37 protein-coding genes and 1 tRNA gene are annotated in these 40,572 nt (G+C 51.0%); 33 read left to right on the top strand and 5 right to left on the bottom strand.

Annotated features, from left to right (window positions below):
* The 13 genes from FP815_02980 to FP815_02920 form a co-directional block, all read left to right on the top strand.
* On the top strand, positions 1–1,613 hold a 1,613-nt coding region (locus tag FP815_02980; GenBank protein ID MBA3013899.1), incomplete at its 5' end, for an AAA family ATPase.
* Positions 1,614–1,717: 104 nt separating this feature from the next.
* Entirely contained in the window at positions 1,718–1,972 is a 255-nt protein-coding gene (locus tag FP815_02975) for a hypothetical protein (GenBank protein ID MBA3013898.1), read from the top strand.
* 81 nt (positions 1,973–2,053) lie between these two features.
* Positions 2,054–2,905, top strand: a complete 852-nt coding sequence (locus FP815_02970) for a DNA-binding protein (GenBank protein ID MBA3013897.1) — start codon at positions 2,054–2,056, stop codon at positions 2,903–2,905.
* Positions 2,906–3,035: 130 nt separating this feature from the next.
* Entirely contained in the window at positions 3,036–3,956 is a 921-nt protein-coding gene (locus tag FP815_02965; GenBank protein MBA3013896.1) for a 2-dehydropantoate 2-reductase, read from the top strand.
* A 79-nt stretch (positions 3,957–4,035) separates the two neighbouring features.
* Entirely contained in the window at positions 4,036–5,199 is a 1,164-nt protein-coding gene (locus FP815_02960) for a methionine adenosyltransferase (protein MBA3013895.1), read from the top strand.
* 28 nt (positions 5,200–5,227) lie between these two features.
* Entirely contained in the window at positions 5,228–6,529 is a 1,302-nt protein-coding gene (locus tag FP815_02955; GenBank protein ID MBA3013894.1) for an adenosylhomocysteinase, read from the top strand.
* Positions 6,530–6,554: 25 nt separating this feature from the next.
* Positions 6,555–7,592, top strand: a complete 1,038-nt coding sequence (locus FP815_02950) for a hypothetical protein (GenBank protein ID MBA3013893.1) — start codon at positions 6,555–6,557, stop codon at positions 7,590–7,592.
* Positions 7,593–7,925: 333 nt separating this feature from the next.
* Positions 7,926–8,114 (top strand): 4-oxalocrotonate tautomerase family protein, encoded by a 189-nt coding sequence (locus FP815_02945; GenBank protein ID MBA3013892.1) that lies wholly within the window; start codon positions 7,926–7,928, stop codon positions 8,112–8,114.
* Positions 8,115–8,165: 51 nt separating this feature from the next.
* The gene (ligA, locus tag FP815_02940; GenBank protein ID MBA3013891.1) at positions 8,166–10,205 is read left to right on the top strand and encodes an NAD-dependent DNA ligase LigA; all 2,040 of its coding nucleotides are present in this window, start codon (positions 8,166–8,168) and stop codon (positions 10,203–10,205) included.
* A gap of 3 nt (positions 10,206–10,208) precedes the next feature.
* Positions 10,209–10,487 (top strand): acylphosphatase, encoded by a 279-nt coding sequence (locus FP815_02935; GenBank protein ID MBA3013890.1) that lies wholly within the window; start codon positions 10,209–10,211, stop codon positions 10,485–10,487.
* A gap of 123 nt (positions 10,488–10,610) precedes the next feature.
* Positions 10,611–10,871 carry a hypothetical protein gene (locus FP815_02930; protein ID MBA3013889.1) on the top strand — a complete coding sequence of 87 codons (261 nt, stop codon included), beginning with the start codon at positions 10,611–10,613 and terminating at the stop codon, positions 10,869–10,871.
* A gap of 208 nt (positions 10,872–11,079) precedes the next feature.
* Positions 11,080–11,448, top strand: coding sequence for a DUF4156 domain-containing protein (locus FP815_02925; GenBank protein ID MBA3013888.1), 369 nt, complete (start codon positions 11,080–11,082; stop codon positions 11,446–11,448).
* A 441-nt stretch (positions 11,449–11,889) separates the two neighbouring features.
* Entirely contained in the window at positions 11,890–13,986 is a 2,097-nt protein-coding gene (locus FP815_02920) for a glutamine synthetase type III (GenBank protein MBA3013887.1), read from the top strand.
* Between the two features lie 103 nt (positions 13,987–14,089).
* On the opposite strand, the gene FP815_02915 is transcribed toward FP815_02920, so the two are convergent.
* From FP815_02915 to gloB, 4 genes are all read right to left on the bottom strand, one after another.
* A complete protein-coding gene (locus FP815_02915; protein ID MBA3013886.1) occupies positions 14,090–14,770 on the bottom strand; it encodes a YkgJ family cysteine cluster protein in 681 nt (226 codons plus the stop codon).
* 190 nt (positions 14,771–14,960) lie between these two features.
* Positions 14,961–15,368 (bottom strand): hypothetical protein, encoded by a 408-nt coding sequence (locus FP815_02910; protein ID MBA3013885.1) that lies wholly within the window; start codon positions 15,366–15,368, stop codon positions 14,961–14,963.
* Positions 15,369–15,410: 42 nt separating this feature from the next.
* On the bottom strand, positions 15,411–15,950 hold the full coding sequence (locus FP815_02905) for a GNAT family N-acetyltransferase (protein ID MBA3013884.1): 540 nt from the start codon (positions 15,948–15,950) through the stop codon (positions 15,411–15,413).
* Positions 15,951–15,962: 12 nt separating this feature from the next.
* Positions 15,963–16,712: a hydroxyacylglutathione hydrolase gene (gene gloB, locus FP815_02900; protein MBA3013883.1), complete on the bottom strand. Its 750-nt coding sequence runs from the start codon at positions 16,710–16,712 to the stop codon at positions 15,963–15,965.
* Positions 16,713–18,115: 1,403 nt separating this feature from the next.
* Between gloB and FP815_02895 the strand changes: the two genes are divergently transcribed.
* Positions 18,116–18,574 carry a transposase gene (locus FP815_02895; GenBank protein MBA3013882.1) on the top strand — a complete coding sequence of 153 codons (459 nt, stop codon included), beginning with the start codon at positions 18,116–18,118 and terminating at the stop codon, positions 18,572–18,574.
* Here FP815_02895 and FP815_02890 read toward each other — a convergent pair.
* Positions 18,571–18,867 (bottom strand): hypothetical protein, encoded by a 297-nt coding sequence (locus FP815_02890; protein MBA3013881.1) that lies wholly within the window; start codon positions 18,865–18,867, stop codon positions 18,571–18,573. The genes FP815_02895 and FP815_02890 overlap by 4 nt on opposite strands.
* Positions 18,868–19,018: 151 nt before the next feature.
* Here FP815_02890 and exbB point away from each other — a divergent pair, with 151 nt between their 5' ends.
* The 19 genes from exbB to pnp form a co-directional block, all read left to right on the top strand.
* Positions 19,019–19,441 carry a TonB-system energizer ExbB gene (gene exbB, locus FP815_02885; protein ID MBA3013880.1) on the top strand — a complete coding sequence of 141 codons (423 nt, stop codon included), beginning with the start codon at positions 19,019–19,021 and terminating at the stop codon, positions 19,439–19,441.
* Positions 19,434–19,814 (top strand): biopolymer transporter ExbD, encoded by a 381-nt coding sequence (locus tag FP815_02880; protein ID MBA3013879.1) that lies wholly within the window; start codon positions 19,434–19,436, stop codon positions 19,812–19,814. Before exbB ends, FP815_02880 begins: the two co-directional genes overlap by 8 nt.
* Positions 19,811–20,614, top strand: a complete 804-nt coding sequence (locus tag FP815_02875) for an energy transducer TonB (GenBank protein ID MBA3013878.1) — start codon at positions 19,811–19,813, stop codon at positions 20,612–20,614. The genes FP815_02880 and FP815_02875 overlap by 4 nt, the downstream gene beginning before the upstream one ends.
* Positions 20,615–21,130: 516 nt before the next feature.
* Positions 21,131–23,422, top strand: coding sequence for a TonB-dependent receptor (locus FP815_02870; protein MBA3013877.1), 2,292 nt, complete (start codon positions 21,131–21,133; stop codon positions 23,420–23,422).
* Positions 23,423–23,522: 100 nt separating this feature from the next.
* Positions 23,523–24,239 (top strand): ABC transporter ATP-binding protein, encoded by a 717-nt coding sequence (locus FP815_02865; protein MBA3013876.1) that lies wholly within the window; start codon positions 23,523–23,525, stop codon positions 24,237–24,239.
* Positions 24,236–25,720, top strand: a complete 1,485-nt coding sequence (locus FP815_02860) for a DUF3526 domain-containing protein (GenBank protein ID MBA3013875.1) — start codon at positions 24,236–24,238, stop codon at positions 25,718–25,720. The genes FP815_02865 and FP815_02860 overlap by 4 nt, the downstream gene beginning before the upstream one ends.
* The gene (locus tag FP815_02855; GenBank protein ID MBA3013874.1) at positions 25,615–27,210 is read left to right on the top strand and encodes a DUF3526 domain-containing protein; all 1,596 of its coding nucleotides are present in this window, start codon (positions 25,615–25,617) and stop codon (positions 27,208–27,210) included. The genes FP815_02860 and FP815_02855 overlap by 106 nt, the downstream gene beginning before the upstream one ends.
* Positions 27,211–27,652: 442 nt before the next feature.
* Positions 27,653–30,370: a CBS domain-containing protein gene (locus FP815_02850; GenBank protein MBA3013873.1), complete on the top strand. Its 2,718-nt coding sequence runs from the start codon at positions 27,653–27,655 to the stop codon at positions 30,368–30,370.
* Positions 30,371–30,492: 122 nt separating this feature from the next.
* Positions 30,493–31,029, top strand: a complete 537-nt coding sequence (locus FP815_02845; protein ID MBA3013872.1) for a site-2 protease family protein — start codon at positions 30,493–30,495, stop codon at positions 31,027–31,029.
* Positions 31,030–31,122: 93 nt separating this feature from the next.
* Positions 31,123–31,198 (top strand) — tRNA-Gly (locus FP815_02840).
* Between the two features lie 161 nt (positions 31,199–31,359).
* Positions 31,360–31,824, top strand: a complete 465-nt coding sequence (locus tag FP815_02835; GenBank protein ID MBA3013871.1) for a ribosome maturation factor RimP — start codon at positions 31,360–31,362, stop codon at positions 31,822–31,824.
* Positions 31,825–31,863: 39 nt separating this feature from the next.
* The gene (gene nusA / locus FP815_02830; protein ID MBA3013870.1) at positions 31,864–33,165 is read left to right on the top strand and encodes a transcription termination factor NusA; all 1,302 of its coding nucleotides are present in this window, start codon (positions 31,864–31,866) and stop codon (positions 33,163–33,165) included.
* Positions 33,107–33,466 carry a YlxR family protein gene (locus tag FP815_02825; GenBank protein MBA3013869.1) on the top strand — a complete coding sequence of 120 codons (360 nt, stop codon included), beginning with the start codon at positions 33,107–33,109 and terminating at the stop codon, positions 33,464–33,466. Before nusA ends, FP815_02825 begins: the two co-directional genes overlap by 59 nt.
* 72 nt (positions 33,467–33,538) lie before the next feature.
* On the top strand, positions 33,539–36,259 hold the full coding sequence (gene infB / locus FP815_02820; GenBank protein ID MBA3013868.1) for a translation initiation factor IF-2: 2,721 nt from the start codon (positions 33,539–33,541) through the stop codon (positions 36,257–36,259).
* Between the two features lie 6 nt (positions 36,260–36,265).
* The gene (gene rbfA / locus FP815_02815; GenBank protein ID MBA3013867.1) at positions 36,266–36,724 is read left to right on the top strand and encodes a 30S ribosome-binding factor RbfA; all 459 of its coding nucleotides are present in this window, start codon (positions 36,266–36,268) and stop codon (positions 36,722–36,724) included.
* Complete coding sequence (locus FP815_02810; protein MBA3013866.1) at positions 36,675–37,652, top strand: bifunctional oligoribonuclease/PAP phosphatase NrnA; 978 nt, start codon at positions 36,675–36,677, stop codon at positions 37,650–37,652. Before rbfA ends, FP815_02810 begins: the two co-directional genes overlap by 50 nt.
* Before the next feature lie 22 nt (positions 37,653–37,674).
* Entirely contained in the window at positions 37,675–38,451 is a 777-nt protein-coding gene (truB, locus tag FP815_02805) for a tRNA pseudouridine(55) synthase TruB (GenBank protein ID MBA3013865.1), read from the top strand.
* A 101-nt stretch (positions 38,452–38,552) separates the two neighbouring features.
* On the top strand, positions 38,553–38,822 hold the full coding sequence (gene rpsO, locus FP815_02800; protein ID MBA3013864.1) for a 30S ribosomal protein S15: 270 nt from the start codon (positions 38,553–38,555) through the stop codon (positions 38,820–38,822).
* A 174-nt stretch (positions 38,823–38,996) separates the two neighbouring features.
* Positions 38,997–40,572 (top strand): polyribonucleotide nucleotidyltransferase (gene pnp, locus FP815_02795; protein MBA3013863.1); only part of this gene is annotated, 1,576 nt, incomplete at its 3' end.

The raw sequence follows: 40,572 nt of genomic DNA, 5'->3' as shown, positions 1-40,572 counted from the left end.
TGCTGGTGGGCGAGCCAGGGGTTGGTAAGACCGCTATCGCTGAGGGATTGGCGCTGCACATTTATCAAGGCAAGGTTCCGGGTTTGCTCAAGGATGTGATCGTCCGGCTCCTGGACATGGGTTCATTGCTGTCTGGCACCAAATATCGGGGAGATTTTGAGGAGCGGTTGAAGGGGGTGCTCAAGGAGGTCAAGGCAGCGGGGAATATCATTTTGTTTATTGATGAGATTCATACCATTGTCGGCGCGGGAGCCACCAGCGGCGGCAGCATGGACGCGTCAAATCTGCTGAAACCTTCACTCCAGGATGGCTCTTTGCGCTGCATCGGCTCGACTACCTATGAGGAGTACAAACACTATATTGAAAAGGATAGAGCTTTGTCCCGGCGTTTTCAGAAGGTCGATATCGAAGAACCGTCGGTGGTGGAAACCATTGCTATCCTGAAGGGGCTTAAGTCTCGCTATGAAGAGCATCATGGGGTCAAATACAGTGAACCGGCCTTGCAGGCTGCCGCAGAGTTGGCCAAGCGATATATCAATGAACGGTTTCTCCCGGACAAGGCCATTGATGTGGTTGATGAAGTAGGAGCGATTTACCGTTTAGAGGGAAAGGGCACGCGTCGGCGCCGATTGATTACCGGTCGGGACATTGAAATGGTGGTGTCTAAAATGGCCAACATTCCGGCGCTGACCGCATCAGTGTCCGATCAGGAGGCCTTGAAGAATCTGGACAGCGCGCTTAAGGGAAAAATATTTGGTCAGGACCAGGCTATTGAGGCAATGGTGACGGCTGTCAAGCGTTCCCGGGCTGGATTGAATGATCCGAGGCGACCGACTGCCGCCTTTGTTTTTACGGGACCGACCGGGGTTGGTAAAACCGAGGTCGGTCGTCAGTTGGCGGCGACGCTGACAGTTCATTTTGAGCGCATCGATATGAGTGAGTATATGGAAAAGCACGCGGTTGCTCGTTTGATCGGCGCACCTCCTGGCTATGTCGGTTTTGATCAAGGCGGGTTGCTCACCGATGCCATCCGCAAGCACCCCTATTGTGTGTTATTGCTTGATGAGATTGAAAAAGCTCATCCTGATGTGTTTAGTATTCTGCTGCAAGTCATGGATAACGCCACCCTTACCGATAATGCCGGACGGAGGGCAGATTTCCGAAATGTTATTCTGATCATGACCTCTAACGCCGGGGCACGAGAGATGGCTGGGCAAGCCATTGGATTTACGGGATCAAAGGCTGGTCGTGATCAAAAGGCGCTGCAGGATTTGTTTGCGCCGGAATTTCGCAACCGTCTGGACGGGATTATCAGTTTCCAGCCCTTGGCAGGGGGAGTGATTGAAAAAATTGTCGATAAATTAATTGGAGAGTTGCAGGACCAGCTTCTTGATAAGAAAATTACCATCACTTTATCGGATGCGGCGCGGTTATGGCTGGCGAATCAAGGGTACGATCCCGATTGCGGAGCCAGACCGTTGCGGAGGCTGATTATGAAAGAGATTGGTGATGTTTTGGCAGAGGAGATTTTGTTTGGTAGTCTTGGCAAGGGTGGCGTGTGTCGTGTCGGTATTAAAAACAAAAAGTTGACCTTTGCCTTTATCAAGAAATAGTGGTATAGAAAACTATTTTGCGTATATTTTGTGCGGTTTTTGGTGACGAAAGGGGTCTTGGCGGCATATTAGGTTCTTGGGGTTAGCTTGGGTGGAGAATGAGCATGAATAGGCTGTATTATGGTTTGATCTTGGCCGTATTGATGATGTACTTGCCCGCTTGCAGCGATAATCAGCAATCTGCAGAGGTGTCCGAGGGTAAACAGGAGACAGTGGTCGCTGTCCCTATGGCTCAGTCTGTGTTTGCTGTTCAGGAGGCGGTTTCCGGAGATTTGCCGACTGTTCCAGTTGAGCCGGGGCACGAGTCGATCCCTCCTGCGGATCAGCCTCTCTCTGCTGGTTCATCTGATGATAGGTAATGAAGGTCGAATGTGTCCCGCTGTTGTTGTTTGATGGCTATTTTAATGTACGCTTTTATTTTACTGTAAAGGAGATGTGTGATGAAGAAGATTTATAGTTGTTTGACCTGCTTTGCATTAACACTTGCTTTGACCGCTTGTGGCGATAATCAACAATCCTCGGACAAGGGGAAAGAGAAGGCAGCCACCACTGTGGAGGCCCCAGCTGGCCAGACTGCGGTAGCAACTCCAGAGGCAGCTCCTGCCGCCGCCGATGCCGCTGCGCCAGCAGTTGTGAAGGGCAAAGTGGCTGAAGTCATGGATGCAAGCGGCTACACGTATATTCGTCTTGATGATGGTTCAGGCACGGAAGTGTGGGCGGCTGCCCCCAAGACTGAGTTGACAATCGGAGAGGAGATTACTCTTCAAGGTGGCTCGGTGATGGAGAATTTCAGTAGCAAGACCCTTAATAAGACCTTTGAAAAGATTATTTTTGCCACAGGGGTTTCCAGGGGCGATGGACAAGAGGTCGCGGCAGGTGGCGCGGCAGAGAGCTTTGGCGATGCCGTGAAGAGTGGAGGTGCTGATGCGTCAGGAGGTAGCGTTGGCAACATCGTTGCTTTTTCTGACCTGAAGGTGGAAAAAGCGGCTGGCCCTGATGGACAGTCTGTTGCTGACTTGTATGAAAAGGCGGCGACCCTTGATAAAAAAAATGTCGCGGTTAAGGGGCAGGTTGTTAAGGTTTCCAAAAATATCATGGGCAAGAATTGGATTCATATCCAGGATGGAACCGGTGATCCTAACAAGAATACCCATGACCTGGTTGTGACCACCATGGAGACTGCTGAAAAAGGCGATATCGTAACGGTGGAAGGTCCAGCCGCCGCCGCCAAAGATTTTGGTTCAGGGTATAAGTATGATGTTATTATTGAGGATGCCAAAGTAACCAAATAAGTTGGCAGTTGATTGGACCTCCCCTGTTGTGTGTGACGATGAATACTCCCTTGCTTCTGGTAGGGGAGTATTCGCGTTTAGTGTGATCTGTTGTAAGAAGTTGAACAAATTCCCTCATCGGGAGTAAAGAGTGAAAATCTGCGTGGTTGGTCCAGGAGCGCTGGGATGTTTTTTTAGCGCTACATTAGCCCGGGCTGGGCATCAGGTCTGGCTGGTGGATCATCGTTCGGAGCGTGCTCGGAGAATTGAAGCCCACGGGATTACACTCTATGATCGAAATGGTCAGGCTACAGTTGTGCCGGTACCGACCATAGCTGATCCTGCTCAGGCCGCTCCGGTGGAGTTGGCGTTGCTATGTGTTAAATCTGATTCAGCGGCGGGAGCCGCCCGCTCTCTTGCTCCAGCTCTCGCCCGGGATGGATTGCTCATAGCCATGCAAAATGGAATTGCTCATCATCGCGAGCTATCGAACTTAGCTGTCAACTGGGCATTAGGAGTTACGGCTCAAGGTGCGCATCTGTTGGGAGAGGGGGTTGTTAGGCACGGGGGAGACGGGCCGACCTTCCTGGGATCTCTTTCACCAGTTGCGGTGGAGGTCGGGTCACGGCTCAATAAGGTGGCAGAACTGTTGACCCGGGCTGGAATTGATACTGAGGTTGTGGACGATATTCTGGCTGCGGCGTGGAATAAGTTGATTATCAACGTTGGGATAAACGCTCTCACCGTAGTTGAAGATTGTACTAACGGTGAGTTGCTGTCTCGCCCCCAGGCCTTGGTCACCATGAAAGCGGCAGTGCATGAAGCGGTTCTGGTCGCCTCAGCCCTTGGCATCGCAGTTTTTGATAATCCTGAGGAACGAGTCCTTGTCGTTTGTCGGGACACAAGGGCCAATGTTTCATCCATGCTTCAGGATATCCGGGCAGGCCGGCATACGGAGGTGGATGCCATTAATGGAGAAATTGTCCGCTTGGCAGAGCGTCTTGGTATTTCTGCATCGACTAACGGCGCATTGGTGGCTGCGGTCAAAGATCGTGAGTTTGTTCAGGCCTGATGCTCGGCCTGTTTACTTTAAAGAAACTATAATTAATATTAACTGATGGATTTTATTTAATATTTTACACGGAGGAATCATGCCGAATTATCTTTTTACCTCAGAATCGGTTTCAGAGGGGCACCCGGATAAGGTTGCCGATCAGATTTCTGATGCTATTTTGGACAGTATTCTTACGCAGGACATTAAGGCTCGTGTTGCATGCGAGACCATGGTGACCACTGGTATGGCATTAATTGCTGGCGAAATTACTACTTCGGCCTGGGTTGATATGCCTCAGATCGTCCGGGACACCATCAAGGAGATTGGTTATAACTCCTCTGACATGGGCTTTGACTATCGGTCCTGCGCGGTTCTTACCAGCATCGATAAGCAATCGCCTGATATTGCCCAAGGAGTTGACGAGGGTCGTGGTCTGGATCTGGACCAGGGGGCTGGTGATCAGGGGTTGATGTTTGGCTATGCCTCAAACGAAACAGAAGTTCTCATGCCCATGACAATTTATCTGGCGCATCGGTTGATGAAACGTCAGTCTGAGGTCCGAAAAGCAGGGCGTCTGCCCTGGCTGAGGCCGGATGCCAAGAGCCAGGTCACCATCGAGTATGATGGTCGAACCCCTAAGAGGATCGAGGCCGTGGTTCTCTCTTCCCAGCACTCTCCGGAAGTGGATTATGAAGATCTCAAAGAGGGGATCATGGAGGAGATCATTAAACCGATCTTGCCGGCAGAGATGCTGGACAGTAACACCAAATACTTCATCAATCCGACCGGGCGTTTCGTCATTGGCGGTCCGGTGGGGGATTGCGGAGTAACCGGTCGTAAGATCATCGTTGATACTTATGGTGGGCGAGGCTCTCATGGCGGCGGAGCCTTTTCAGGCAAAGATCCATCTAAGGTTGATCGGTCATCCGCTTATATGGGGCGTTATGTCGCCAAGAACATAGTTGCCGCCGGGCTGGCTGACGAGGTGGAAGTACAGATCGCGTATGCCATCGGTATCTCGAATCCAGTATCAATTAATGTTAACAGCTTTGGTTCTGGTAAGATTGACGATCAGCAGATTAAGGCCTTAATCCTGCGTCACTTCGATCTTAGACCCAAGGCGATCATTCAGCATCTTGACCTGTTGCGACCGATCTATAAGAAGACTGCCGCGTATGGGCATTTCGGCCGAGAACGCGTCGAATTCACCTGGGAGCGGACCGATAAGGCGGCAATCCTGAAACAGGATGCCGGTCTTTAATTTACGATAATTAATCAAGGGAAAAATCATGACAGTTTTAAAGAACGGCGACTATAAAGTTGCTGATATGGGATTGGCGGGATGGGGCCGCAAGGAAGTTGCGATTGCCGAAAAAGAGATGCCAGGTCTGATGGCAACCCGGGAAGAGTATGCCGGAAAGAAGCCTCTGGCAGGCGCTAGAATTGCCGGATGCCTGCACATGACCATCCAGACGGCGGTGTTGATGGAGACACTGGTGGACCTGGGAGCCGAGTTGCGCTGGTCTTCATGTAATATTTTTTCAACCCAGGACCATGCGGCCGCGGCCATGGTGGCTGCTGGGATTCCTACCTTCGCCTGGAAGGGTGAAAATGAGGATGAATTTAATTGGTGCATCAAGCAGACTATTGAGGGTCCTGATGGATGGTGTCCCAATATGATCCTTGACGATGGCGGTGATCTCACCAAGATGATGCATGAAGATTACCCCGAGTTGATGAAGAACGTTAAGGGAATCAGTGAAGAGACAACAACCGGGGTGATGCGCTTAAACGAGATGATGCGCGCTGGCACATTGAAGGCCCCGTCCTTCAATGTCAACGATTCAGTAACCAAGTCAAAGTTTGATAATCTGTATGGGTGCCGTGAGTCCCTTATTGACGGAATCAAACGCGCGACCGATGTTATGGTGGCCGGCAAGGTCACGGTGGTTGTGGGATATGGTGATGTGGGCAAGGGGTGCGCTGCAGCTCTTCGCGGAATGGGCGCTTCGGTGCTGGTCTGTGAAATAGATCCGATCTGTGCCCTGCAGGCCGCCATGGAGGGATACCGGGTGGTGACCATGGAGGAGGCTGCGCCGTGCGGCAATATCTTTGTTACCTGTACCGGTAATGTTCGGGTTATCACCCGGTCGCACATGGATATGATGCCGGATGAGGCGATTGTCTGTAATATCGGTCATTTTGATAGCGAAATCGATATCGCTTCCATCCGTAATCTGACGTGGGAAAATATTAAGCCCCAGGTTGATCATGTTATATTTCCCGATGGGAAGCGGTTGATCGTGCTTGCCGAGGGCCGGTTGGTTAATCTTGGCTGTGCCACGGGGCACCCCAGTTTTGTAATGAGCAACTCGTTTACCAATCAGGTCATGGCGCAAGTTGAGCTGTGGCAGAATCATGCTCAGTATGAAAATAAGGTCTATTTTTTGCCCAAGATACTTGATGAAAAGGTGGCTCGGCTGCATCTTGCCAAGATTGGCGTTAAATTGACCACCTTGACCAAGGAGCAGGCTGAGTACCTTGGAGTGGACGTCTCCGGGCCGTTTAAGCCAGAGTACTATCGATATTAATACGAACTTTGGGTCGATACAGGATATGCAACGTTTGTTAGTTTTGTGGATAATAGCCGGGGGATTTTTTGTGCCAGGAACGGCAATAGCCTTTATTCAAGGTGATTTGGACCGGCTGTTAACAACAAATGAGTGTCCGGCGTGTGATCTGAGCGGAGCCCTATTGGTTGGAAAGGATTTGGCTAAAGCCAAATTGGTTGGAGCAAATCTCAAGGGAGCAGATTTGACCAAGGCCTCTTTGCGGATGGCCGATTTGGCAGGGGCGGACCTTTCCCTGGCCACGCTCTCTGGAGCGGTGTTCGATGCGGCAGATCTTTTCCAGGCCGATTTGAGTGGCGCGAAGGTTGATGGCGCCCGGTTTGACGGGGCGTATCTTGCTGAGTCAAAGCTGGACGGGGACACTAAAACGCTTCTGGCCGGGGCAGCTGCACATCAGCTTTCTCAGGTGGTAGCAGAAGAAAAAGAAGTGTTGCCAGAAAAATCATCAGAGAGCAGTGGGCTTCCTCTTGCAAGCGAGACTGCGGCGCCTGCTGCAGGAGAGGCTTCATTGGTGGCGGAGACGCCGCCAATGGCTTCTGAAGAGGGGGCTGCTGGTCCTGCTCAACTTGATCCTCCCCCTGATGAAGCGTCGGCTGTCCAGAATCCCGTTGCTGCCCTGGCCGCAGCTCCGGAAATTACTGTAACTGAAGCAGCAACGGTGACTGAGCCAACACAGCAGGTGGAGGATTTGGTCAAGCAGGCGAAAAAATCGGGGTTTTGCATCGAATGCAATTTTTCCGGGGCTCTGCTGAACAATGTGTCCATGAAGGGTTTGAACTTGGCGCGGGCTAATTTTACAGGGGCTCAACTGGCTGACGGTAATTTTAAGGAGGCAGACCTCAAGGGGGCGATTTTTCGAGGCGCCAATCTGAAGGGCGCGATTTTTAACGGGGCTGATTTGTATCTTGCCGATTTTAGTGGAGCAGATCTGTCAGATGCCGATTTCCGCGGGGCTATCCTGGGTGGTGAGGTCTTAAGTGATGCCACTTTGACCGGGGCACGTTTCGACGAACCAAAAAAATAGCGTAACTGTCCAGTAGTGCCACATCTGCGTTGTTATCGGCCTGCTCATGTGCGAAAAGCACACATCGAAGGCCGATGCCCAGCATCTGCGGCACTGCTGAACATTTACGGTTCTGGGCTTCGGCATCTTTCTGGGTCAGAAGGTGGATAGTCACAAAATAGCAATCATATATAACTCAGAGTGAGGGACTGCAGTTGACAGTTATTGGTCAATGAGCCCTGTCGAGGGTTGATCTCTCCCTGAGAATTTATCTCTTGTTCGATGGTTCAAGATTGCTCATGAACCTTTCACTCGTCAACCTGAGCACAATAACTCTAAAGAAGGGAGGCTGTTATGCCGTATGTTAGTATTCGAGTGGCCGGGACACTTGATAAAAAGCAAAAAGAAGAGATTTGCAGCGGGGTGACGGAGGTTATTGCCAAGGCAGCTGGAAAACCAAAAAGCTCTATTCTTATTTTTATCGATGAAGTTCCCCACGAAAATATCTCGTCTGGCGGGGCATTGTTGTCTGAGCGTCGTTGAGGGATATTCGTCTTCTCTTCACGGGTGTTGTTCCCTCATGATATAGCCTACATGTCTGCAACAGCGAAAGAGCTAGCCCGCCAGCGGTTGGCGTTATTAAGGCAACAGCTTAACTACCATGCCTATCAATATTATGTCCTTGATGATCCTGAAATCGCAGATAGTGAGTATGATGCCTATTTTCAGGACCTTTTAAGCATTGAGGAACAGTATCCCGATCTGATCACCCCTGACTCGCCCAGTCAACGGGTGGGCGCCCCTCCTCTTGCTCAATTCCAGCAGGTCCCTCACCGGATACCTATGCTTAGCCTTGAAAACGCCTTTAACGCCGCAGATGTGGCTGCTTTTGAAGAGCGTATTCTGCGGTATTTGAAAAGTTCCGAGCCATTGATCTATGTGGCCGAACCTAAGCTTGACGGCTTGGCAGTTGAGTTAGTCTATCAGGATGGCGTGTTGGTGATTGGTTCCACCCGGGGGGATGGTGAGGTTGGAGAGGATATAACCTTAAATCTCAAAACTATTCCTTCTATTCCTCTTCGGTTGCGGGCAGCTTCTCCGCCAGCGCTGCTCGAGGTGAGGGGTGAGGTTTTTTTGCCGATTGCCGGGTTCGAGGCCTTGAATGCTCAGCGTCAAGCCGCTGGAGAATCCCTTTTTGCCAACCCCCGAAATGCTGCTGCCGGATCTTTGCGCCAATTGAACCCTCAGATTGCTTCGTCTCGTCCCCTTGATTTTTTTTGTTACGGGGTAGCAGATCCCACCCAAACACCATGTCTGGGGCAATCTGAATTGTTGGACTACCTTCGCTCCTTGGGTTTCAAGATCAATCCTCACCGAATTTCCTGCCCGGGAATCGCTGCGGTGGTGACCTCATTTGAATCTCTCGCCTCTTTGCGCCAAAATTTGCCCTATGATATTGACGGGATGGTGGTTAAAGTCGATTCTTTCAACTTGCAACAACGTCTGGGCAATAAGGCACGTTCTCCTCGTTGGGCGATTGCCTGGAAGTTCGAGGCCACCCAGGTAACAACCCGTCTCCAAGATATCGAATTTGCAGTAGGCCGCACCGGTGCGGTAACGCCCATCGCCATACTTGAACCGGTCCATGTGGGCGGGGTGGTGGTCAGTCGCGCCACCTTGCACAATGAGGGAGAGATCCGCCGCAAGGATCTTCGCCTGGGGGATATGGTCCTGGTTCAGCGGGCCGGCGATGTGATCCCAGAAGTTGTCAGGTCGATTGCGGAGCAGCGCACAGGCAATGAACGGGCAATTGAGATGCCTTTGCAATGTCCGAGCTGTGATCATGAGTTGGTGCGATTGCCCGGGGAGGCCGTTGCTCGATGTCCAAGCACACTGTGTCCTGCCCAGCGAGTCAGAGCGCTGAGGCACTATGTGGGCAAGGCTGGACTTGATATTGATGGCCTGGGTGGGAAAGCGGTTGAGCAACTGTATGAGCATGGCTTGGTGCGTGACATTCCAGATCTCTATGCGCTGACTGCCGCAGATTTGGTTCAATTGGAGGGTTGGGCGGAAAAATCGGCAGAGAAGGCAGTTTCGGCCATTAATGCCAGCCTGCTCGTGGGGTTGTCTCGATTTTTATCGGCATTGGGAATTCGTTTTGTGGGAGAAGTGACCGCACACGTGTTGGCCAGCCGTTTTGGTTCGTTGGCAGCGATTAGGGGCGCGCGGCTTGAGGATCTGCTCGATATTGAGGGGGTGGGGGAGCAGTCTGCCAAGAGTCTGGTTCAGTACTTTATCGATCCTCGTGTTGATGCCATGTTGAATCGATTACAGGGATACGGTTTAATTCTTCATGTTGACACCCAGGAACCAGCTGCCTTGACCGGAGCGGTTTTTGTCTTTACCGGCACTTTGGTCACTTTTTCCAGGGATGAGGCCAAGAGCCGAGTGAAGGCCCTGGGAGCTCAAGTGGTCTCTTCGGTGGGTAAAAAGGTCACTCATGTGGTGTGCGGGGAGGGCTCGGGCAGCAAGCGAAAAAAGGCCGCAGAGTTAGGTCTGCGGATTGTCGAGGAGAAAGAGTTTTTGGGCATGCTCCAGGTGTCGTCGGTAGAGACCAAGATAGAGGAGGTATGATTCATGGCCATGGTTCGAATCCAGGCTATCGTAAGAGGCCGGGTGCAAGGGGTATTATTTCGAGATTATACAGTGAAAGAGGCAGGCCGGTTTGGTTTGAGCGGCTGGGTGCGGAATCGAGAGGATGGCACGGTGGAGACCGAGTTCCAGGGGGACGCCGAGGAGGTTGCGCTTATGGTGAACTGGCTGCGCCAGGGGTCTCCTCTGTCTCAGGTCACCGGGGTTGACACGGCTTCGGCCAAGGTGAACCCTGAGGAGTCCGGGTTTATGGTCAGATATTGACAAGACTTAGACTCGGTCTTAGATTGGCGCTCTTCTGCCGCCTGCAGCGGGAGAGATACTATAAACCTTACAATATTGGCACCTACCCAGCACGGGATGTGTAACTCGATACAGATCCGTGCGATGTGTCCAAGTGAAGAAAGAAGACTTATGAACCAGACGACATCTCTTCGGATTGTCTGCCCTGAGTGTGGCAACGATACCGATTTTTTTGAAGTTGCCGATGGGGTGGTGATTACTACCCAGTACTTACAAAATACCGATTGTAGTTTTACTCAGGATGGTGACGAATCTCAGGTTTTGGGAGAGATCAAGTTTTTCTGTGGTGAGTGCAATGCGAATTTGTCGCACTTTCACCACCGGTTTTTAGAGATGTTGTTTTGACATGTTGCTATGGCAAGTATGACAATCTCGCAAAAAGTCTGGGGATGGCTAAGCAAAAGGTTCGATATACAAGGCGCGGGGTGTGTTCTGTGAGTGAGGCCATACATATGGTATGCCGAACGAGCAAAACCGCCACGCAACGCAGTAGATCGGATTTTTTGCGACGCCATCAAGTATAGGTGTCTTTATCTCCCGGACAGAAACGATCATGTCCTGTGTGGAAGATACGGGAAATTTTTTTAAGGAGAGAGTCGTTATGTGGAAATTAACAACTGTATCAGCTGTAATCCTCTTGGCAGTGAGTAGCTGCACCTGGGTTAAATTGAGCCACAACGGAGATAATGTGCGGGTGGTGGCAACATCTGAAGTGCAGGGATGTAAAAGTATCGGCCAGACAAAGGTCTCAGTGAGAGACACCTTTGTCGGCGATCTTAAGCGTGATGAAGGAAAGGTGGCGCGCGAGTTGATGACCCTTGGCCGAAACAGCGCGGCCGAGATGGGGGGAGATACTCTGACGGTCGCTTCTGAAGTTATTAATGGAGAGCGATCGTTCAGTGTTTACAAGTGTATGCCGTAATTATTTGTTATGAAAAGCGGTAACTGTATGGCGGGATTTCTTCCGGTCAGCCCGCTTTTTGTCTGAACACAGGTCGTGACAGGGTGTCGCTCAAAGAGGAACAGCACCGCTTGTGTGGCGATATTTATTACGGCGTTGTAAATATTTTCTTTCGCGATGCACGATAATGTGATAAAAAGATCACATTTGCTAATGTTGACAGTCTCGCAAAAAGATAGCCGATGGCTAAGAAAGAGGGCCGATATACAAGGTGCGGGGTGCGTTTTGCGAGTGAGGACGTACATATGGTATGCCGAATGAGTAAAACCTCTACGCAACGCAGTAGATCGGATTTTTTGCGACGCCATCAATGTTCATTGTGGAAAAGTGTGCTGTGCTCAGGAACCAAAAAACGAGGAGAATACTTAGATGGGTAAGTGCGGATGTAAAAATAACGATATGATGGCTCAGTCGCTTCCAACTTTATTTGGGAGCAATGTCTTTAATTTCAGGGCAATGAAGGAACGCCTGCCAAAAGAGACCTATAAGGCGTTGCGTCAGACTATAGATATGGGAACTTCCCTGCAGCCCGAGGTGGCTGCGGTGGTAGCCAATGCCATGAAGGATTGGGCGATTGAAAAGGGTGCCTCCCACTATACCCATTGGTTTCAGCCGCTGACCGGCATCACCGCCGAGAAGCATGATTCTTTTATTTCGCCGACCAGCGATGGTGGTGTGATCATGGAGTTCTCTGGCAAGCAGCTTATCCAGGGCGAGCCGGATGCCTCATCTTTTCCCAGTGGAGGACTGCGCGCTACTTTTGAAGCCCGGGGATATACCGCCTGGGACTGTACTTCACCGGCCTTCCTCAAGGAGGACGAAGTTGGCGATGTCACTTTGTGCATCCCCACGGCTTTTTGTTCCTACACGGGTCAAGCCCTAGATAAAAAAACTCCCCTGCTTCGTGCCATGGAGGCAGTTTCCAAGCAGGCATTGCGTGTACTGCAGGCCATGGGTAACACCACGTCCGTCAGGGTAACTTCAACGGTTGGGGCTGAGCAGGAGTATTTTCTTATTGATCAGGATCTTCTCGCTGAGCGCTTGGATCTGCTTTCTTGTGGTCGGACTTTATTCGGCGCTCCTGCTCCGAAGGGTCAGGAGCTGGAAGACCAGTACTTCGGCGCCATCAAGGATCGGGTTTCAGCCTATATTAAGGATCTGGATATAGAGCTGTGGAAAATGGGGATCGCCTCAAAAACCAAGCACAATGAGGTTGCCCCTGGCCAGTTTGAAATGGCTCCGGTATTTGCAACCACCAATATCGCCACCGACCACAATCAGTTGGTCATGGAGACTATGCAGAAGATGGCCCTCCGCCATGGCATGGTCTGCCTGCTTCATGAGAAGCCCTTTGCTGGAGTCAATGGTTCTGGTAAGCACAATAACTGGTCATTGAGCACTGATGATGGCATTAATCTTCTTGAGCCAGGAAGTACTCCGGCTGATAACGCTCAGTTCTTGGTCTTTGTCTGTGCCATGCTTAGGGCGGTGGATACTCATGCTGACATCCTTCGCGGCACCTGCGGGAGTGCGGGAAATGATCATCGGTTGGGCGCCAACGAGGCTCCCCCTGCCATCATCTCTGTCTTTTTGGGTGATGAACTTTATGACGTTTTTGATAGGGTCGCTAAGGGAGAAAAAAACTGCAAAGGCGGAATCTGTAAGTCCCTTAATATCGGTGTTGATTCCTTGCCGGAGTTGCCGAAGGACAACACTGACCGTAACCGGACCTCGCCCTTTGCTTTTACCGGCAATAAGTTTGAATTTCGGATGGTCGGTTCGTCTCAGTCCATAGCTGGACCCAATGTTGCGCTCAATACCATTGCCGCCGAGGCCTTGGATGAAATCGCTACCCGCTTGGAGAAGGCCAAGGATGTTAATGCCGAGATTGTGGCTTTTCTTAAGGAGACCCTTGAGAAGCATGGTCGAATCGTATTTAACGGCAATAACTATTCAGAGGACTGGGCGAGCGAAGCAGAGAAGCGCAAATTGCCCAATGTCAAGACCGCAATCGATGCCTTTAAGGCCTTTATTACCCCCAAGGCTATAAAAATGTTTGGGGCGTATAAGGTATTGAGCAAAGAGGAGTTGCACTCCCGTTATGACATTTATGTCGAGCAGTACGCCAAGCAAATCAATATCGAAGCTCAAACTTCTATTCAAATGGTCAAGCGGTTGTATATCCCGTCGGTAATTACTTTTATGACCGAATTGGGCAATTCGATCAATGTGACCGGGAAATACTCTTCTGTGCAGAAGGATCTCCTGGCCCAGGCCGGGGCACTACTTGAGTCAGCCGCAAAAAACGTGGTGAAGCTTGAGGATGAGACCAACAAGGCCAAGGCCATTGATAAGGTTGACAAGCAGGCTGCGGCTTATCGCGATAAGGTGGCAGTTGTCATGTCCAAACTGCGTGCCGATATCGATGCCCTTGAAGCCATCACCCCTGCCGATCTTTGGCCGGTGCCGACCTATAGCGATCTGTTGTTCACGCTGTAATTGCAGCGATCGGTTTCAAGTACCAAGAAAGGGGAGGCGAAAGCCTCCCCTTTCTTGGTTTAACGGGGCCTGGTGGCGGTAATCGTTTGCTACGTGGTGCCTGTTAGCTCAAGGTGTCTGTACCGGTAACGCTGAGAGATGCCGGGGTATAGCCGGTTCGCTCCCGGACCTTGACGAGGAATCGGTTGATCAGGGGGCGTTCCTGCGGCACAACCAGGAGTCCGGGTAAGGGTTGGGTCGGGAGCAAACGTTCCTGGGCTGCCATACTTGCGGTTTCCTCGTTTGTGGCGTCGAGAAAGGAGAGGACATCGGCTAAGTTGCCCCACCATCCGCCGCGATCCAGGTCTTCCAGGAGTTGGTTGGTCACAATGGCCAGAGTAATGAGCCAATCCGGCGCCTCGGCTACCTCCGATTGGGCGCATATGACCGTGGAATTGAAGCTCCGGCAGGCAAAAGGACGTACGGGGTAGATGGTGCAGAGGTTGTCTTGAAGGAAAAAGCAAGGCTCAAACAACCAGGGCGCCTCTGCCTCCGGTTCAAACTCTTTGCCGGAGAGATAGAGGCTGGCCAGTCCATTACCGGTCAGGGTAGGACGCAGTAACACCTGGTCTCTGGGCAGGTCCGGCAGGCCTTTGCCGGTCTTGTGCAGAAAATCGACAATCAACCGCCCTTCGGCGGTGGTCAGATTGACACTCCTGGTACAGCAGGTGGAGCATCCCGACCGGCAGGCAAAATCAATACCTGCCGATTCCTCGACGAAGATGGTATAAATGTCTGATATCATTCGTAGGTTCTTCCTTGTTTTGTAAACGTTCAGCAGCACCGCATCTGCTTTGTCATCGGCCTGGTTCGCCTACCATATGTATAGCGTACAGGCCTCTTTCATGTATCTGCAGCACTGTGAACGTTTACAGTTCCGGGGTTACCTGTAGTTTTGGTACCCTTGGTGAACTGTTACCTTGATTTTATCGGTCTCAGCGGCCGATTTTCGTATCCTTTGTTTTCATGCAGGTATTGTTGAAATCGTCAAACTTTTCGCAGGTGGTTCGTACAAAGGATTGCTGGGGTGGGTAGAAGGTGCATTTTGTCTGGTAAAGGCAGGTGTTGTTGAACTTATCCCAGAACTGGCACTCTTCAACGCATTCGAGATCTCTATACATATGGGTCTTTTTTTCAAACAGGCACTTGGCATTAAAATCGTCCCAGTGCTGGCAGTCGTTAAGGATCATGGGGAGACCTGTTGACGATGATTGCCCGCAGGTGACGGTGAGGTCTCCCTGGCGGTATGTTTCTCCCGCTTCGAGGAGCACCTCTTTTGCTCCGGCATTCCCTACCCCAAATACCACTATGGCGATGAAACATATCAGTCTATGCGTGCTCATGATTGGACTCCTTGTTGTGTTGGTTAACTAGAGGGGTGCGGGTTACGGCGCATCACGAACCGATACCGGTATGGTGATCGTCTTAACCAGCCGGAAGTCGTCCATGACAAAACCTTCGCCGATGCCCTGACGGGTCGGCCCTGCATTTCTGAACCCCATCCGTGCGTACCAAGCAATCGCGTCGAGACCGTACTTGTTAACTGACAACCATATCTGATTGATTCCCCGCTGAAAATATAAGTCTTCCACAAAATATAAGGTCTGTTTTTCTAGGCCAAGGCCGCGCGCTGACTTCAAGATATAGATCTTGCTTAACATCAGGGTTGGTCCGGTTCTGTCTGGAACGATGGCTACATAGCCAAGGTCTTGTCCTTGATGAGAAACAAGGTAATACTCATATGTGTCGCTGAGTTGCGCAATAATTGAATGCGCGCTTTGAAATTTCGCTACCATGTAGTCAACTTGTTTTTGACCGATGATGGGGACGTAATGTTCCTGCCAAATTTCGTGGGCGAGGCGTACGACGGCGGCTACTTGTTCTTCTGAGTGAACGAACTGGAAATGGTTCATCGTATTCTTCATGGACAATTGGTTTTAGCTGTCAATTTCGGCTATTATTTTAAATAGTTCCATGTCGGTAGTGGTGCGGTGTTTTTGTCTCCAGTGAGGATGATCCCAATGGAGGTAAATGTTGGTGAGGATTTCGTCAGATAATAAAAGAGGAACTGTTGGCCTCTGCTGCTGCCGAAGGTTATGGATGATCTGTAATCGGGTCTTGGTCTCCTCATTCCACGGTTCAACCCGTGAGGCGTTGGTAAGGTACATTAGGCTATACTCATGCGCACACCAAATTTTTGTTTCCGCCGGCAAGGATCTAATTTTTTTGAGCGCACTGAGCATGTCGGTGAGCGTCCCTTCAAAGATAGCCCCGCAGGTGCCGGCAAAAATAGTGTCTCCGGAAAAAAGATCATAACTGGCTGGAAAATGATATGCGATATGAGCACGGGTATGTGCATGAACATCAAGTACTTTACATTCTTGACCAAAAAGGATGAATTTTTCACCTGGCTTAACCACCCGGTTTTGATTTGGAATACGTCCTGAATCGCTTGCGCCGATCACTTCGACTTCTGGGAAGCGCTGCACGAGGGCGCGAATTCCGGCTGTGTGGTCTAGATGGTGATGGGTACACAAGATATGCGAGAGTTTTGCTGAATGGGCGCTTAGCCAGGAAAGGAGAGGTTTTGCTTCTCCGGGATCAACACAAAAAGCCTCGTTGGTTTTGGTGTTTAATGAGGCAAAGATATAGTTGTCGGTAAGAGATTCTATTATCGTAATATCCATAGAGATGGCGCCTCAAAGGTTTTTTGGTGATGAATCTCGTGTCAAGTGGGGGCAGATGGGAAGAGGGACCGATGGTCTTAGAGAGAGCGCCGTGTTATTGGCCCTCCGGTTTGTCGATGGTCTCACTTAAAGCGGCCACTTTTTTTTGCAGTTCCTCGCTCAGTTTTACCTTTCCCTCAAGAACGCAGCCACGACGCCCGGGGATGCATTCACCTTTGATTTTGGTGCAGCGGTCGGCGTTGATATCGAAATTTTTACAGTAGAAAGTCATTGTGTGTCGTCATCCTTGATGGTGAAAAATTTGTCAAACCTCATATAACTGTCGCACCAGGGTACCCCGTATGCCTGAAAACACTATTAATTCATTTTTTTCGAATTAACCAGGTACCTTCCCTTTTTTTGTGCTCATGGCGCAAAAGGATTTCGCTAATCATCTCGAATGTATTCATTACAATTCTGTGAAACACGGCTTGGCGACATCGCCTGCGGATTGGCCCCACTCCTCGTTCCATCACTATGTCGCCTAAGGTTTATATGCAGCGGATTGGGGGCAGGGGAGACAATGCAGTGTTGTCCGGTTAGAGAATTGCATTATAACAATCTGAAATATTTATCAAAAATAAGAAAAATGTCTTGATAAGGAGGCAAAAAACGGTTGGCGAAATTTCATAATTACTAACCATTCTATGGAGTTATGAAAAATGCTACGATCGATGCCAGTCAGAAAAAGCTACTCAACCGTTTCCTTCAGAAACCTTTGTCAACCACTAAACAATATCTTGTTTAGTGCTCCTCGCCTTGTCTCACGATGCAACAGGCCACTATAAATGGAATTCGAACACCAACTTAATGCATTCATCTTTTTCCACTTGGAAGAGCATACCTCCGGTCGCCATCTCATCCAGGTTTTGCAGGATGACGATTTCGCCAGAAGCGTCATAGCTCCGCCTGGTGGAATTAGCAAAAGCGCCTTCTTTGAAGCCATGAGAGAACGAGGGCTTGAACAGTTCCTTTTCGTCTTCAGGAACTTCAAAAAACCGTGGCTCAAATATTACCGCAACAATACGCTGAGCTTGGCCAACTGGTTGCTATTGATGGCTCGCTCATCGACTCTGTGCTTTCAATGGAATAGGCCTCCTATCGTGGCGGATCAAAAAAAGCAAAAATCCACATCGGTTTCGATGTTAACCGTTCGCTTCCAAAAGAATATTTCTCACCGACGGCAACGGTGGCGAGCGTCCCTTTGTCTCCAAAATCCTGAAGCCTGGCGAACCCGGTATCATGGATCGAGGGCATCAGAGCCACAAAGATTTTGATCTCTGGCAGGCAGAGGGAAAGCACTTCGTCTGCAGGATCAAAGGCAACACACCATCACAACCTGCCTGGAGAATTTCCAGCAGCCAGTGAACAGCTTCATCTTTTACGATGCCATGGTTCAACTAGGCCAATCGGGCATTAATCAGACCGAGAAACCACTGCGTCTTGTTGGCTATCGAGTTGATGGCAAGGAATATTGGATTGCCACTGACCGATTCGACCTGACAGCTGAGCAAATATCCCAAATATATAAGCTACGCTGGGATATTGAAAAGTTTTTCGCATGGTGGAAACGCCACCTGCGCGGCTACCATTTAATCTCCCGCAGTGAGCATGGCCTCAAGATTCAAATTCTTGCTGGCCTTATCACCTATCTGCTTCTGGCCATTTACTGCCACGAAGAGCACGGAGAATCGGTAAACATTAAAAGGGTACGTCAATTGCGAAGCAAGATCCTCAACGAAACCCGTGAAGCGGATTGTGGCCCATATGTTTCTGGCTTGAACGATAATACTCCGCCAAGAAATTTACCTGCAAGTCCTTAACCGGACAACACTGACTTTTTCCGGCTTTTTTCAAACCCTGATGTCCAAGCAAGCTTCCTGTTCACCGGATGATCTTCAGCCACCAGAATTCGAACCGGCCGATCTTTCCGTCCTACTTCGGCATGATGTCTGGTTAATACCGTGTCCGTTCCCTCTGGCAGTTTGATCCCTTGGGAAAGCAGATTAAGCAGTTCGTCTCGCCTGATGGGCTGGGTCAGATGGCCGACAGCTCTAAGTTTTCTGCGTGCCAGGACATCCCCCCTGAATCGGTGACGGGAGGAAATATTTTTCATTCAATGGTAGCACGATTATTATTTTAGTTTTATTTTATCTTGACTGTTGCTGTTTTAATCTTTATTAAGAGCACCTAATACTATTTCTAGTTACACTATATGGTGACCCGTGTCATTTGGGTGTTATTCAGCTTAAAAGGAGGTTGTGCTCATGGAATGGCTAAAAGAAACGATTGACTACGGTATCATCGGGTTATTGGTGATGATGAGTATCGCAGCGGTGGCTATCGGCATCGAACGGTTCTTGTTCTTCAAAAGGATATCCTTTGCTCAGTATTCGGATCGGAGGAATCTGGAACTCGATCTTTTCGCCAAGCTGCATCTCATTGCCAGTATTGGCATCAATGCCCCGTATATCGGCCTTTTGGGCACAGTACTCGGCATCATGCTCACCTTTTATAACATGGGCAAAAGCGGATTCATGGACACCAGCAAGATCATGATCGGCTTGGCCCTTGCCCTCAAAGTCACAGCAGTAGGCCTCTTGGTGGCCATCCCGGCGGTGATCATCTACAACTTGCTGTTACGGCAAGCAAAGGTGCTCCTTCTTAAGTGGGAGATCAAGCATGGATGACAAAGGCTTTACCAGCATCAACGTTATTCCCTTAGTCGATGTCATGCTCGTGCTCCTTACCATCGTGTTGACAACTTCGACCTTTATAGCCGTCGGCGCAATCCCGGTGGAACTTCCTAAGGCCATGAACTTTGCCGTCGAGCCACTGAAATCAATCACCATCGAAATCGACAGCAAGGGGGTCGTTTTTTTTGAAGCGAAACCCATTGATATTGGAGGCCTTGGCGCGGCACTAAGTCAGCTCACCAGAGAGACGCCAGTCCTGATCCGGGCTGACCGCAACGTAGCCCTGCAGAGTTTTGTCGAGGTGATGGATACCGTGAAGGGTTTGGGCTTTATCAAGGCCAGTCTGCAAACGGAGAAAAAATCATGACCAGAATCATAAACGGCCTAGGCTTGTCGCTCATGCTTCATGGTTTGATGCTGACCTCACTCATGAGCGTGGCTAATTTACCGGTACCATTACCGCCCCGTGCCATCGATTTTTTTATCCTGGCATCATCACCGTCGGAACTTCCTCCGATCATCGCCGAAGAACCTCTCCCCGCAGCACCTTCAGAACCAGACGTAATCACTGCCCCCCCACCACTGGAAGTGCCAGTACCCCCAGTTGAAAAGCAAATCACTGCCGTTGCACTATCCCCCCCCAAGAAGCCTGTGCCGACGGCCATCCAAAAGGTTGTTGAGCCAGAGCTCCAGCCTGTCGCCAAGATTCAGTCGGCCCAGGGCGTGGCAGATATTTCCAGCGAATCAAGTTCACAGGTAGCAGATACATCACCCAGCCCACCGATGGGCACTGTTCAAACCTCCGCCTCAACAGGGACTGGTAAACCGAGCGATGGTACGCTAGGTAATGCCTCCTCAGTCTCCGCTGGTCATATCGATATCCGGCAGCAGTACCTGACCATGGTGAGAGGCCGCATTGAAAGCCATAAAAATTACCCCATAATGGCCAGACGCCGTCAGATAGAAGGCCGGGTCGGCATCCGATTTGTGATTAGCCAGGAAGGAGAGGTGCGCAATGTCGAGATCGCCCAGTCTTCGGGATATGAGACCCTCGACCAAGCGGCACAGAAGGCGGTATTGGCAGCCTCGCCTTTTGCCAAGCCACCCGCCCCGACCTTCAATGAAGAGATACCCTTAGAACTCACCATCGTTTTTTCACTGACCTGAGTGCCCTGCGCCGGGTAGGTCAGGATTCGTAAGTGATCACGGGGCAGCGACTAGAAACTGCGCTCCACCTTGGAACTGTAAGCGATTGCAGGGTGCCCCAGATGCGCGAAAGGGGGCTGCGAGCTATACTTGATAATCTCGCAAAAAGTCACGGGATGGCTAAGCAGGTAAGCGAGGCTGCGAAGCAGATGGGGTATCCGGTGATCGCTTGCCAGGATTCTCCTTCAATAGCAAACGGATAAGGCGAATGGAAATGCAGAAAGAAACAACGTCCTCTTCTCTCATCTACTGTCAGAGGCATAGGGTTTAAACAGAGTGGCGGTACTAAAAGTAGGGAGGTGACGGGGGGAGATAAAGAAATTACATGGCATGAGAAGCAGGAAATTTAAGGCCGGGACAGGGTCATAACCTTTGGCGGAGAGACCCTGCCCCGATGGGAAACGCTGTAGCAATCAACGTCCCTTTTTTTACACTATCAGAAAAGAGGGTGTACAGAAACATGAAAGGAGGAGTTAGTTGAAGAAAAAAATTGTGAAAGAGATGTTTGGAAGCACACTTATTCTGCTTACGTTCTTTTCCCTAGCTTCAGCAGAAGGGGAGAATAAAGAGACAAAGCTTGACGATATAGTGGTAACCCCCACGGGAACGATTGTCGATGAAAGCATCTTCAAAGTGCCGGCTGTGGTGGAGACACTTACTGCCGAAGGAATTAAACGGATAAACACTGTAGATACGGCGGACGTGTTCAAATACATGCCGGGCTCCTATCTGCGAAAGTTATACACCGGGTCTACAAATAGCCCCCTGGTTATCCGGGCCAATAACTCAACCATGACTGCGAGAACTCAGGTCATTGCTGATGGTCTCAGTATAAGTGATTTTACCGCAGCCGGTAACAGCAATGCGCCGAAGTGGCAGATGGTTATGCCCGGCGAAATTGAAAGCGTGGACATGATCTATGGGCCTTTTTCTGCAGCGCTGAGCGGTAATTCCATGTCAGGGGCGGCTATTATCAGCACGCACATGCCGCAGAAGAGAGAAGCACAGGCAGATGTCACTTACACTTTCCAGAACTTCAGGGAATACAATTCCGATTCTGATCTTAACGGGTACACAGCAAATGCATACTACGGAGACAAGGTCGGGCCTTTGTCTCTCTCAATCTGGGCTGACCGCCTGCAAACGCAGGCTCAAGGAATCATGTATGCCACGGTATTGGCATCTTCAGGAGGGGCCGATACCGGAACAGCCGTAACCGGATGGGTGGCAGACCAGGATCCTCGAAATCAACCGAGATATATTTTGGGGGCTCAGGGGGTGCAGGACATAACAAACAACACGGCAAAGTTTAAGCTGGCCTATGACCTGACCCCCGAGTCGCAAATCCGTTTCACCTTGGGCTTTTGGGACAGCTTGCTGGCTCGCGATAGTCCAGAATCATATTTGTTGGATGCCAGTGGGAATCGCATATACTCGGGCAACGTTAACATCAATGGCAAGCAATTTACGTTAGCTCCAAATACCTTCGCCTATGCAGAAACGGAGAGGCAAGACGCACTTTCTGGTCTGACCTATATGTATAATTCGCCGAAGGGCATTAAAGTCTTTGCCGGAGTGAGTCTTTATACCAGCCCTGAGGATATTACCCGAACGTCGAGCGCCACCCCTCCCACTTCACAAAGCGGTGGCGCGGGCACGGTTACGGAGAACGACAATGGATGGAATACTGCCGATTTGAAAGGTTCATACGAGATCAAGGGGGCAGGCCTCCACACGGTGGGGGCAGGCTACCACCACGATCGGTATTACGTCGATTCTGACACCTGGAATGCAACAAATTGGAGCAGTGATTCGAAAACGACTTTAAGTATTGGCCAAAAAGGAACAACGCAGACCCACGCTGTCTTTATCGACGACACATGGGACATCAACAAGAAGTGGTCAGTCTATGCCGGAGCCCGGCAGGAATGGTGGGAGGGCAACGATGCATCAAAGTCGACCGATGCCGCCACAGGGCGTCTCACCAGTAGTATGCCTGATAAGAGCGACAGTGATATCTCGCCAAAGGTTTCAACAACATTTAAACCATCGGAGGACTGGAGATTGCGCATTTCTCTTGGTACAGCGACCAGATTTCCGACAGTAGGCGAACTCTATTTCGGAGGGATTACAAGTTCAGGGGTCATCAACAAGTCAAACCCAGACCTGAAGCCAGAAAAGGATTTTGCCAAGGATTTTACCATCACACGCCTATTGGGAGAAACAGGGGAAGCACGCCTGACTTTTTTCGAAGACTACGTGGATGATGCCATTTACAGCCAGACCAACACCTATACAAATATTACAAATTTTCAGAATGTGGATGAAGTGAGGACTCGGGGCATCGAGGTTGCGATCAATAAACGAAAACTCCTCATCGACGGGCTTGGAGCGTTTGCCAATCTCGCATTTTCTGATTCCGAGATATTGGCCAACGAGAATGTGCCAGGGAGTGTTGGCAAGGACTTCCCGCGCGTACCGCAATGGCGTGCCAAATGCGTTCTCGATTATGCGCCTTCCGATCGCTGGTTTGTCACATTAGCAGGCCACTACTCGGGAGAGCAGTTTGATAAGCTCGATAACAGCGACGACAACGGTGGCTATGGCGGGCTTGATGAATTCCTGGTTTTTGACACGAAGGTCTCCTTCTTTATCATGAAGGACATGACAGCATCCCTAGGGATAGATAACCTCACCGACGAACTGTATCATGTGTCACATCCTTACCCAAGGCGGACTTTTCTGGCCAACCTTAAGTACACTTTTTAAGGTAGCGGGATTTATTAATAACAAATAAGACTCCGGCAATAGTGTTCAGAGGTTTGTGACTATTGCCGGATTTTGTTAAAAATCAAGGAGATACTTGTTCATGCTCGAAGCACGCTCACTCACCAAGATCTATCAAGGTATACCAGCGCTTGATCGCCTTGATCTACATGTCCGGGACGGTGAGGTTTTCTGCCTGCTTGGCCCCAACGGAGCAGGCAAAACCACCACCGTAAACCTGTTCCTCAATTTTATTACCCCCACTTCTGGACAAGCGTTGGTTTGTGGCGTCAATGCTGCTGAGGCACCGCTAGATGCGCGGAAGAGACTCGCCTATATTCCCGAGACGGTAATGCTTTACGGCAATCTCTCCGGGCTTGAGAACTTGGAGTATTTCAGCGCTCTCTCCTCTGGACGCCAGCGTGAGCGGGGCGACCTGCTGACCCTGCTTTCCGAGGCTGGCTTGCCAAAGAACGCCGCAACCCGCCGCGTCTCCGGCTACTCTAAGGGGATGCGGCAAAAGGTGGGGATCGCCATCGCCTTGGCCAAGGAGGCAAAAGCTCTGCTCCTAGACGAGCCGACCTCGGGTCTCGATCCGCTAGCCGCGAATGAATTTGCGAGGTTGATCGAGGATCTGCGGCAGCGTAATCTGGCTGTGCTGATGGTCACCCACGATCTGTTTCTCGCCAAACAGTGTTCCACCCGTGTAGGCATCATGCAGCGCGGTCGCTTGGCTGCGGTATTCAATACCGACGACACCGATCACGTCGGGCTTGAGCGTGAATACCTCGATATCTCACGTCAGGAGTTGGCAGCATGAGTAGTCCGATAGCGGTTAGCATGACCGACGACACAACGAACTATGTCCGTTGGCGGATCATCCGAACCATAGCCGCCAAGGAGTGGCTTGAAATTAATCGTGATGCCCGCTTTCGTTGGCTCGCAGCACTAACTCTGCTTCTTATGGCCTGCGCCGTTATCTTCGGAGCTGGCCAGGCACAACGCACGGAGCGCGACCGAACGGTTGCGGCGGAGGCTGACCGCCAGCTCTGGACCGCCCAGGGTGCCAAGAACCCGCATGCCGGAGCCCATTTCGGCCAATACGCTTTTAAGATGCAAAGTCCGTTAGCGCTCGCCGACCCTGGCATTGAAGCCTATGTCGGCACCGCCGTCTGGCTTGAGGCCCACAAACAAAACGAGGTGCAATTTATCCCGGCGTACGATGGCGGCCTTTCGGTGCGTCTCGGAAACCTTTCCCTGGCCTTCGTGCTCCAGACGGTGATGCCGCTTCTGGTGATTATGCTCGGTTTTTCGGCATTCTCGGGCGAACGAGAACGGGGGACGCTGCGCCAGCTCTTGAGCTTGGGGACCCGCCCGTTAGACCTGCTCGCTGGCAAATATCTCGCGGTGATTTCCGTTCTCGCGGCTTTGCTGTTGCCTGCTTTGGCGGGAGTTTTGCTGTGCTGTCTTTTCCTCGTCGAGCCATCGGTTCTTTCGTACCAAGATCAACTGGTGCGGCTTGGCTGGTTGGTGATCGGCTACGGTCTCTATCTCGGAGGTTTTGCCGCCTTGGCGCTGGCGGTCTCGGCTTTTTCCTGGACCTCACGCGCGGCATTGGTCGGTTTGTTGGCCTTCTGGCTGTTCATCTGTTTTCTCGCACCACGTTTGTTGACGGATTTTGTGCGCGACACCCTGCCGCTCCCCAGTGCACTCGAATACCGTCAAGATATCGCCAACGACAAGAAAAAATCCTTCGAACATAACGAAAAGCATCCAGCCTTTATTGCTTTCCGCGATCAGGTGCTCCGCCAATATGGAGTTGAGCGAGTTGAGGATCTCCCCGTTAATTTTCGAGGCCTATCTCTGCGTGAAAGCGATGAGCAAGGTTATCGTATCTACGATCGTCATTTTGGCGCCTTACAGGAGGATTTTCTCCGACAGGATAGATGGCGCGCGGTTCTCGGTTTTGCCGTGCCATTTCTCGCTATTCAGCCCTACTCGATGGGAATGGCAGGCACGGACAACCGGAGCCACCGTCATTTCGCTAGCGCCGCCGAGCAACACCGGCGCATAATCCAGACCATCGCGAGTGATGATCTCATCCACAATGGCCGTTACGGCGACGAAAACTATGTGGCTGACCCTGAAATATGGGAAAAAATTCCTTCCTTTATATATCACGGACCCCAAGCCGAATGGGTGCTTGCGGCGCAGGCCAGCAATCTCTTTTCTCTGACGGGCTGGTTCATCATGGCGGCGCTTCTTGCTGCCTTCGCTGTGAAGCGCATACGAGTAATTTAGGAGTATCACTTATGGCAAACTTACATATCTTTCAGGCAGCGATTCGTTGCGAATGGCGCAATCTCCGGCATGATCCAGCGCTATGGCTCGTACTTGCGATGATCCTCTGCACCGTAACCTATGCCCTTCACAACGGTAAGGTTTTGGAAAAGCGTCAAACGCTTTCTGTTGCAGCCGCAAGTGTCGATGAGCAAAAAAGGCTCACGGATTTGCGGGCGAATTTGGCCGACATCGAGGCCGGCAAGGTACCGCCCCCGGATCGCCCTTACCGAGACCCGAGAAATGCTATTTTTGTCGGGAACGGGAGAGGCGCGACAAACCTATCCTTGCCGCCTCACCCCTTGGCAATTACGGCTGTCGGCCAAAGTGACCTCTACCCGCCTACTGTGTTAGTCTCGACCGGGAGCAAGGACACTTTTCTCTTCAGTAACGAAATCGACAATCCGGTTCATCTCCTCGCTGGCTCCTTTGATCTTGCCTTTGTCCTGGTCTTTGTCTATCCGCTCTGGATTCTCGCGCTCACCTATAACCTGGTTTCTGGGGAGAGAGAACAGGGGACGCTCGCCCTTACCGCTTCATGTTCGGTTCACTTGCGAACCGTGATGATCGGCAAGCTTCTGGTGCGAGCCGGGCTTCCCATCCTTTTTACCTTGGTGTCGGTTTTCTCGGGGCTTATTTTTTTTATTGGCAGCAATCTGGCGGGCACGGTTCAGTCGCTGGTAATCATGGCGCTGGCGATCATTCTTTACGGGGCATTCTGGGCCGCTTTGAGCGGAGCTGTGAACGGACTGCTAAGCCGGGATTCAGCTTATAACGCCCTGCTCTTGGTGGCGGCCTGGATTGGCCTGCTATTGATTGTGCCCACCCTCGTTAATGCTTGGGCAGAAACGCGTTATCCCTCGCCATCGCGCGCCGAGTTGGTTTTTGCGGTGCGGGCGGCTAAGGTCGATGCCGACCGCGAGCGTGACGCCGCCCTGGTCGGCACACCGGAAGAACATTCGCGCGGAGGAGTTACGCATACGCACGAGGATAAGCTAGAGCGGGGCAGCCTCCGGGAGCGAACCCTGCGGAGCCTTGCCAGCGTGCAAGCTGCTACCGCCCGTGCCGATGAGATCATCGCAACTCATGATACCAAGTTACAGCAGCAGCACACCCTGGCCGAACGTCTTGCGTTTGCTTCGCCGGCGATGCTTATGTACGACGCGCTTGCGGAAATAGCCGGTACCGGACGTAGCCGTTATCAAGATTTTTCAGACCAGGTTGATCACTTTCACCAACAATGGTGCGACTTCTTTGTCTGCCGGGCCAAAGCCGAGCGGATGCTGACAGTTGACGACTATGACCGTTTCCCCCGCTTTCACTATTTGGAAAATCCGGACATTGGCACCTCATCTCGCGTTGTCTTTGAAATGACAGGGATCAGCTTTTTGGTTTTCGTGTTTACCTGGCTCGCAGCACAAGGCTTCCGGCGTTGCCGGGTAACCTCATAGCAAGAACGAAGCTGATGGGTATTTTTGGCATGTTGTAGACGTTAAAGCAAATCATTGACAACTAGCGCAGATCACAGAAGGTGGAGTTGTAATAAGTGCAAAATCTGACACTGGTGAGACGAAGATAATCAAAATCTGACACCCACCATTATTATGGGAGGCATCATTTCCGTCATATCTTCATCTTTATGAAACCCGGGAACTGAGCTGGAGGATAGATGCCATACGGGCAATTCTAGAGGACTGAAGATTAAATCAACATGATTTCCCGATGCCCTGTTTTAATGACCCTTTTCCCCGAGTAATATTAGAGCCATGGTGCAGAATCTCTTTTCAGTATGATCGTGAGTTACCTGTTGCCGGGGTACGGATTTTATTCTATGGTTTGGGTTGTTGCCTGAAGCGCCCTGCTTATGAATAAAGAGAGACAAACCAGACCTCCATGGAAATCATCACCACCCATCTTAATGCGGATTTTGACAGCCTTGCTGCTATGGTGGCCGCCAAAAAGCTTTATCCGTCAGCAGAAATGGTCTTTCCTGGGTCCCAGGAGCGTAATGTCCGTGATTACATCAAGCAGTCCTCTCTGGCCTATACCTTCCAACGTCTGAAGAATATCAATCTTGCCGAGGTTACCAGGCTTATCGTTGTTGACACCAGGCAGGCGAGTAGAATCGGTGTTCTTGCCGAGTGCCTGGCCAACCCCGGCATCTCTGTGCATCTTTATGATCATCACCCTGATGCCCCTGAGGACATGCGAGGAGATCTGGAGGTGGTTCGGTCGATGGGTTCCACTACCTCGATTTTCGTGGAGATCTTCAGGGAGCGGGGGGTTGAGATTACCGCCGATGATGCTACCCTTATGACCATGGCCATTCATGAGGATACCGGCTCATTCCTGTTCGACACCACCACTCCTCTGGATCTTGAGGCCGCGGCATGGCTTCTGGCTCGGGGGGCCAATCTGAGTGTGATTTCGCCGTTTATTGTTCAGGAGCTGAGCGCCACCGAGCTTGGCATCCTGAATACCATGATCGACTCGGCCACCACGTACACAATTCACGGGCTGCCCGTGGTGGTTGCTCGGATCATGCTGCCGGATTATATCGACGAATTTGCTCTGTTGGTCCGCAAATTCATGGCTATTGAGAACTTGAACACCATCTTCGCTTTGGCTGCCATGGGTGATCGCCTTTATCTCATCGCTCGCAGTCGGGTACCGGAGATTAATGTCGGTACCATTGCTTTGGAATTTGGCGGCGGTGGTCACGCCTCGGCGGCTTCGGCCACTATCAAGAATATGTCTTTGGTCGAGGCAGAGGAGAGGTTGGTTTGGTTGTTGCACAAACATGTTCAGCCCCGTAGCCCGGCTCGGGAGTTAATGTCTGCGCCGGTGATTTTTGTGCCGCCGGAGACGAGCATCGTTCATGTCAATGAGATCCTGACCCGTTATAATATTACCGTCCTGCCGGTGTTGGACGTGGAACGGCGGGCCTTAGGCCTGATCTCAAGGCGGGTGGCCGAGAAGGCCATCTTCCATGGCTTGGGGGATCTGCCGGTGACCGACTATATGAGCACCGAGTTCGCTATCCTTTCTCCAGACGCGACCCTTGCCGATATCCAGGAGCGGATTATTGAGCACCGTCAGCGTTTTTTGCCGGTGGTGGAGGATGAGCGGGTGATCGGGGTTATCACCAGAACGGATTTGCTGAATCTCCTGGTTAAGGACCGATTGAGCACGGCGGGCGATAGCGACCGGGATGATCAGCCGTCCAATGTCCGTCATCGCAACTTGAACACGGTCTTGGTCAACAACCTGCCCAAAGAGATGCTTGTCCTGCTGCGAACTATCGGTGAGGTGGCGCGGGAAATGGGCTATGCGGCATATGCTGTTGGCGGTTTTGTTCGTGATCTCTTGCGGCGCACCCGCAATTTTGACCTGGATATCGTGATTGAGGGGGATGGCATCCGCTTTGCCGGTGAGTTGGCTCAGCGGTTGGGCGGGGTGAGCCGACCCCATGAGAAGTTTCAAACTGCCGTGGTCAAGCTTGCCGACGGTTTTAAGATCGATGTCGCCACTGCTCGCCTTGAATACTATGAGTACCCGGCGGCGATGCCGACTGTGGAGATGAGTTCCATCAAGCTCGATCTGTTCCGTCGCGACTTCACAATCAATGCCCTTGCCATCGCCTTGAATCCTGAAAAATTCGGAGTGCTGGTGGATTTTTTTAACTGTCAGAACGATATTCGTGATCAGCAGATTCGGGTTCTCCACAATTTGAGCTTTGTTGAGGACCCGACCCGGATTTTCCGGGCGATCCGTTTTGAGCAGCGGCTCGGCTTTAAACTTGGAAAGTTCACCGAGAGGCTGATCAAAAGCGCTATTAAGCAGGAGATGTTTGGCCGTTTCTCCGGCAAGCGTTTCTTTCAAGAGTTGAAGTATATTCTAACGGAAGAAAATCCCCAGCCGGCTATCTATCGACTGGCGGGGTTCGATCTGTTGGCTTTTTTTCACTCGGCTCTCAAGCTCGATCAGCGATTGAAGAATATTCTCAGAGAGACGCATCGCGGGGTGGCGTGGTTTAAACTGCTGTACCGGGAGGAGCCGTTTGTTCAATGGCAAACCTTTCTTTTGGCCTTAACCGCTCGACTTACAGCCCGTCAGCTGTTGGATTTCTGTGTGAAATTTGAAGTCAGCGAGCGGGACCGTAACCTTTTGATCCGGCAGAAAGCAGCGGTGACCAAGATCCTCAAGGTAATCAATCATCGAACCTTGACCGATGATTGTCTGGTGGCGGATTCGGATAGTTGCGGACTTGAGTATTCCGAACCTGCGCCCGAGCAGATCAGCATTCAAGGCCCTCCGCTGAGGCCCAGCGAAGTCTACTGGTTGCTGAAGCCGTTAAGTATCGAAGGGGTGCTCCACCTGATGGGGTTGCTGGTCAAGAAGGCGGGCAAGCAAGCCGTATCCCTCTATGTTACCGATCTTTGTCAGGTGAGCACTCATATTCAAGGTGCTGAACTAAAGGCTAAGGGGTATCCGGCAGGGCCTCTCTATACCACGATTCTGAACCATCTGCTGGAGGCCAAGCTCGATGGTTTGGTGGTGACCGAGGAGGATGAAGAGGCCTTTCTTTGTGAGCATTACCCTCTGCCGTAGGGGTGTTTTTTACCCGCCTTGTCTTAATACTAACCAGGATACCTATTACTGTGATTCAGGAACTTATTCTTCTTACTCCGCCATTTCTTTTTGCCCTGACTGTGCATGAGTTTGCTCATGGAATGGTGGCATATCGCTTGGGAGATCCAACGGCCGCTCAGATGGGCCGGTTGACCTTAAATCCGCTCAAGCACCTGGACCCGCTCGGGGTTATAGCATTTTTTGTGATGAAGATTGGTTGGGCCAAGCCTATTCCGGTTGATCCGCGATATTTTAAAAATCCGCAGCAGGATATGATCTGGGTTTCCCTGGCGGGTCCGGCGGTAAATCTGGCGATGGCGGTGGTTAGCGCTTTGGCGGCTAAGCTGATCGCTCTCTTTAGTCTGGGCCTTCCGGTTTTCATTCTTATGCCGCTGATGCAAATGCTTGTTGCCAGTATTTGGATCAATATTATGCTGGCGGTATTCAATCTGGTTCCTATTCCGCCCCTTGACGGTAGTAAAATTCTTCTTGGCCTTCTTCCTCACGACCTGGCTGCTTTTTATATCCGTCTGGAACCGTATGGGTTTATTATTCTCCTGGTTCTTTTTTATACCGGAATATTGCCGCGGTTGATCATGCCGATTATCTCTTTTGCTCAAGCGGTGATAATCGGTTGATCGAGAAACAAGGAGGGCTGACGACGCCCCTGTGTGGATATATCTTCTTGACAGCGGGGATTATTTTAGTATAATATAGCATTGGTCTGCTGGGCGGGTGTAGCTCAGTTGGTAGAGTACAAGCTTCCCAAGCTTGGTGTCGCGAGTTCGAATCTCGTTGCCCGCTCCACTCCGCAGTCTGATGTTTTAACATCAGGCCATGCTAGTCGATGTCGGCGGAGTGGCTTCCAAAAATGGTTGTTGTTGATCTTACGTGGTCAGCTGATTTATGGAAAGTGGGTTTTTACCCGCTTTTTTTTTTTCCTGAAGGGGCGAGTCGGAGGACGAGGTATGGAAACAGCGGCAACAGCGCAGGTTCGGCAGTTGATTGAGCCGCTGCTGACGGACCTTGGCTTTGAGTTGGTGGAGATACAGCTGCGCAATGAGCCGATTGGTTTGGTGCTTAGGCTGGTTATCTACAAGCAGGGTGGGATTACTCTTGATGACTGCGCCACGGTGAGTCGGACGGTAGGGCATTTTCTGGAAGTGGAAGACCCTATTGCCAAGGCGTATCATTTGGAAGTCTCTTCGCCTGGTCTGGATCGGCCGTTGACGACAGCACGGGATTTTATCAGAAACCTGGGCCAAAAAGTCACGATTAAGATAAGAGTTGGGGAAGAAACGCGACATGTTGCCGGCATAATTGCTGGTGTTGATGAGATAAAGGGTGTGGTAACCGTTGATGGAGCGCCTGAAAAAAATGAACAGATTGCCTTGGAGGATATTGTCAGGGCGAAGCTGGTTATCGAGTTTTAACCTGCAGGAGTATCCTGGGATGATGTTTGGAGAAGTCGGATGATATCAGATTTAAAGAGAGTGATCGATCAAGTCTGTAGGGACAAAGGGATAAACCGCGACCTGCTGATTAAGGGGTTGGAAGAGGCTGTCATGTCCGCTGCCAAGAAGAAATTTGGCATGCGTCGTGAGATGGAGGCCCAATATAATGATGAGACTGGTGAGGTCGAGCTCTATCAGTTCCGTACGGTTGTGGAAACTGTAGAGGACGAGCAGACCCAGATATCCTTAGCTGAGGCGCAGGTTCTCGATCCGGATGTGGAGCTGACGGATGACTTGGGCAGTAAGATGGAGAATGTTTCTGAGCTTGGCCGTATCGCCGCTCAGTCTGCTAAGCAGGTTATTATCCAAAAGATGAAGGATGCAGAGCGTGAGGTGGTCTATGAGATGTTTAAAGACCGCAAGGGCGATGTTGTCAACGGTATCGTGCAGCGTTTTGAGCGCGGCCATATTATTGTCAATCTTGGTCGCACCGATGCTATCTTGCCCAGAAACGAGCAGATGCCGAGGCGTTCTTATCACCAGGGTGACAGAATCCGAGCCTTGTTGATGGATATTCGCCAAGACGCGCGTGATTCACAGTTGATCTTGAGCCGTACCGACAAGCAATTCGTTGCTAAGTTGTTTGCTATTGAAGTTCCTGAAATTGCAGAAGGTATTGTTACAATTCTGGCAGTAGCCCGAGAGCCTGGTGTTCGGGCGAAAATTGCAGTATCTTCATCGGAAAACGATGTCGATCCGGTTGGCGCCTGTGTTGGTATGAAGGGATCGCGAGTGCAGAATGTGGTACAGGAGCTACAGGGAGAGCGGATCGATATCGTGCCCTGGAGCCCGGACCCTGCCAAATTTGTCTCCAATGCCCTGGCTCCGGCGGAGGTGTCGATGGTGGTTGTTGATGAGGAACGTCGGACCTTGCAGGTCGTGGTTGCCGATGACCAGTTGTCTCTTGCCATCGGCCGGGGTGGACAGAATGTGCGTCTGGCCTCTGAGCTTATGGGGTGGCGGATCGATGTCAAGAGTGAGCAGAAGTATCAAAAGCTCATGGAAGAGGGCTTCCAATCATTGATCGCCATCAAAGGAATCAATCATCCAATGGCCGATATCTTGTATGATAACGATATCACCTCTGCCGCAGAATTGGCGGAGGCTGATCCGGCTGCCTTATCTGGGATGTTGGAGGGGGTGTCGGAGGAGGTTTGTGCAAATCTGATTGCGGCCGCACGTGCCGTGCCGGTCCCTAAGAATGAGGATGAGGGTGTGGTTGAGGCTGAGGTGCTGCCCGCCACTGAACAGCCATCTTGATAAGGATCTGAGAAGGATAGTGCCCGGCCCGATCAGAACGTGTCTCGGTTGTGGTGCCAAGGTCGGTAAGGCAGAACTCGTTCGCTTGGTGATTTCGGCAGGAGAGTTGATGATTGATGAGGCTGGTCGTAGGCCCGGCCGAGGGGCTTACTGTTGCCGGAAGTCAGGATGTTTTCAGCGGCTGATGAAGCAGCGAAAAAAACTGGGGTGGGCCTTGCGCTGTCAGGCGCGGGATAAGGCTTCTGATCTGGTTATGCAGGTAGGGCTTGAAGCACAGTTTGCCAGGATGGTCTACAGTTGAATTAATCTGAGCAGTTACTATTTTTACGGAGTCTTGCTCTCAGCGGGGCTTCATTACGATGTATGGAGAAAGATGGGAGTTGGGCTAATGAAGGTCAGGGTTTACGAGTTGGCTAAAGAAGTAGGCATGGACAGTAAGGTGCTGGCGGCCAAGCTCATAGAACTGGGATACGACGTGAAGAGTTACAGCTCAGCTTTGGATGAGGCTGTTGCTGAAGATATTAAAAAACGGTTGCTGTCAACACACACCGAGATCCAGGAGAAAAGGATCCAGGCGAAGACAGGGGGAACTATTATTCGGCGACGAACCAAAGCCGTTCCTAACCTGGATTTGCAGGCTGTCGAGCAAGCCTATGTGGCGACTGATTTGGAGATGTCGGAAGAAGACGAGGTCGAAGAAGAGGATGAAATCTCAGTTGAGATCACAGCTGAAGAGACGACTGTCCCAGGGACGTCTCTGGAGACTATCGTACCTCAGGAAGAAGAATCTGCCCATGAGCCTCTTTTGACGACTGAATCAGAACCTGAAGCAGCTCCTGGTGACGAGGTTGAAGTTTCTGCCGAAGTAGAAACGGAAGAGGAGGAAGACCTCGAGACTGAAGACCAGCAGGTAGCACGTGCTGAGCATGCTCGTAAGGGGTTTGCTCGGGTAATCAAGCGGGCTGCAATTCAGATTCCTGTCGAAGCTCCGAGGTCTGTAGCGCCGAAACGTCCGGCTCCACCGCCACCACGGCCCAAAAAGGCGGCAGGGAGTGTTGAGCCGGCCAAGCCTGCGACTGTTGCTGGAGGGGAGGACGATGCCGCTAAGGGCCATAAGGCCAAGCGTTTTGTCAAGTTTACCCATGCTGCTGACGCCGCTGATGCCCGAGGGAAAAAGGGCGCTCTCAAGAAAAAAGGCTTTGCTGATGTTGATATTGAAGATGTTGCCATGGCTGGCGGCGGTCGTTTTGCTGCATCGCTTAAAATAGGGCGTGGTGGACGTGGCGGCGGCAAAAAAATGAAGGGAGAGATCTTGCCTTCTGCCGGCGAAACCAAGGCTATTAAAAAGAGAATTATTATTCATGAGACCATAACCATCGGTGATCTTGCGCACCGCATGGGGATCAAGGTCGGTGAGCTTATTGGAAAATTGATGTCGCTTGGTGTCATGGCGACAGTTAATCAGTCACTTGATTTGGAAACTGCTACTGTGGTGGCCGGTGATTTCGGATACGAAGTTGAGCTGGCCATGACTGATGAAATTAGTATCATCAATCTTGAAGAAGAGGCGAGCGGCGGAGAGATGCGACCTCGCCCTCCAGTTGTTACAGTCATGGGCCATGTTGATCATGGCAAGACATCGATCCTTGATGCCATTCGGAACACTGACGTTGCCGCTGGTGAAGCGGGCGGAATTACACAGCATATTGGCGCGCACTACGTACGGTCAGCGCAGGGAGATGTGGTATTCCTCGATACGCCGGGTCATGCTGCCTTTACTGAGATGCGTTCCCGTGGCGCTCAAGTGACCGACGTCGTCGTCCTGGTTGTTGCTGCTGACGATGGAGTCATGGATCAGACCAAGGAGGCCATCAATCACGCGAAGGCGGCTCAGGTCCCTATCGTGGTCGCAATCAACAAGATTGATAAGCCTAATGCCGATCCTATGCGGGTTAAGCGTGAACTCTCTGATTTTGCTCTGGTCCCGGAAGAGTGGGGTGGAGATACCATCTTCTGTGAAGTGTCCGCAAAAAAGAATATTGGCATTGAGGGTCTGCTTGAGCAAATCCTGCTCCAGGCCGAAGTGCTGGAGTTGAGAGCGGATCATAATCGGCGCGCACGTGGCAGGGTAGTCGAGGCCCACCTTCATAAGGGGCGCGGACCGTTGGCAACTGTCTTGGTTCAGCATGGAACACTGCGGACAGGCGATGCATTTGTCATTGGCGATTATTACGGTAAAGTCCGGACGCTTCTTGATGATAAGGGCAAGAAAATCGAAGAGGCCAGTCCGGCAATGCCGGTTGAGATTCAAGGATTGAGCGGCGTACCGATGTCTGGCGATGAGTTTATCGTTCTGCCAGACGAGAAGATGGCCAAAAATCTAAGTAACGAGCGGCAGATGAAGAGTCGGGAGTTACAGCTTGGTAAGGCATCGAAGGTATCGCTTGACAACCTCTTTGATAAGTTGAAAGAGGGTGATGTTAAAGAACTGTTTGTCCTCATCCGAGCAGATGTTCAGGGGACTTTGGAGGCATTTGGACAAGCGATTGCCAACTTGGGCACCGATGTAATTCGGGTTCGCGTTCTCCATGAGGGTACCGGTACGATCACGGACTCCGATGTTCTTCTAGCGGCCGCCTCAAACGCAATTATTATCGGTTTCAATGTTCGGCCAAGCTCCAAGGTGCAGGACTTCGCCAAGAGCGAGAATGTTGATATCCGTTTCTATGATGTTATTTATCATGCCTTGGACGACATTCGTCTGGCCATGACCGGGATGTTGGAGCCGACGTATGTCGAGCGCGTTCTGGGGCGGCTTGAAGTGCGTGAAACCTTTAACGTTCCTAAGGTCGGTACCGTTGCCGGCTGTTACGTTACTGACGGGAAAGTCGAGCGGAACTCTAAAGTCAGATTGCTCCGTGATGGTGTGATTGTCTACACCGGTACTCTCGCCTCTTTGAAACGATTTAAGGATGATGTGAAAGAGGTGCTGACAGGTTATGAGTGCGGACTTGGTGTTGAGAATTATAATGACATCAGGATTGGCGATACTCTGGAAGCCTTTGTCATGGACGAGGTGGCCGGCAAGCTTTAGGCTTCAATGGCCTTGGCTATCGGTTATACAATGACATCATCTCGAAAAGGAAAGACCAAGTATGCCTCACCCGAACTTGGACGTGCTCCGAGTCGTCGTCCGGCCCGAGTCGCCGACGCCATCCGGGTAGAGCTTGCCATGCTTCTCTTACAGAAGGTCAAGGATCAAAGACTGGTCGAGGTAGCGATTACTCGGGTAGAAGTTCCTCCCGATCTGCGCACAGCGTTTGTTTATTTTAGCTGCCCGGTTGAGGATATGAAGTATGTCGAGGCAGGGCTTGCCAGTTCACGTGGATTTATGCGTACTCATCTGGCCAAAACATTGAACCTGCGCTATATGCCGGAGTTGCAGTTTAAGCACGACATTTCGGCTTTGCGGCAGGCAGAAATGGACCAGATACTGCGGGAGATTGCCAATGAGCGACAATCATCTGAACCAGATAGTCAAGACGATCCAGACAGCTGAGACTATTCTTGTTGCGACCCACGTCTTTCCAGACGGAGATGCTTTGGGCTCACAGCTTGGGTTGGGTGACATTCTTGAGGGAATGGGAAAAAAGGTTATCCGCTATAGTGAGGAGCCCGTGTCTCACCTCTATAGTTTTTTGCCAGGTTGTGAAAAACTGACGACACATTTACCTAACTTGGCGACTGTGGATTGTGTTATTGTGCTTGATTGCGGCGACTGTTTCCGGCTCGGAAGCTCAGTCGAGAGGATGCTGACGGTTCATCCCTTGATTGTCATTGATCATCATGCCGGGCATAAAGAGTTCGGTGATTTGCGCTGGGTTCAGTCAGGGCGTGCATCTACCGGTGATATGGTATATGAACTGGCCCAGGCATTGGGGGCGGAAATTTCTCTTGATGCCGCGTTTTGTCTCTATACCGCTATTGTTTCTGACACCGGGTCTTTCAAGTACGCATCAACGACACCCCAAACTTTTGCTGTTGCCGGCGAGCTGGTTGCTAAAGGAATCAACCCCGAGCATGTTGCTGGGAAATTATTTGATAATTTTACAGAAAACCGGTTACATCTTCTGCAGGCAGTATTATCTACTCTTGAACTCCATTCTGAGGGCAAATTAGCCATTATCACCGCCACTAAAGCGATGTTTGAGTCTACGGGGGCAGTCTCTGAAGATACCGAATCTTTTATTAATTATCCCCGTTCTCTCGCTTCGGTTAAGGTCGCTGTGTTTTTGAAGGAAAAGGCGGATGTCATCAGTGTTAGTATGCGCTCCAAGGGTACGCTTTACGATGTCGCTAAGATCGCTCGTCGACTTGGGGGTGGTGGACATCGAAACGCGGCAGGCTGTAAGTTTGGTAATGGTGAAACTCTTCAAGAGGCTCGTGACCGAGTTGTTTCCCTGCTTCTCCCGTTAGTGCAGGACTGAGGATGTCAGGTTCCGGATATTGCTGAGCGATACCCAATCCCCTAATGGTGGGACAGAGTTCACAGCAGGTCTTGTCTTAATCGACAAACCTGTTGGACCAACTTCATTCAGAATGGTCCAACAGGTGCGCAGGGCGCTGCAGATTAAAAAGGTCGGCCATACTGGGACTCTTGACCCTTTTGCTTCGGGGCTATTGATTATCTGTATCGGCAGGCCAGCTACTCGGTTGATTCCGAGACTGATGCTGGGTGATAAACTCTACGAGGCTGAGATGCGTCTCGGGGTGGAAACAGATACTCTTGATGTCGAAGGTCGGGTGGTTGCCGAACATCAGGTGCCAGCCCTTGATCTGACAATGGTACGAGCCTGTCTGGATAGGTTTATGGGGAAGCAGATGCAAGCGCCTCCGGCGTTTTCTGCGGTCAAGCATCAAGGGAAACCATTATATCACTATGCCCGGAACGGCGTGATAATCGAAAAAGAGCCGAGGCCGGTGCAGATTGATGAGTTATCCTGCACTTTCCTTAGGGGTGAGACCATGGGGATCAGGGTGCGTTGCAGTAAAGGAACGTATATCCGGACCTTGGCGGCAGATATTGGTAAGGCGCTTGGTTGCGGAGCGCATTTGACAGCGCTTCGAAGGTTGGACAATGGTCCTTTTTCAGTATCTAGCGCCGTGTCCGGCGCACTGTTGGCAGACAAAGATGAGGCGCGGGCTTTGCTCTTGGCACACGCTTTTGGGCTTGCTGCTATTGAGCAGATTATCAATAAAGAAGAGGCTGGAAACGTATCTGCTTAGGTAGGTTATCCAGCGTTTATATAGAACGCCACCGGTTGTACTCGCATTACAGATTGTAAATAATTTGATTATAACTTTTTTAGAACCAATGGAGGTCTATCGTGACATTACAAACTGAACAGAAAAAAGAGTTGATTGAAAAATTTGGTCATCATCCAGGAGATACCGGCTCCCCTGAGGTACAGATTGCTCTTTTGACAGGGCGGATCATTTACTTGACCGATCACTTTAAGACCCACAAAAAAGATCACCATTCGCGCCGCGGATTGCTGAAACTGGTTGGCCAACGACGTCGTTTGCTTAATTATTTGAAAGGCAAAAATGTTGAGCGCTACCGTGAAGTTATTCAGGAGCTTGGCATTCGTAAGTAAGAACCCTGGGTCTTCTGGTTGGCAGAAGACTTGATGGGGCTGCTTTTTTGTGGAGTACAGGGACCTTTTTTCCGCAATGGCTCTGCAAGAAGTATGAGGACAATACCGCCTACGGAAAGGCGCTGGAGAGTGGGATGTCCTGCAATCTGGCGCTGGGCGGCGACAGGAGAGATGATGGTCAGAATAGTAGAGACTCAAATTGGTGGGAAAAAACTCACCATCGAAAGTGGTCGTTTGGCGAAGCAAGCTAATGGCTCGGTTGTGGTAACATACGGAGAGACTGTGGTGTTGGTGACTACAACTGCAGCGTCTGAACCCCGTATGGATTTAGATTTTTTTCCACTGACTGTAGAATATCAAGAGCGATTATACTCAGTTGGCAAGATCCCGGGGAGTTTTTTTCGGCGTGAGATCGGCCGCCCCAGCGAAAAGGAGACATTGACCTGTCGCTTTATCGACCGCCCCCTACGCCCGCTTTTTGCCGATGGCTACAGTAACGAGACTCAGATTATTGCCACTGTCTTGTCCATGGATCAAGAGAATGACCCGGATGTCCTCTCTATCGTTGGCGCTTCGGCTGCCCTTGGGGTTTCCAATATCCCATTTGAGGGTCCGATTGCCGGCGTTCGCGTTGGCTCGGTGGATGGTGTGTTGATTTTGAATCCTACCAAGTCTCAACTTGAAAATTCGAGGTTGGATCTGATTGTTGCAGGATCACGTAAAGCCGTAGTCATGGTTGAAGGCGGAGCGGATAATTTTACGGAGCAGGAGATTCTGGACGCCATCTATTTTGGTTTTGATGGCTTGCAGCCCCTGCTTGATATTCAGGACGAGTTGCGGGAAGCCGTTGGCAAGCCGAAGATGACAGTCAGCGCACCGGTGATCAATGAGGCGCTTCTTGCCCGGATCACGGCAATGGCCGGTCAGGATATGGAAAAGGTTACATCCACGGCTGACAAGATGGAGCGTTCCACTCTCTATCACTCCTTGGAAAAAAATGTCCTTGATCAGTTATCCCAAGACGAAACTGTGTCTCTTAAGGAAGCGAAGGAACTGTTGTATAAACTTAAGAAAAAGGTGATGCGAGGCCACATTGTCCAGAACAAGTCTCGGATCGACGGGCGTCGTTTTGATGAGGTGCGACCGATCACCGGCGAAGTTGGAGTGTTGCCCAGGGTTCATGGTTCATCGCTGTTCACCAGGGGTGAGACCCAGGTCATGGCGATAGCTACACTTGGCAGTGGTGATGACGAGCAGCGCGTTGAATCGCTGTACGGAATGGCCTTCAAGCCCTTTATGCTCCATTATAATTTTCCTCCATACTGCGTGGGCGAGTGCCGACCTCTTCGCGGACCAAGTCGACGTGATATCGGTCATGGTGCCTTGGCTACCCGGGCGATTGCCGCCGTTCTGCCGGATCGCGAGAAATTCCCTTATACCATCCGTATTGTTGCCGAGGTGTTAGAGTCTAATGGCTCTTCTTCCATGGCTACGGTCTGTGGAGGTATTCTTTCTCTGATGGATGCTGGTGTTCCGATTAAGGAGCCGGTTTCCGGGATTGCCATGGGCCTGATCAAGGAGAATGATGAGGTTGTTGTTCTCTCTGATATCTTAGGCGATGAAGATCATCTGGGTGATATGGACTTCAAGGTCACCGGCACCGCAAGGGGTGTTTCCGCCCTACAGATGGACATCAAGATCGACGGAGTTTCCCGCGAGATCATGAGTCAGGCGTTAGAGCAGGCCAAGG

This window comes from Desulfobulbaceae bacterium, from assembly GCA_013792005.1.
Taxonomy (GTDB): Bacteria; Desulfobacterota; Desulfobulbia; order Desulfobulbales; family VMSU01; genus VMSU01.
The sequence above is the reverse complement of the archived record's forward strand: the minus strand, read 5'-3'. Positions and strand labels throughout refer to the sequence as shown.

Excerpts from the sequence above, each read along its gene's own strand:
- FP815_02910 (MBA3013885.1), bottom strand. The coding sequence starts at position 15,368 with ATGAGCACGCATAGACTGATATGTTTCATCGCCATAGTGGTATTTGGG.
- FP815_02950 (MBA3013893.1), top strand. The coding sequence starts at position 6,555 with ATGCAACGTTTGTTAGTTTTGTGGATAATAGCCGGGGGATTTTTTGTG.
- exbB (MBA3013880.1), top strand. The coding sequence starts at position 19,019 with ATGGAATGGCTAAAAGAAACGATTGACTACGGTATCATCGGGTTATTG.
- rbfA (MBA3013867.1), top strand. The coding sequence starts at position 36,266 with ATGGCCTTGGCTATCGGTTATACAATGACATCATCTCGAAAAGGAAAG.
- FP815_02875 (MBA3013878.1), top strand. The coding sequence starts at position 19,811 with ATGACCAGAATCATAAACGGCCTAGGCTTGTCGCTCATGCTTCATGGT.
- FP815_02880 (MBA3013879.1), top strand. The coding sequence starts at position 19,434 with ATGGATGACAAAGGCTTTACCAGCATCAACGTTATTCCCTTAGTCGAT.
- FP815_02975 (MBA3013898.1), top strand. The coding sequence starts at position 1,718 with ATGAATAGGCTGTATTATGGTTTGATCTTGGCCGTATTGATGATGTAC.
- FP815_02935 (MBA3013890.1), top strand. The coding sequence starts at position 10,209 with ATGGCCATGGTTCGAATCCAGGCTATCGTAAGAGGCCGGGTGCAAGGG.
- FP815_02970 (MBA3013897.1), top strand. The coding sequence starts at position 2,054 with ATGAAGAAGATTTATAGTTGTTTGACCTGCTTTGCATTAACACTTGCT.
- FP815_02955 (MBA3013894.1), top strand. The coding sequence starts at position 5,228 with ATGACAGTTTTAAAGAACGGCGACTATAAAGTTGCTGATATGGGATTG.
- FP815_02860 (MBA3013875.1), top strand. The coding sequence starts at position 24,236 with ATGAGTAGTCCGATAGCGGTTAGCATGACCGACGACACAACGAACTAT.
- FP815_02930 (MBA3013889.1), top strand. The coding sequence starts at position 10,611 with ATGTGTCCAAGTGAAGAAAGAAGACTTATGAACCAGACGACATCTCTT.
- FP815_02865 (MBA3013876.1), top strand. The coding sequence starts at position 23,523 with ATGCTCGAAGCACGCTCACTCACCAAGATCTATCAAGGTATACCAGCG.
- ligA (MBA3013891.1), top strand. The coding sequence starts at position 8,166 with ATGTCTGCAACAGCGAAAGAGCTAGCCCGCCAGCGGTTGGCGTTATTA.
- FP815_02855 (MBA3013874.1), top strand. The coding sequence starts at position 25,615 with ATGGGTGCTTGCGGCGCAGGCCAGCAATCTCTTTTCTCTGACGGGCTG.
- FP815_02825 (MBA3013869.1), top strand. The coding sequence starts at position 33,107 with ATGAGGATGAGGGTGTGGTTGAGGCTGAGGTGCTGCCCGCCACTGAAC.
- infB (MBA3013868.1), top strand. The coding sequence starts at position 33,539 with ATGGGAGTTGGGCTAATGAAGGTCAGGGTTTACGAGTTGGCTAAAGAA.
- FP815_02905 (MBA3013884.1), bottom strand. The coding sequence starts at position 15,950 with ATGAAGAATACGATGAACCATTTCCAGTTCGTTCACTCAGAAGAACAA.
- FP815_02920 (MBA3013887.1), top strand. The coding sequence starts at position 11,890 with ATGGCTCAGTCGCTTCCAACTTTATTTGGGAGCAATGTCTTTAATTTC.
- FP815_02890 (MBA3013881.1), bottom strand. The coding sequence starts at position 18,867 with ATGAAAAATATTTCCTCCCGTCACCGATTCAGGGGGGATGTCCTGGCA.
- FP815_02925 (MBA3013888.1), top strand. The coding sequence starts at position 11,080 with ATGTCCTGTGTGGAAGATACGGGAAATTTTTTTAAGGAGAGAGTCGTT.
- FP815_02810 (MBA3013866.1), top strand. The coding sequence starts at position 36,675 with ATGAGCGACAATCATCTGAACCAGATAGTCAAGACGATCCAGACAGCT.
- gloB (MBA3013883.1), bottom strand. The coding sequence starts at position 16,712 with ATGGATATTACGATAATAGAATCTCTTACCGACAACTATATCTTTGCC.
- FP815_02845 (MBA3013872.1), top strand. The coding sequence starts at position 30,493 with ATGGTGGCATATCGCTTGGGAGATCCAACGGCCGCTCAGATGGGCCGG.
- FP815_02850 (MBA3013873.1), top strand. The coding sequence starts at position 27,653 with ATGGAAATCATCACCACCCATCTTAATGCGGATTTTGACAGCCTTGCT.
- FP815_02915 (MBA3013886.1), bottom strand. The coding sequence starts at position 14,770 with ATGATATCAGACATTTATACCATCTTCGTCGAGGAATCGGCAGGTATT.
- FP815_02945 (MBA3013892.1), top strand. The coding sequence starts at position 7,926 with ATGCCGTATGTTAGTATTCGAGTGGCCGGGACACTTGATAAAAAGCAA.
- FP815_02835 (MBA3013871.1), top strand. The coding sequence starts at position 31,360 with ATGGAAACAGCGGCAACAGCGCAGGTTCGGCAGTTGATTGAGCCGCTG.
- nusA (MBA3013870.1), top strand. The coding sequence starts at position 31,864 with ATGATATCAGATTTAAAGAGAGTGATCGATCAAGTCTGTAGGGACAAA.
- FP815_02960 (MBA3013895.1), top strand. The coding sequence starts at position 4,036 with ATGCCGAATTATCTTTTTACCTCAGAATCGGTTTCAGAGGGGCACCCG.